We start from the raw sequence: 54,833 nt of genomic DNA on the forward strand, positions 1-54,833 counted from the left end.
TTCTCACCATAAAAAAACACTCCCCAATCAGATAAACAGATTTGTTATTTCATCTGTCTACCTATTGGGGAGCATATCAGCCGCAAGCAGGTCTTTCAAATCATGTAAGGACGTTCAAAACCGAACGGACCGAGTCGGCTGAGCGTTTCAATGCCGCCGTCTCTTCTTCCGTCAATTCGAGTTCGAGCACACGTTCAATTCCGTTCGCCCCGAGAATCGTCGGCACGCCGAGATAAAGATCTTCGAAGCCGTACTCCCCTTCGAGGTAAGCGATCGCCGGTAAGATGCGACGCTGGTCTTTTAAGATTGCCTCGACCATCTCGACGATGGCGGCTGCCGGCGCATAGTAGGCCGAGCCGTTACCGAGGAGTTGCACGATCTCACCGCCGCCTTTACGCGTCCGATTGACGATCGCTTCAATCCGGTCGGCCGGTAACAGTTTCTCGAGCGGGATGCCTCCGGCGTACGAGTAACGAATGAGCGGCACCATGTCGTCTCCATGTCCGCCGAGGACAAAGCCGGACACGTCTTTCACCGACACGTTCAACTCGGCGGCGACGAACGTGCGGAACCGAGCCGTATCGAGCACGCCCGATTGGCCGATGACACGTTCTTTCGGGAATCCCGACTCTTTGAACGCGGCATACGTCATCGCATCGACAGGATTCGTCAAGACGATCAAAATCGCTTCCGGTGAATAGCGGGCCACTTCTTTCGTGACCGCCCGCATCACCTTCGCGTTCGTCGAGACGAGGTCGTCCCGACTCATGCCAGGCTTACGCGCAATGCCGGCCGTGATGACGACGATGTCCGAATTAGCCGTATCGGCGTAATCCGACGTCCCTGTGATCCACGCGTCAAACCCTTGGATCGGCGCCGTCTCTTGCATATCGAGCGCTTTCCCTTTCGTCGGGTTCTCCATCTCTTTCATATCGAGAAGGACGACATCACCTAACTCTTTTTGAGCCAAATACAGTGCCGTCGTGGCCCCCGTGAAGCCGCTACCGATGACCGAAATCTTATTGCGTCGAATCATTGTGCTCTCCCCCTTGGTTTTACTGATGACTTACATGTTGTTGATCAGTTCATCCGCAAACTCTGAACACTTCACTTCTGTCGCACCGTCCATGAGACGGGCGAAATCGTACGTGACGACTTTCGAGGCGATCGATTTCTCCATCGCATTGATGATGAGGTCTGCCGCTTCGTTCCAGTTCATGTGACGAAGCATCATCTCACCTGACAAGATGACCGATGACGGGTTCACTTTGTCGAGGCCCGCATACTTCGGTGCCGTGCCGTGTGTCGCTTCGAAGATCGCATGGCCTGTCACATAGTTAATGTTCGCACCAGGCGCGATACCGATTCCACCGACTTGAGCAGCGAGAGCATCTGAGATGTAGTCCCCGTTCAAGTTCATCGTCGCGACGACGTCGAACTCGCGTGGGCGTGTCAAGATCTGCTGGAGGAAGATATCTGCGATCGAATCTTTCACGATGATCTTGCCTTCCGCCTCAGCCTTCGACTGGGCTTCATTCGCAGCCGCCTCACCAGACTCTTCTTTGATGCGGTCGTATTGTGCCCATGTGAACACTTTATCGCCATACTCTTCTTCCGCGAGCTCATAGCCCCAGTTTTTGAAGGCGCCTTCTGTGAACTTCATGATGTTTCCTTTATGGACGAGCGTGAGCGATTTGCGGTTGTTCGCGATCGCATATTCAAGTGCCGCTCGAACGAGACGTTTCGTCCCTTCCGAAGAAACCGGCTTGATCCCGATTCCTGACGTTTCCGGGAAACGGATCTTGTTGACGTTCATTTCTTCTTTCAAGAACGTGATCAACTTCTTCACTTCGTCGCTGCCTGACGCGTATTCGATTCCCGCGTAAATATCTTCTGTGTTCTCACGGAAGATGACCATGTCCGTGTCTTCAGGGCGTTTGACCGGTGACGGCACGCCTGTGAAGTAACGAACCGGACGAAGGCACGTGTACAAGTCGAGCTCTTGACGAAGCGCGACGTTGAGTGAACGGATTCCACCGCCGACTGGAGTTGTGAGCGGACCTTTGATGGCGATCAAATACTCACGGATTTGATCGAGCGTCTCGTTCGGGAGCCATTCCCCTGTTTGGTTGAACGCCTTTTCGCCAGCAAACACTTCCATCCATTCGATCTTCTTCTCGCCGCCGTAAGCTTTTTCGACAGCCGCATCGAAGACGCGGACCGCAGCGTTCCAAATATCCGGGCCTGTGCCGTCGCCGATGATGAATGGAATCGTTGGTACGTTCGGTACTTGAAGTGCACCATTTTCTACTGTGATTTTCTGACCTTGTGTCAACATATGAATCCCCCTAAGTACATTACTGTAGGCCGGCGTATCCGCCGACCTACGTCAATTGTTAGTTTACCAAAGTTTATGTCTAAATTGTGACTTGAACTTTCGAATCCGCTCAGCGTTCGTTCATCGGAACGTACGAACGATGTGCTTCTCCGACGTATTCGGCACGTGGACGGATGAGGCGGTTGTCCGCATACTGCTCGAGGATGTGGGCAATCCATCCAGACATCCGCGACACGGCGAAAATCGGTGTGAACAACTCTTCATCGAGGCCGAGCGCGTAATACGTCGAGGCCGAGTAGAAGTCTACGTTCGGCTTCAACCCTTTTTCTGTCTCGACGAGATGATCGATCTTCTCAGACATCTCATACCATTCCGGTTCGCCGATTTGCGCTGTCAACTGACGGCTCATCTCTTTTAAATGTTTCGCCCGCGGGTCGCCGTCCTTATACACACGGTGACCGAAGCCCATGATTTTCTCACGGCGCTCGAACTTGCCGCGAACGTATTCTTCGACTTTATCGACCGATTCGATTTCGTGGAGCATTTTCATGACGGCCTCGTTAGCACCACCGTGAAGCGGTCCTTTAAGCGCGCCCATCGCGGCTGTCACACCTGAATACATATCCGATAACGTCGCCACACAGACGCGCGCCGTAAACGTTGAGGCGTTCAGCTCGTGGTCGGCGTGAAGGATGAGTGCTTTATCGATCGTCTTCTCAGCAACCTCGCTCGGCTCTTCTCCGTTCAACATGTATAAGAAGTTCGCTGCATACGACAACCCTTGCTTCGGCGCGACCGGTTGCTCGCCTTTACGAAGACGGGCGAACGCCGTCACGATCGTCGCGATTTGAGCCTGGAGACGAATCGCCTTGCGCATGTTCGCTTCCTCGCTCATATCTTCTGATTCCTCGTCGTAAAGTGCAAGTTGCGATAGCGCGGTCCGGATTGTCGCCATGGCGTTCGCCGATTTCGGCGCCCGCTCGAGCGTCGCGATCACATCGTCCGGCAACTTCGCCTCTTTCACGAGCGCTTCAGAAAGTGTTTTCAATTCTTCCGCCTTCGGAAGCCGATCGTTCCATAATAAGAAGACGACTTCTTCAAACGTGGCGTGGTCCGCCAAATCATCAATTGTGTATCCTCCGTAAGTCAATTGTCCGTCAATGATCGAACTAACTTTTGAGGCCGCTGCCACAATCCCTTCTAACCCTTTTGTTGTTGACATCCATAACTCCCCCTCAGTCTTTAAAAGTGGTCGACCGCATCATACAGTCTGTTTATAGGGAATAAGGACGGCTGTCGAACGCTTTCCCCTTGACCGTGTTTCGACGTCATACCGCCCTGTCCTCCATTCAGTATAAACAATTTACTGAAAAAAAGAAATGTAAGCGTATCCAGTCGTTAAATTTTGTCAGAACCATTTCTCCACCAGGCTATAGCCTCCCAAAATGAGGGCGGCGATGCCGGCTCCGACGAGCGGTCCGACCGGCACTCCTTTCATGAAACCGACCGCGAGAATCGTTCCAGCCAGGAGTGCAGTCGTGACGACCGGGTCGACACGCATGAGTTGGACTCCTTGTCCGGCTGCGAGCGCGACAAACATTCCGGAAGCGAAAGCGACGATGCCGACCGGCCCTTTAATACTATTCCACAATTCTCTAAAACCTATGTCACCAGTTGCGATCGGAACGAGCACGGCAATCGTGATGATTGTCACGCCCCAATGAATTCCTTTTGAGGCGAGCGTCGGAAACAATTGGTCACCGAACCCGATCGCCTTGATGATCAACAACACACTGCTCGCGATGATGACCGATTGGTTATGGGAAATGACCCCGATCAAGACGAGCAGCAACAAGAATAAATATGCACCCATACGTCTCCTTCTTTCTAAATGGAAAAAGAACCGACCTCGAGATAAGGTCGGTTCGATTGGCATTCGATTACGCGTTATAAATCTTACCAGTAAGTGGGTCGATTGAAATCATTTGACCGTCACGGAGTGTGGCTGTCGCAGATTCAACACCGACGATCACTGGTTTACGGAGCGATGGTCCGACGATGCCGGCGTGGCTCGTCAATCCGCCGTCTTCCGTGATGATTCCAGCCGCTTTTTCGATCGCTGGCATCATTTCTTTATCTGTGAACGGTGCGACGAGGATCATTCCGTCTTTCGCTTTCGCGTTCGCCTCGTCCGCATTGTTAGCGACGACAACTTCCCCGACGAGTCCGCGCTCACCGATTCCGCGCCCGTTTGCGAGGGCGTGGCCGACGATGTGGATTTTCATCATGTTCGTTGTTCCTGCAGTCGCAGCCGGGATACCTGCCGAAATGACGACGAGGTCGCCGTCTGTGACAAATCCTGCGTGACGTGCTGCTTCAGATGCTTTCACCAACATTTCATCCGTGTTGTTCGGCATCGTGTCAGCAACGATCGGGTATACACCCCAAACGAGGTTCAACTGACGTGCTACGCGCTCAGATTCAGTGACCGCGATGATGTTCGCTTCTGGACGGTATTTTGCCGTACGGGCAGCCGTGTAACCAGATTGTGTTGGTGTCAAGATCGCTTTCGCGTTCAAGTTGATCGCTGTGTGGGCAACCGCTTGTGAGATCGCATCCGTCACGGTGTGCTCACTGCGCTTCTGACGATCTTTGAGCAAGTTTTTGTAGTCGAGCATGCGCTCTGTACGAACAGCGATCGCTGCTTGCATTTGAACTGATTCGATTGGGTAGTCACCAGCAGCCGTCTCACCTGAGAGCATGACCGCATCTGTACCATCAAGGATGGCGTTAGCGACGTCCGATGCTTCCGCACGAGTCGGACGCGGGTTACGTTGCATTGAATCAAGCATTTGTGTCGCTGTGATGACCGGTTTACCAAGGTCGTTACACTTCTTGATCAATTCTTTTTGAACTGGCGTGACTTCTTCTGTCGGGATCTCGATACCGAGGTCTCCACGAGCGACCATCAAACCGTCAGAGATTGCCAAGATTTCTTCGATGTTGTCGACGCCTTCTTGGTTTTCAATCTTCGGATAGATTTTAATGTGTGACGCATCGTGCTTTTCGAGAAGTTGACGAATCTCAACGACGTCAGATGCACGACGGACGAACGATGCTGCGATCACATCGATATCTTGTGAAATACCGAATTCGATGTCAGCGATGTCTTTGTCCGTAAGGGCAGGAAGGTTCACTTTGACGTTTGGCAAGTTTACGCCTTTCTTCGTCTTGATGATTCCTTCGTTTTCGATAAGGCAGCGAAGTTCGCGGTTCGGGAGCTTCTCAACGACAAGGAGTCCGATTAATCCGTCATCGAGCATGATGCGTGAACCGACTTCAACGTCCTCGTAAAGGCCTTCGTATGTGACCGAGAAACGATCTTTCGTACCGACGATTTCTTCTGTCGAAACGATTGTCACTTCTTTACCTTTTTCAAGAAGTGCTTTGCCGTCTTCGAACGTATGCGTCCGAATCTCAGGACCTTTCGTATCAAGAAGCACGGTCACGACTTTGCCAGCGGCACGTGCTGCTTCACGGATATCACGGATGCGGGCACCGTGCTCTTCGTAGTCACCGTGTGAGAAGTTAAGACGAGCGACGTTCATACCGGCTTCAATCATTTCTGGAAGAAGCTTCTCTGAAGCTGGTCCAATCGTACATACAATTTTCGTTCTACGCATAAATAAAAACCTCCTAGGGGATGTTATTGCAATTGCACACAGAAAACGGGAGGGCATGCGACCTGATCCCGTCTCTGTGAAGTTCACTGTGCTTAAATCGACAACTGGTTCGAAAGATCGATCAACTTCATATCAATCGTATGCTTGTTATGATCGAGCGCCTCGTCAATGTCGAGATCCATCATTTGACCGGCACGAATACCGACGACACGTCCAGCCTTGCCTTCGAGCAAGATCTCGACGGCGTAAGCACCCATGCGGCTCGCGAGGACACGGTCAGCGGCGGTCGGGGAACCACCACGTTGGATGTGACCGAGAATCGTCACACGCGTCTCCGAGTTCGTCTTCTCCGCGATGAGCTTTCCGATTTCCTCGGCACTGCCGGCGCCTTCAGCGACGACAACGATCGAGTGCTTCTTACCGCGGGCGACACCGTGATTGATGCGTTCCACGATCGCGCTTAAATCTTCCGGACGTTCTGGGACGAGAATTGATTCTGCCCCACCGGCCAGACCTGCGAAAAGCGCGATGTCTCCAGCGTCACGGCCCATCACTTCGATGACGTATGTCCGTTCATGTGAAGATGCCGTGTCACGGATTTTGTCGATCGCATCGAGCGCCGTGTTGAGCGCTGTGTCAAATCCGATCGTCGCATCCGTACCCGGGATATCGTTGTCGATCGTCCCAGGAAGCCCGATTGTCGGGAATCCAAGTTCCGTCAACTTTTGAGCGCCACGGTATGAACCGTCTCCGCCAATCACGACGAGTGCGTCGATGTTAAATTTCTTCAATTGTTCGACCGCTTTAGCGCGACCTTCTTCTGTTCTGAATTCAGGGCAACGGGCCGAACGTAGGAACGTTCCTCCGCGTTGAATGATATCGCCGACTGAGCCAAGGTTCAATTCGACGAGGTCGCCCTCGATCAAACCTTGATAGCCGTTATACACACCGTACACTTCAAGACCTTCGAAAATTGCTTTTCGGGTCACGGCACGGACTGCAGCGTTCATTCCGGGAGCGTCTCCCCCACTTGTCAATACCGCAATTCGTTTTAAATTCACGTCACTCACCTCTTATGTGTTTTAACGAAATCTGAAAATAAAATACCATGTCTGACCTTTGTTTTACAACACAAGTATGTGAAAAAAAAACAAGGGGTCCTCATCGAAACAGTCATTTGGTGAACGGTTGATTGTGAATGCGAAGCGGTTGTTACCGTTTTCACGAGCCAATTGTGCCAATTTGATGATATTTGTCAGCACGACCGTTCAACAGTTCGGTTTGAGCGTGTTGCATCAACTCGGCGATGTGTTGTGTTAATACAGGCTTCAAGAGTGACGACTGTAATGACACATCCATATGCGCTCCGCCGAACACTTCTGTGACGACTTCATCGACAATCCCTAATCCATATAAATCTTGTGCGGTAATCTTCATCGTTTCGGCTGCACGTTCGGCCAGTTTCGCATCTTTCCATAGAAGCGCGGCCGCACCTTCCGGCGAGATGACCGAATACGTACTGTTCTCGAGCATGAGCAGTCGGTCGCACACACCGATGCCGAGTGCGCCACCTGAGCCACCTTCCCCGATCACGACCGAGACGATCGGTGTCTTCAACGTCGCCATCTCGAACAAGTTACGCGCAATCGCTTCACTTTGTCCGCGTTCTTCGGCCGCTTTACCCGGGTAGGCCCCTTTCGTATCGATGAACGTGATGATCGGGCGGTTAAACTTCTCCGCCTGTTTCATGAACCGGAGCGCCTTTCGATACCCTTCCGGATGGGGCATCCCGAAATTACGCGCCATGTTCTCTTTCGTGTTCCGCCCGCGCTGATGACCGATGATCGTCACTGGCTTGCCATCGAGTGTGGCGATGCCGGCGACAATCGCCGCATCGTCATAGCCGTGGCGATCGCCATGGAGCTCGATAAAGTCAGGGAACAGACGCTCGATATAATCAAGCGTCGTTGGTCGTTTCGGGTTGCGTGCCAATTGCACGCGATCCCACGGTTTCATATTCCCATAAATATCTTTTTCTAATCGGTGCAGCTTCGCTTCGAGATGCCGAATCTCGCGGGACAAATCAATCCCTTTCGTCTCAGCGGTCTCACGTAGCTTCTCGAGCTGTTCATTCACTTCTTTGATTGGATCAAACACGGTCTACACCCCCGCCATGTAACGTGATCATGTTGTGTAAAAACGAACGCATTTGTTCGCGATGGATGACGGCGTCCAATTGGCCCGCCTCCAATAAAAATTCGGCTGTTTGGAAGTTGTCTGGTAATTTTTCACGGATCGTCTGTTCGATGATACGTCGACCGGCAAACCCGATCAACGCACCTGGTTCGGCCACATTCAAGTCACCGAGCATCGCAAAGCTTGCCGACACGCCACCCGTCGTCGGATGGGTCAAGTAAGAGATGTAGAGCAACCCTGCTTCATCATGTTGCTTCAACGCAATCGACGTGTTCGCCATTTGCATGAGGCTGACCATTCCTTCTTGCATCCGCGCACCGCCTGATGCGGTGAACAAGACGACTGGCAATCGCTCGGCCGTTGCTTGTCGAACAGCCGATGCGATCGCTTCACCGACATACGCCCCCATCGAGCCCATCCGGAACCTCGCGTCCATGACACAGACGACGAACGGATGACCAGAGATGCTCGCGCGGCCACAGACGACCGCTTCCTCGATTCCAGTTCGCTCCCTGTCTTTCGCTAACTTTTCTTCATAATCTGGAAAATCAAGCGGATTCGCTTTTACTTCCGGTCCTGAGAACTTCTCGAACGAACCGGCATCGACGAGCATCGTAATCCGCTCATCGGCACTGAGTGGAAAATGATAACCACAGTCACATACTTTATGGTTTTCGTTTAACTGTTTCGTGTAATGCATATATTTACAAGATGGACATTTTGTCATTAACCCTTGCGGCGCATCGATTTTTGGTTCTCGCTGACGCAACGGCATGTATCGTTTTGGTTTCTTGAAAAAAGCAGTCATCGCTTCCCCCTCGTTCATTCCGGCATCCCCACTTTACGCCACATCTCCAACAATTCCATTCGTTCTTCTAACGTATACAAGTCGCCGGCGTCCGTTCCTTCATAAAACCGGTTGACCTCGCTCCATATGCGGATGAACAACTCGTTCTTCAAACCGAAGACGAGCTGTTGACGAAAAATCCGGTCTTCGTTCAGGTTCAACTCGAGCGCCTGCACACGTTCTCGAGTTGGCTCGACTTCCGAGAACGCCAAACGTTCAAGCAACCGCAACATCTCGACGATGTCGGTCGCTTTCGTCTGTTTCGTCACGATGAACTCGGACAATATTTCGATATAGCGGTGCCGGTCTTGTTCACACAAGAACGTCCCACCTCCGTGTCTCGTCTCGACGATCCCAAGGAAACTGAGCGCGCGCAACGCCTCTCGTACCGAGGCCCGGCTAATCGACAGCGTTTCCGCGAGCTCGCGTTCGGATGGAAGCCGATCTCCGGGCGTGAGCGCCGCCTGGACGATCAATGAACGGATTTTAGAAATGTTTTCGTGAAATGAGGATGCGTGTTTTCCATGCATCTGACCGTTCAACTCCCTTTTTGAATGGTATTATCTCTAAAGTGGTCAGACCAATCAAACAGATTATACCACTTTTTATGACTTGGTACTAGTTTTCGTGCCAGTCATTTTTGTGTCGACACGTTTCAAAACGACGTCCGACTCCCCGAACCGTTTCTTGATCGCCAGCAACAACGCGTCGGTCGGATTGACCGAAAAGGCTGACGCAAGTTGCTTCACTTCTTTCGAGTCTGAGAAGCGACAGACGACAGGCACGTCGCCGGGTGAGGCGTGCAACAGTTCCTCAAGCTCTGGGAACGACTCACGTCGCAATCGGACGAACAACGCTTGACCATGTAACGGTCTGACCCGTTCAACGATCAATTGTCTGCGACCGTCGCGTTCGTTCGGGTGGACTTCAAGCAGCAACACGTTACCGCTGTATAGTGAACGTACAAACGCTTTATAGACGCGAGGGAAAACGACGACTTCGTCCTGTGTGACACCGTCATCGACCATCATGACACCCATGTCTTCACTTTTTTTCGTTTTGAACGTTCGGACCTCATCGACGTAGACGATGACGAACCCTTTTTCCCCATTCAACACATCCTCCATCGTCACCGTCGTGACGCCGAGCGGAGCGACCGTCGTCAGTGGAGAATGCACGATCCACGTCCCGAGCGCTTCCCGCTCTTCCTCCGACCAGTTCGGTTCGGTCGGCTCGGTTCGCTTCAAGCCGAGCGACGACAGTTCATCCGGGAGCAGGTGCGTGTCCGCTTCTTCACGCAGACGCTCGACGGCAAGAAAAGCCGCGCGGCGATTTCCGTGGTACATACGGTCAAGCGCGCCGGCGCCGAGCAATCGCCGCAGTTTCAACTGGTCTTTCGCCCCCCACTCCATCAACTCACGCAACCGGCTCACGTCCGTGAACTCGGTATGATGGGCAATCAAGCGCTCGACATCACGTTTCGTCAAACCTTGAATCGCTTTCAATCCGAGACGAACGCCCGGCCCCTCTAAAAACGCCCCGGCCTCACCGTGCAGCACGTCTGGTGCATAAACGGGGATTCTCCCTTTCCGCAACATGCGCACGAGTTGGTTCGTTTTCTCATACGTGACGAGATAAAAGATCCGTTCAAAATGCGCCTTCACGTAAGCGAGTCGATAACTGATCAAACTGTAAGCGACGGCGTGAGAACGGTTGAACCCGTACCCAGCGAACTTCTCGATCCATGAAAACACGTGTTGCATCGATTCTAATCCGAACTTCGGTGTGGTCCGCTCTAAAAACCGTGCTTTCTCCACGTCAATCGCCGTCGCGTCTTTTTTGGCGATGGCTCGGCGCACCAAGTCCGCCTCGGCATACGTATAGCCGGCGAGCTCACGCAATAGCCGCATGACTTGTTCTTGATAGACGAGCACCCCGTAAGTCGACGTCATCATGTCTCCGACGACGGGATGGACCGGTTTGTACGGCATGCCGTGCTTTCGTTTCGCATACGTCTCGATGAATTGCATCGGCCCTGGACGATAGAGCGACATCGTGACGACGATATCTTCAAACTCCGACGGCTTCACTTGTCGGAGCGCCTGCTTCATCCCCTCGGACTCGAATTGGAAAATCCCATCCGTGTCGCCCCGGGCGAGCAGTCGTAGCGTGCGGGCATCATTCAACGGCACCGTCTTCAAAGAGAACATCGCGTCCGTCTCTCGGATGAGCGCCTCCATGAGACGCAGCTTCGTCAAATTACGCAAGCCGAGCAAGTCGATTTTAAGCAGCCCCAACGCTTCGAGATCTTTCATATTATATTGGGTCACTTGGTCACCGTCCGTCGGTTGCAACGGCGTCACAGACTGTAATGCTTCCCGGCTGAGGACGAGACCGGCGGCATGGACGGACGATTGACGCGGCAACCCTTCTAACTGGGTTGCGATCGTCAACAGTTGCGACCGTTTTTGGCTGCCGGCGAACCATTTCATCTTCGTCGGGTTCGCCATGATGCCGTTCAGTCCATCGTCTTTCACTTGTTTACTGGCCGCCTGCCCTTCTTCGAGCGTCATCCCGAGCGCTCTGGCGACATCGCGGAGAGCCGCTTTCGCGCCGAACGTGGCGAGCGTACCGATTTGGGCGGCGTGGTTCTCTCCATACTTATCGAGCACGTATCGAACGACTTCTTCCCGGCGTTCATCTTCAAAGTCCAAATCAATGTCTGGCATCGTTACCCGCTCCGGGTTCAAGAATCGCTCAAACAAGAGCTCGAAATGGACCGGGTCGACTTCGGTGATGTCGAGGGCGAAACTGACGAGCGAACCGGCGGCCGACCCACGGCCCGGGCCGACTTCAATCGCTTGTTCCTTCGCGTAACGGACGATATCTTCGACGATGAGGAAATAAGACGCGAAGCCGGTCCGCTCGATGACCTCGAGCTCGTAGCGTGCCCGTTCGATATACGGGTCGTGGAGCAACCCTTTCGCTTTCAAACGCTCCGCGACGAGCCGCTTTAAGTGCAGGAACGCGTCAGGCAGTTCAGGAATAGCCGATTCGGCCATCGGCAGCTGTTTGACGGACACGAGCGTTTCGAACCGATCGAGCTCTTCAAGTTCACCTTGCTCGAACCAATCGTTCATCTCACTCGGAAGACGGACATAACGCCCTTTATGGTGCATATCTTCCGGCGAGAGCACATCCCCTTCCCCGATGGCGAGAAGGGCCCGATACGCCTCGAAGTCGTCAGCTCGCATATACGCCGTCTCCGGCGTCGGAATCAAGCGCACCCCGAGTTCTTCCCGCATCCCGCGTAACTGCTTCAAGACGAGCGCTTGTTCCGTCGTCTGCGGGGAAGGAATGCCGAGCCATAGGCGTTCCTCTGGCACATAGTTGAGCAGTTGATGATACAGCCGACGACGGTGAATCGGGTCACTCGTCTTCCAATTTTCGGGTAAGACGACGATGGCGAGATCGTTCGCTTCCCTCATCGCCCCGTCTCCGGCGACGCGATATAACTGTTCGATGTGACGGTCTTCTCGCGCATAGGCGAGAATCGTCACATCCAACCCGTCGACGCGCAACACGGTCCGCAGTCCGAAAACCGGCTTGACTCCGTAGCGGTCGCACAAGCGAAAGAACTGCGGTACCCCGAAACAGGCGTCGTCCGCAAGGGCAACCGCCTTGCTGCCGCGCTCCGCCATTTGCGCGACATATTGTTCCAGCCGAATCGTGCTCTGCATCAGGCTGAAAGCGGATCGAACGTTTAAATGAAGCATGTGACCCCTCCTCTCTTTTTTCTTAATTGTCAAACTCATGTCACCACTTCTCTGATACAATAATTATAGACATAACCATCGTAAAAAGGGGGTAAAAGCGTATGATTATTAATCGGGGACAAATCGCGCGCGACAAGCTGTCGGATCTACAGAACGGCCAGACCGTATTTGCCGACAGTCCTGAAATTATCGATCGGCTCCGCAAGTACATTACCGAGTACCAACTTGATGTAGTTGAGGATGTGACCGATCGCGGCACATGGTTCATCCCAAAAGAAGAAGAGACGAAATGAAGAGAGCTGACACCGGTCAGCTCTCTTCATTCGTTTCAAACGTATACGGCCGCGCGACTTCATCGAGTGCAGCGATCACCTCATCCATCTCATCCCAACGATCGATCGTGGCGCCAGCGGCCATCTGATGCCCGCCGCCACGGTATCGTTTTGCCACGTCGTTGATGACGGGCCCTTTCGAGCGGATTCGGACACGGATCTCGTCTTTATTCTCCACGAACATGACCCAACACTTCAAGCCTTCCAGCCCGGAGAAGCTGTTGACGAGTTGTGATGCTGCTTCAGGTGTCGCATGGAACGTCCGCAGCACGTCGGCGTCAATCTTGACGTAACCGACGCCCGCCTCCGTCACTTGTACGTGTTGCAACACGTAACCTTGGAGCTGAAGCGTCGCCAAGTTCGTCTTGTACATTTGACGATACAACCGGTTCGTGTCGATGCCATAGGCGAGCAGCTTCGACGCGACTTCGAACGTGCGTGGCGTCGCGTTGCGGAACTGGAAGCGTCCCGTGTCCCCGACGATGCCCGCGAACAATAGGAAGGCCGACTCTTGATCGAGAGGCATCTGCCACATCTCCGCGAGTTCTGCAATCATTTCCGACGTCGAACTGACCGTTGTGTCGACGATTTGGTGCGTCGCATACGGATCTTCATCTGGGTGATGATCAATTTTGATGACCGTCTTCCCTTTCAAGGCATGAGGCCCGTCAATCCGTTCATGATTGGCCGTGTCCAGGACGAGGACGAGCGCCTCATCGTACATGTCAGGCTCCACATGTTCCATCTTTCCTAAAAATTCTAAATCTCTTACGATGCCGCCGACGACGTATACTTTTTTCTCTGGATACGCACGTTCGATTATTCGTTTCAGTCCTAACTGACTGCCGAGGGCGTCAGGGTCCGGACGGACGTGACGGTGGATCATGATCGTGTCTGCCGCTTCGATGGACGCTTTGATGGTTGTTGCTTCTGGCCAATGTGCCATAGCCATTCCTCGCTTTCTTGAACGTTATTCTATGGTATGATGATAACAGATTACTTGTTTGAAAGGGGTTTCTTCACTTGGCTCAACTCGTTATTATCGGGCTCATCCTATTCGCGCTCGGCGCCTACTTCGTCTATAAACGACGTGCCTATCTTACGAAAACGCCGTACCGAAAAGCGTTGTTCAACACGCAGGCCCTCATTTGGCTCAGCTTGTTCCTCGCCTTGTTCGCGATTAACCAAATGGTCGGCGGGCTCGGGCTCGACTCGACCGTCGGATGGATCGTCAGCATCGTCATGCTCGTCCTCGGCGTCGGCAACGCCATCGTCGGATTCGTGCGCTACCGTAAAATTTATCCACTCGCTGCCGATGAGCCGATCAACCAACCTTAATAGTAAAAAATGAGCTGATGTGATTCATCAGCTCATTTTTTTAGCGGTCGATCAATTGTGCCGTGACGAGCGCTTTGGCGACGAGTTGCGTCCCTTGCGTCATCTCGACGTCGACTTTGCCGAACTTTCGCCCGAGATCGAAGACGTTCGCCGACACACGGATTTGACTCTCGATTTGAATCGGCTTCATGAAATAGACGGTGATGTTCTCTACGACGAGGTCCCCTTTTTTCATGTGTCGGAGGCTTCTCGTCGCCCCTTCGACGAGCAACGTCGTCAAGACGCCTGACGAAGCCGTCCCCATATGGCTCGTCATCTGCGGTGCCACCTCGACTGTGAACGCCGTCCCGTTAGAGGCCGGGTCCTCTTTTAACTGATTTGTGATCATGTTATCGAACGTCTCGCCGACTTGAGGCTGACGGTTTGCGAGTTGGAGCGCCTTCAACACGTCTTGGCGACTGATGATGCCGAGCAAGCGGCCATAATTATCGACGACCGGGAGCATTTCGATCCCTTCCCACACCATTTGATGGGCAGCATTCGTGACACTCGTCTGGACGCCGGCCGTGATCGGGCTTTTCGTCATGACTTTTTCGATCTCGGTGTCGTGCGCACGGTCGATGATGTCTTTCGCGGTGATGACCCCGACGACTTTCATCTGTTCATCGATGACAGGATAGCGGTTATGTTTCGTCCGTTCGTTCAACTCATGCCACCGCTTGACCGTATCGTCCGCTTTCAGATAGAACGTATCGTGCAGCGGGATGAGGATATCTGAGACGAGCAGAATCTCTTTTTTGATCAATCGGTCGTAAATCGCTCGGTTGATCATCGTCGCCACGGTGAAACTGTCATATGACGTCGAAATGACCGGCATGTTGTATTTATCCGCCATTCGCTTCACTTCGTCGGTCGTATCAAACCCCCCGGTAATCAAGACGGCGCCGCCCGATTGCAAGACGAGCTCGTGAGCCTTTTCCCGGTTCCCGATGATGACGAGCGAATCGACGTCGATGTAACGCATCATCGCCTCTAGTTTCATCGCACCGATAACAAATTTCGAGAGTGTCTTATGGAGACCGTCACGACCGCCGAGCACTTGCCCGTCGACGATGTTGACGACTTCGGCAAACGTCAACTTCTCGATGTTTTCTTTATGTTTCCGTTTGATCCGAATTGTGCCGACTCGCTCGATCGTCGAGACGAAGCCCAAATTCTCCGCTTCTTTGATGGCCCGGTAAGCCGTCCCTTCTGAAACCGCCAACTCTTTTGCGATTTGGCGAACAGAAATTTTGGCCCCCACATCGAGTGACTCGATATGTGCAATGATCTGTTCATGTTTTGTTGTCATGTCACGAGTCCCTTTCTTCAATACATTTTCTGTCACTTCCAGTATACTGTATCAGTCCATCTTCTTCAAACTGTACTACTGAAATTGTTACATTTCCTTTCTAATTTCGAAAACGATATAATGGACCAGAAAGCTAATGAACGGAAGGAAGGGAATCGACTTGAACCAACGAACAAACCAAATCGCCCAATCTTTGGCCACGAAAGGATTAGACGCCGCTTTCGTCACATCGAAAGCGTCCGTCTTTTATTTTTCAGGTGTGTATGCCGAGGCGCATGAACGACTGATCGCCATCCTCGTCTTGAAGAACGGGACGACGGCAATCGTCTGTCCCGCCCTCGAGAAAGGCATCGTCGAAGCGAGCGAGTGGACCGGGGATATCGTCACGTATATGGACCACGAGAACCCGTGGGACAAAGTAGTCAAACTTTTCCTTGACCAACAAATCATCCCGGAACGGATTGGTATCGAAGGAGAACATTTGACATACAACCGAGTCGAACAGTTGCGGGCCGGATTCGCGGGCCTATCGATCGTCGACTTGACGGAAGAACTTCAAGCGCTTCGCATGATCAAGACGCCGGATGAGGTACGCGTCATGAAGCGCGCCGCCGAGCTCGCGGACATGGCGATCGAGACCGGGATCCGCGCCTTGCGCGAAGGCGTGACCGAGCTCGAGGTCATCGCCGAAATCGAATACGCCATGAAAAAACAAGGCGTCCGCGAAATGTCATTCGACACTCTCGTCCTGTTTGGGGAAAACAGCGCCGACCCGCATGGGGTGCCCGGGAACAACCGCCTCAAGAAAGGCGACTTCGCGTTGTTCGACTTAGGGGTCGTCTGGCAAGGCTATTGCTCTGACATTACTCGCACGGTCGTCTATGGCGAAGCGAGCACGAAACAACGTGAAATTTATGAGACCGTCCTCCAAGCAGAGCTTGCCGCCATCGAGATGGCGGGTGTCGGTGCGACGCTCGGCTCCATCGACATCGCAGCCCGTCAAGTCATCACGACGGCCGGTTACGGAGAATACTTCACTCACCGTGTCGGGCACGGCATCGGCATCGAAGTTCATGAGTTCCCGTCGATGGCGGCGAATAACGACATGACGGCCCAAGTCGGGATGACGTTCACGGTCGAGCCGGGGATTTATCTCCCTGGCGTCGGTGGTGTCCGTATCGAGGATGACATCGTCATGACGGAAAGCGGTCCAATCCTGTTGACAAGCTACCCGAAAGCGCTCCAAGAAGTCAATTGACCTGAAAAAAGCCAGCCGCTGCTCAGCGGCTGGCTTTTCAATAGAATAAATGGAACATGACTTCCCGTTGCGGTACGTCGAACCGTTCCATCCGTTCCATGAACGCTTGCTTGTCGTATGGGACCGCCCTCAAGTCGATCGCGAAGCCGTTCTCGTCGTACGAGAGCAACCCGTATCGGGCCAAGTCGTCTCTTGCGACACCGAGCGCCCCGGGGTTGACGTACCGCTTCGCCGCGTCCTCGAACACATGCACCGGGTGGTGGTGGCCGAAGCAGACGATATCCGCGTCATATTCCCCATAGAGTCGTTGCATGTTCGGCAGCGTCGCCTCGAGGATCTCATGGAACGGTTCTTCGAGAATCGTCGCTTGTCGTTTCTCGATCGGGATATGATAGTGAATCCCATAGACTCGCTCCGTCCCGACTTGTTCCTCAATCGTTCGCGGTAACTGAAATAACGCATCGGCGTAGTCAGGACGCAACGTCCGCGCCACCCATTCATGATGCGGACGCGTATGCGCATAACTCGCAGGGTGCCCCCGCCCTTCAAGGAGCGACAACACCGCCTCGTCGTGGTTTCCGGTGATCATCCGGACCCCACGGTCGAGCAACCGGGCCATCACTTCATTCGAGTCCGGGCCCATCGCGATCATGTCGCCGAGGCACCAAATGTCCGTGACGCCTTGCTCGTCCAATTGTTCCAAGACGGCATCTAACGCCTGCACATTTCCATGGATGTCTGTCAGTATGGCCAATCTCATGCCGCACCCCTCATTTCCGATATTGATGGACGACGTTGACGCCGCCGGTCACGTCAATCACTGCTCCGGTGATCATGTCCGATTCGGCGGCGAGCAAGAACAAAATCATCCGCGCAATGTCCTCGCCGGTCCCGTGGCGCCCGACCGGCGTCTGCCCGTCGGCCTCCGCCTCATCGATGCGCATCTCTTTTTGGGAGCCGACGATATTGCCTGGGTTGATCATATTGGCCGTGATGCCGTAACGCGCTTCTTCGAGCGCCACCGTTTTCGTCAAACTGACGAGCCCCGTCTTCGCGGCGGCAAAAGCGGAGCGGTGCAACCATCCGGGCGCCGTCGCACTTTCCGGGAAACCGTACGTGATGATGCGGCCGAACTGATTTTCTCGCATGCTCGGGATGGCGCGGCGCATCAGCCAGAACGATGCGGATAAGTTCCCGGTGATCACTTCGTCCCATTCCTCGTCTGACAAGTCAACGAGACATTTACGGTCAAATATATACGGTCCCGCATTCAAGATGAGCGCGTCCGGTTCACCGAACTTAGCGACCGCCTGACCATACCCAGCGAGCACCGCCTCACGGTCCGTGAGCGGCGCTTCGACCATATGTAGCCGTTCATGCTCCCATTCGATCGGGTTTCGTTGGAGCACACTGACGTGCCACCCTTCTTCTAACAGCCGTTCCGTCACGACGCGGCCGATGCCTTTGGCCCCGGCCGTGATGACTACGTGTTTCATCGTCATCCCTCCTCTGTATCATCTTACCCGTTCCTGTTGCCCATTTCCAAACTTCAACCTGTCGGGAGAGAAAGTTGTGAAAATTTCACACATTCTCGGAAGAAGCGGGCGTGAATTTCGATAGAAGTGGTATACTATACATGTAAGCCGCACGTACATTTCAAGCGAAAGGTTGGGATTTACATGGCAATTGTCTACAAACATATCCTCTCTGCCGTCGACGGCTCGAAAGAGGCGGAACGCGCATTTGAAACAGCAATCGACGTCGCGCTCCGTAACGATGGGAAACTGTATATCGGTCACGTGATTGATACACGCACGTTTGCCACAGTCGAAGCGTACGATCGGACAATCACCGAGCGTGCCGAAACGTATGCGAAAGAACTGCTCGAAGATTATGTGAACCGCGCGCGTGAACGGGGCGTCAAAGAAGTCGAGACCGTCATCGAGTACGGTTCCCCTAAAGTGACGATCGCGAAAAAGATTGCACCGAACCATGAAATCGACCTTATTATTTGTGGAGCGACCGGCTTGAACGCGGTCGAACGTTTCTTCATCGGTAGCGTCTCGGAGAGCATCGTCCGGTACGCCAAGTGCGACGTGCTCATCGTCCGTCAATAATACTATGCAAAACAAGGGCCATCGCGAAGCGATGGCCCTTGTTCATTCGTTATAAGACTTTGACGGTGACCGTCTTCCGGCCAAATTTCAAAGCCGCACTTTGTGAATACATTAAAATGTCGATCTTGTTGCCTTTAATGGCGCCGCCCGTGTCTGCCGCCGTGTAAGTCCCCATCAACTTCCCACCGACGTACACTTGTACTTTTGAACCGAGTGGGATGACGCGCGGGTCGACCGCGACGACGTTATGTTTTTGTGTGCGTACGTTCCATCCGAGCGCCGTCTTTCCAGAGCAGCCTTTGCAATATGGCGTGTAAGCCGACGCGTTCATCGTGTACGATTTCACGTTAGCTTTTGCGACCGGTTTGACGGTGCGTAAGTATTTTGTCGCAACCCAGCCGACTTTCCCTTTATAGTTGACGCGAATCCATGCTCCTTTTGAGCCTGTGCGTTCTAGTTGCTGTCCTTTGTCGATCTTGCCGAGCACTTTGCCGCTGACGTGCGCCGCTGCCCGGACGTTCAAGCCGTTCACTTGGCTTTGTACGAGTACTTTTGAAGATGCCTCAACTTGTTGTTGCGGTAATAGCATAGCAAATGTCATGACCGTCAGTAGTAAGATCGTTCCAATTTTTTTTAGCATGTGGTTCGTCCTTTCCTAGTCGGTTTGGTTTGTCGTGCTTCATGTTGTCGATTTCTTTGATGTCCAGTACGTTCAACTTATAACCCGATGAGTCAAGACGAGTATGTTTCGTCCAGATAACTATATGACGAATCACTACCGAGTGCCGTTACAACTAAAATTCATTTGAATGACATGAAAGTTACGGCAATGTTACAAAAAGCCTCTTTTTTAAAGACAGATGACGATTTTACATACTCCTGTCTATTTTCGTAATATTAAAATCCATATTATGGTTGTTATATGACTTGAACGTTACAAAGTTTCGTTTTTTCATGCCGATTGTTACAAACTTGTCGCCACCTTTGCCCAAGAGTCCCGTCACACCAGACCGACGGACAGGACGAAAGTCACAAAAAAGCCCCTTTGTTCCGAGGAACAAAGGGGTTACAAACATCTGATTACAATTATGCGTGCTCTTCGACGAGGTTCGCGATGCGCACCGTATCCCGAGCGATGACCAATTCTTCGTTAGTCGGGATGATGATGACTTTGACTGGAGAGTGCGGATAGTTGATGAACAACTCTTTGCCGCGCGCTCCGTTGTTAAGTGATGGGTCCCAATAGACGCCCATGAACTCGAGGCCACGGAGAATCCGTTCCCGAATGACGTCCGAGTTCTCTCCGACACCTGCAGTGAAGATGATGGCGTCGACGCCGTTCATCTCAGCCGCATATTGGCCGATATACCCGTGGATTCGGTTCGAGAAGATTTTGAGCGAGACTTCGGCGCGATGGTTGCCTTCTGCAGCAGCCTGTTCGATGTCACGCAAATCACTCGAGATGCCTGAGAGGCCATATACGCCTGACTCTTTGTTCATGACGTTCAAGACGTCTTCCGCTGACTTGCCCGTCTTTTGCATAAGGAACGGGATGAGGGCCGGGTCAAGCGATCCCGAGCGTGTTCCCATCGTGATTCCTTCGAGCGGAGTGAAGCCCATCGTCGTATCGATTGAACGACCACCGGCCACAGCTGCGATCGAGGCACCGCTTCCGAGGTGACACGAGATCAAACGCAAGTCTTCGAGCGGACGGCCAAGTAGTTCGGCGGCACGTTGCGTCACGTACTTGTGGCTCGTCCCGTGGAAACCATACTTACGCACGCCATGCTCCGTGTAATACTCGTAAGGAAGGCTGTACAAGAAGTTCTCTTCCGGCATCGACTGGTGGAACGCCGTGTCGAACACCGCGACTTGCGGCACATTCGGTAAAATCGTTTGGAACGCACGAATCCCTGTCAAGTTCGGCGGGATGTGGAGTGGTCCGAGTTCGACGAACGATTCGATATTCGCCATGACTTCGTCATCGATAACGACCGAGTCAGCGTACAACTCTTTCCCGTGCAGCACACGGTGACCGACGCCCGTGATTTCATCGAACGACGCGATGATTCCGAGATCAATCAATTTTTCGAGCGCGAGCTCGACCGCTTCTTTGTGCGTGTGAAGCGGTGTGACGACGTTGAACTTTTGTCCTTCACCGTACTTGATTGTAAAAATCGCATCGTCTTTCCCGACGCGTTCGACTAATCCGACTGCGAGCATGTCTTCAGACGGCATTTCGAGAAGTTGGAACTTGAGCGATGAGCTCCCTGCGTTGACTGCCATAATTTTTGTCATGTCATACACCTCTTACCTTTCGATTTAAACGGGTATCTTTATCTGTTTTCTTAAAAAACAATAACTGTATCATAATGAAGATACTTGATATGCCATGTGTTTTTCAAGTCTTTTGCCTAATAAAATTATGTTGTTTTAAACCAATCGTCAATCTGTTTCACGATATTGGCAACGGCGCGGACATCCGTGAATGACGGCAGTTCGACAAGAAGCGCCTGTTTCGGACGCTTGACGCCCTCCCCAAGCTTTTGAAGCAGCAATATACTTTTCGCATAACGCTCGTCCTTGAACATCGTCGTCGGCAACTGCAACACGCCTTTGACGACTGCTTCACGGTCCATCCATTGTTTTAATTTCCCTTCGTCATCTTGTTCAAACAAATTGTTCGGGATGACGAAAATACCGTGCCCGCCCGGCAACGTGTGCCGCATCGCCTGCTCCATCATCAAGAAATGCGCGTATGAATGACCTTCCTCACGGCACAGGTCATACGTCTTGGCGACCTCGTCGTTCGGATAATAACCGATCGGCAAATCGACGAGTGTCAACTCGCTCGGTTCGACGACGATTGGTTCCAGGGCATCTTGATGGAAATAAGAGACCGGCTTCTCGAGCAGGTTGCTGATCGCATACGAGAGACGGAGCATCAACTCGTCCACTTCGACCGCTTGTGCCGTCGCATCTTTCAATTGTGATAGCACAGCATGGACGAGCGTGCCCGTCCCGCTCCCAAGTTCTAGCACCGTAGCCCCATCCTTGACGAGTTTCGTCGCCAAATAACCGATGAACAGGCTGACCGCGTCAGGTGTCGGCTGATGGTTCGGCGGGAGTGATGTCGTCTCTTCAAGGACGAGCAGGCTGACGGCTTTTCGCACATCGTCCATTTTCTCCGCCTCCACGTCGACGCGCTCCAACACTTCAATCAACGCTTCAAGCGGGAGCAGATCAAGGTCGGCCACCACTTTCTTCACGTCTTTCTTCCAGTCCCGGTACAGTTGTTCGAATCGTTCCATCTTCGTTCATCCTCTCCATACAAAACCGGCCCTCTGAATGAGAGCCGGCCGTTTCACTTCTATACGTTAGTGTAAGCTATTCGTCACGTTTCGCCAAGCGAATCAGTTCGCTGCGTCAAACGCCTCGAGCGCAGCGTCGAAATCGACCTCGTCCGTCATCTCGTCCATATACTGCACGTATTGAACCGTGCCTTCCGAATCGATGACGAAGACCGAACGCGCCAATAAGCGGAGTTCTTCCATGAGCACGCCGTATGATTTGGCGAACGATTGGTCGCGGTGGTCCGATAACATGATGACGTTATCTAGGCCGGAAGCCGCGCACCAACGGCGTTGGGCGAACGGCAAGTCGTTCGAGACAGTCAATACCGTCCCACCGAGTGACGCCGCATTCTCATTGAACGCCCGAGTTTGAGTATCACATAGTCCCGTGTCGATCGATGGGACAACGCTGATCAATTTCTTTCCTGGATAAGAAGCGAGCGATACTTCTTCTAGGCTCGTCGTGAGCGCGGTGAAGTTCGGCGCCTTGTCGCCTGTTTTCACTGGATTCCCTTGCAATGTCACGGTATTCCCTTTAAATGTCGGCATACTTTCATCCCCTTTAATTGAATTATACGTCTCCATCATATCGATGGCGCCGTCTCGATGACAAGCATCCTGCCTCAGACGGCCTGATTCTGTTTTTCCCTATATCCGGTAGCCAAAACACGTTATAATGGAGAAGACATAAACGACAAAGGGGATGACTCGGATGAGAAACAACGTTTATTTGTATCACCGCAACGTCAACGATTTCACTAAAGAAGTAAAGAAGTTACATGAAATCGGGGAAAAACACGGCTTCAACATCGTCACTCGACCTGAAGACGCCAACATCATCGTCGCCATCGGGGGAGACGGCGCATTTTTACAGGCGGTCCGTTACACCGGCTTTCGCCAAGACGCGATTTACGTCGGATTCGGACGTGGCTTGAACGAGTTTTATTGTGACTTCGACATACATAAGCTCGACGAAGTCGACCGCTTGTTCTCGGATAACACGGCTCGCATCGAAGCTGGGCTCGAAGTGCGGAAATACCCGCTCCTGTCCGCATCGATCAATGAATCGACACCGCTTCTCTGCTTGAACGAGGCGTCGATCAAATCGAGCATCATCAAATCGCTCGCGATCGAAGTGTACATCGATGACCTCCATTTCGAGACGTTCCGCGGAGACGGGATGGTCGTCTCGACACCGACCGGTTCGACCGCCTACAATAAATCGCTGAACGGTTCAGTCGTCGACCCGCTCATCCGTTGCATGCAAGTGAGCGAAATCGCTTCAGTGAACAACAACCGTTACCGAACGCTCGGCTCGTCGTTCATCGTCCATGAATCACGCAAACTGTCGCTCCGCATCGTCGAGGACGGCAACGATTATCCGATCATCGGGATGGACAACGAAGCGCTCAGCTTGAAATATACGGATCGAATCGATATCGAACTGTCTGACCAAGTCATCAAGACGGTCAAACTGCGCAACAACTCGTTCTGGCATAAAGTTCAACGTTCTTTCTTCTAACTGACAAAGCGAGCCTTCCCGAATCGGGAAGGCTCGCTTTTCGTTATGTCGTGATGACGTCAGCTTCGTATACCGGCGCCCCTTCGACGACGGTCATGACGAGCCGGTTGTTCAAAATATCTTGCCCCTGAAGATCAAAGAAATCGTTTTCCCACACCGTGAACGTCGCATTGTAGCTTTTAATGAGCAACCCGTCGCGGCCGTGCGAACGTGTCGCGACCCGCGGCGAATACGTGAAGCTCCGGAGCGCCTCGTACATCGAGAGCCGCTCATTCGGGCTGAGCGCCCCGGACCCGGCGAACGACTGCCGTGTGACGGCGGCGTATAGGCCTTTTCGTACGTCCACCGTTGAGATCGGCGCGTCGCTCCCGCCTAGGACGAGCGCCCCGGTGTCGATCATCGACTTGAAACGATATGCGTTGTAGACCCGGTCGTTGCCGAGACGATCGAACAACAAATCCATATCGTCAGACAAGAAGATCGGCTGGGCATCGATCAGCACCGGCAAGGCACTGATTCGTTTCAGCAAGTTGTCATCTAACAACGAGGCGTGAATGATCCGGTCGCGTGTGCCCCGTTTGGCCGGATACTTCTCGAGTAATCCGATGAACTGTTCGGCCGCCGCATCACCGATCACGTGCGCCGCCACGTTCATCCCGTAAGACCGCGCTTTTTTCACGAGCGCCTCGAGATGTTCCGGGCGATGCACTTCGATGCCGCGCTGGCCTGGGTCATCCGTGTATGGCTGAGTAAGGAGGGCGGTCCGCCCGCCGAACGACCCGTCGACGAAAATTTTCATCGCTCCGAAATCGAAGCGTGGTCGCTTCGCGAGCGCGTCATGCTGCAGCAATTGATCGACGACTTGTTCGTGCACGAGCAGATGGGCATGGAACGGAACGTCCCCGAGTACCTCTTCATACGCTTGAATCGTCTCAAGCGGGTCACCGTGATAGAATAAATCTTCGGTATGAGCTCCGACGATGCCGTGAGCAAACAACGAGTCGACGGCCCGTCGTATCGAGGCGACATTTTTTTCCCGGTTGCCTCCAAGCTCACGGTGCAACAAATCGAGTGCCGCATCATACAAGACGCCGTTCAGCTTGCCTTCGTGGTCCCGGCCGAGCTTGCCGCCTTCGATGACCGTATGATGGATCAAGCCTAGACGTTCGAGTCCTTTCGAGTTGACGACGGCGACGTGGCGGCATACCCGTTTCAAAACGACGGGCCGATCCGGGATGACGGCATCGATCATCTCCCGCGTCGGCATCTCACCGAGCAGGCGGTCGTTGAACCCTTCCGCGACGATCCAGTCGTCCCCGCTCGCCTTCTGTTTCATCGTCTCGAGCAACGTGTTCAAATCGCTCGTCTCGGTCGCATCGATTCGGTCGAGCGCTTCACCGTAGCCGATCAAATGGATGTGAGAGTCCGTGAACGCCGGATAGACGCTCTTCCCTTCAAGGTTGACGATGTCCTTGATCCGCCCCGCATATGTACGGCGAAGGTGACCTTCCTCTCCCATCTTCAACACCCGGCCGTGCTCGACGTACATCGCCCGACTCATCTCGCCTTCTTTATTCAACGTATAAATCTTTCCGTTCACCCAAAGCGTTCCCATCACATAACTCCTCCTCGATTCAAAAAAGATTGACGTCTACGTTAATTCCCGTTTACGTCAATCTTCATGCATAGATTATTTACGAAGTAATTCTTGATGTTCGAGACCTTTTTCCACACGTTGACGAATCTCACGTGCGGCCCCTTCATCGAAACGACCGAGCACACGCTCGCCGATTTCGACGGCTGTGCCATATTCACCGTGCAAGAACTTATTTTCCGCAAGTGTCAAGGCGATGTGCACCTCGTTGTCGCGGCGGCGGTAGCGGTTCGCGTATTGAAGCAGCTGTTCGGCATACGTCACTTGTCGGAGGAGCGCTTTCACCCGATCACGGAAGTTGTCCATCGTCTCTTCGATGTCGTGGCTCAAACCGACGATATACGTCATGTTGAATGGTGCTTTCTCGAACTGTTCATCGAGCGACTGGACGCTCTTTTGAAGTTGACGCATCTCGTTCATCAAATCATTCGGCACGACCGGCATCGCGCTCTTCGCGAGCAGACGGCGATGGGCCGACAGTTCTTTCTTCCAATTCTCGAGCTTGTTACGCACTTCGAGTTCTTCTTTCCGAAGTGAATTCGTGTTCTCGATGAACCGTTCGTGCATGGCGGCGAATTGGTCGAGCGAACGTTTCGCGTCTTGCACTTTCGATTTGACTAAGCTGAACGGAAGCATTTGAGCGCCGAGGGCTTGTTCGATGTCGTGCACGTTCGCAGACAGCGTCGTCCGTTCGCGCTCGAGCTGTTCGAACTCTTCTCCAACACGCGCATTGATTTCGTAATTGCTGACGAGGCGTGACATTTCCTCATTGAGACGTGTCATGAGTTCCGTCGTCTTCATGTCACGTTCCCGCACGGTCGCAAACTCGCTCTTCACATACTGTCTCGCATCGACTTCGGTGCGGAACGCTTCGAACAATTGATCGATGTCCGAACTGAGCTGTTGCATATCCGTCTCGAAATGTTCGAAATCGAGTTTTTCGATCCGTTCCATCAGCGCCAGGCGTCGATCTTCCGCTTGTTCGATCTCTTCCATCAACCCGAGCGGTTCGAGCGCATAGCCGTCCATCTGCATTTCTTTATGGCCGGCACGGAGTTGATTGAGCTGTTGTCTCAACTCGACTTGCACCGTCCGGACGAACTGCGGGATGATGCCGATGAGTTCACGGATGTGCATCACTTTCGCCGACAAGTCTTGTCCGGCCACGAACGCCTCTGACACTTGCCCTTCTTGCTTCAGCGTCATCATTTCCGTCCGTTTCGCCTCAGCGGCCGCGATTTCAGCCTCGACGAGATCGTACGTCGGACCGAACGCGTTGTTTTGGGAGACGAGCGTCTTGCGGAACTGATACAACTCTTTCTCGTCTTTCTTGACGATGTCGAGGAGTGAGGCGTGGTAGTCGTTGAACTCCGCCATCTCATCGAGCATGCCGTGAACCATGGACTCTAACTCCTCAATCAGTTGCTCGGTCGCACCTAAATCAGACTTCACCTTGAGGAAGCGGTACTTATCGAGATCTTCTTCCGAACGGTAGAGCGATTCATCGATTTGGCCGGTATGGACACTGACGAGTTCGTCCCACGACTGATGCCAGCGTTCGAACTTTTCTTTCGTCTCTCCTTCCATCGGCCATTGTTTGAATTTTTGGAGTTCAGCTGGCACACTCGCACTGAGAATGCTTTGCTTTCTTATATCCAAATCATCAATTTTTTGGTAATAACTTCTTCGAATGAGCATACTAGCGAGCATGGCCCCTAGCGCGATGACGATGATTCCAATTAAAATCCCGTATAGTCCGTAATCCATCTTTGTCACAACCTCCAAGCCGCTTTCATGGACTTATGTATCTTAAAGAAGAAAATGATGTATTTTACAAGTATAGATATACTTAATCATATTATACAACTGTGGATTTGCATAGGTTTTCCAACGGTTTGGGTAGAGAATGTTCATTGGCGGGTAAAACATTTCGGAAGACAAATCAGAAAATTGCGTGTACGATGATGCTTATCTAGCATCCAATCATATAGGAGGGACATCATATGTTTCAAACGACAACTTACTCTGGCGACTTGGCCGCCGGCTATGACCTGCTGAACAAACAACTCGCCGCGCTCTTAGAAGGCGAGACGAACGAGGTCGCGAATCTCGCCAACGCGAGCGCGCTGCTCAATCAATTCCTCGATCGCATCAACTGGGTCGGCTTTTATATGAAGAACGGTGATGACGCGCTCATCCTTGGACCGTTCCAAGGACTGCCGGCCTGCGTCCACATCGCGTTCGGAAAAGGCGTGTGTGGCACGGCCGCCTCGACTCAACAGACGCAACTCGTCGCTGACGTCCACCAATTCCCAGGCCATATCGCCTGTGACGCCGCCTCGAACTCTGAAATCGTCGTCCCGCTCGTCCGTGACGGCGAGACGATCGCTGTCCTTGACATCGACAGCCCAGAGTTCGATCGTTTCTCGGAAATCGATCGCCAAGGCTTAGAACAATTTTGCCAAACATTACTTCGCTTCATCTGATTGACAAGCAACCGAATCCATCGTATACTGATTTTTGTGCATGAAATGACGATAGCAGTCATCGACAGACGTATCCACCTTTCGGGCCTCGACATAGTCGGAGGAGCATCTTGTAGCTTCGCTATCAAGTGAAGGTGCTTGAACCTTGAAAGGGGCGTCACCCGTCTTTGACACCGTTGTTCTTTTGTGCAAAATACATGAACAACAAGGAGGAGTCCAAACATGGCTCGTTACACAGGTCCAGCTTGGAAACTCTCGCGTCGCTTAGGCATCTCGCTTAGCGAAACGGGTAAAGAATTAGCAAAACGTCCTTACGCACCAGGCCAACACGGCAATGGTCGTCGTAAAATCTCTGAATACGGTCTTCAGCTTCAAGCGAAGCAAGCACTCCGTCACATGTACGGAATCAACGAGAAGCAATTCCGTCGCATCTTCAACGATGCAGGGAAAATGCAAGGTATCCACGGTGAGAACTTCATGTTCTTGCTCGAGTCACGCCTTGACAACCTCGTTTACCGTATGGGTCTCGCTCGCACACGTCGCGGAGCGCGCCAACTCGTCAACCACGGTCACATCCAAGTTGACGGTTCACGTGTAGACATCGCGTCTTACCGTGTAAAACCAGGTCAAGTCATTTCAGTTCGCGAGAAGTCTAAAAACTTCAAAGCGATCGCTGAAGCTCTCGAAGTAGCACCAGCTACAAAAGACTTCGTCACATTCGACGCTGAAAAGCTCGAAGGTACATTCGTACGTCTTCCTGAGCGTACTGAATTGAACGACCAAATCAAAGAGCAACTCATCGTCGAGTACTACTCACGTTAATGCTTTTATCCCCTTCCCTGCTTCGGCAGGAAAGGGGATTTTTTTTATCAAAATTAGGCGAGAATACGCCCACTTCTAAACGTCGCGGGCGAAGCCCCAGTGAAAGTGGGAGATGAATCGCCACCCTCTCCTTTGGGTATAAATACCTAAAGGGGGTGAACATCCTATTGAAGCATAAAGCGTATAAATTCCGGATCTATCCGACAACGGAGCAGGAGATCCTGATTGCCAAGACGATCGGTTGCGCCCGCTTCGTCTTCAACCACTTCTTGGCGAAGTGGGAAGCGACCTACAAGGCGACAGGGAAAGGCCTGTCCTACGGTTCCTGTTCGAAAGAAATCCCTGTACTCAAGCAAGAGCTTGATTGGTTGAAGGAAGTCGATAGCACGTCGGTCCAGAACAGCGTCAAACACCTGGCCGAGGCGTATGACCGCTTCTTCAAGAAGCAGAACGAACGGCCACGGTTCAAGTCGAAGCGGAACCCCGTCCAATCCTACAAGACGAACATCCAAGGCACGTCTCAACTTCCTGAGGTGTCAATCATCGGCAACAAGCTCAAACTCCCGAAGTTGAAGTGGGTCCGGTTCGCCAACTCGAAGAAGGTCGAGGGCCGCATCCTCAGCGCGACGATTCGCCGGAACGCGACGGGCAAGTACTTCGTCTCGCTGCAGGTCGAGCAGAAGGTCGACGAACTGCCGAAGACCGGCTCCACGATCGGCGTCGACGTTAGGCTCAAGCACTTCGCCGTCCTGTCCGACGGCACGGTGTACCAAAACGACCGCTATTTTCGCACGCTCGAGAAGAGACTGGCGCGCGAACAGCGCAAGCTCTCTCGACGTCGGCTCATCGCCCTGAACCGGAACATCAAGCTGTCGGAGGCGAAGAACTACCAGAAACAAAAGCGGAAGGTCGCCCGCATCCACGAGAAGATCGCCAACAAGCGTACCGACTTCCTGCACAAGGTATCGACCGAGATCGTCAAAAACCACGACGTCATCGGCATCGAGACGCTGCAGGTGAAGAACATGCAGAAGGACCGCAAGCTCAGCAAATCCATCTCCGATGTCAGTTGGTCGGCGTTCTTCCGCATGTCGCATACAAGGCGGACTGGTACGGCAAGACCGTCGTGAAGGTCAGCCGGACGTTCGCCTCGAGCCAGCTCTGTTCGAGTTGCGGCCATCGACACAAAGACGTGAAGCATCTTGGTCTGCGCGAGTGGACGTGCCCGGGCTGCGGCGTCCACCACGACCGCGATGTGAACGCAGGACTGAACCTCAAACGAGAGGCCGAACGCATCCTGGCCTCTCCAACCGTCGGGACGACGGGGCTAGCCTGGCCAGGTTCCGGTCGTTAGACCGGATGACCCAGGAATCCTCCACCTCTAAGCGAAGTGTAGGTGGGGGTAGTTCAATTCTTTAAGATCTGTTCGCGAATCCGGCCCATCTGCGTATCGAGCGCGTCGGCCATGTTCGCCGCCTCGGTCAGCTCCGCTCGTGACGACTCAGGGATTTGCTGCTGATACTTGTATTGGAGTTTATGTTCCGTCGCCGCCCAGAAGTCCATCGCGAGCGTCCGGATTTGAATCTCGGCCGGCACCCAGATGACCCGTTCCGCCAAGTACACTTTCGTCCGCACGATCAAATGGAGACTGCGGTATCCGCTCGGTTTCGGATGTTCGATGTAGTCTTTTATGACGTCGATCTTCAAGTCGTCGCGCGTCTGTAGATGCTCCAAAATCGCATAGATGTCGTCACGGAAACTCGTGACGATGCGGACACCGGCGACATCGTGCACGTTGTCCCATAACGCTTCCACTTCGAGTGGGAGCTGTTTTTGTTTCATCTTCCGGATGATGGACGGGAGCGTCTTCATCCGTGTTTTCACATGTTCGATCGGCGAGTAGCCGAGCCTCGTCTGCCAGTCGAGATCGATGATCCCAAGGTCGCTCTCGAGTTCGGTGATCGCCATCTCATAGTAGCGGAACCGTTCTCGCCAATGGTGAAACTGTTCACCGAAAAATTCTTCGATTTCCATTACCCATCCTCCTCACTTCCTACTTCAATCGTACCAGACTCGCTGAGCGTTGATGTACGAAAAAAACGTCCATTCCCGTAAATGACGGAAATGGACGAACGCATCAGACGTGACGAATGACAAAGTATTTCTTTTTCCCGCGACGAATGATTGTAAACTCGCCGAGCGTATCTTCTCGTGTAATGACTTTATCGAGCGCCTGTTCCCGCTCCCCGTTCAAGTAGATGGCACCGTTTTGCACGTCTTCACGCGCTTGGCGTTTCGATTGAACGATTTTCGCCTCGACGAGCAACTCGACGAGATTGCGCTCACCGTCAAGTTCGAACTGCGGCATCCCTTTGAACGCTGCGTCCATGTCTTCTGGTTTGAGCGACGTGAGGTCACCGCTGAAGAACGCTGTCGTGATCCGTTCAGCCTGTTCAAGCCCGGCTTCACCGTGGACGAGCTTCGTCATCTCTTCGGCGAGACGGCGCTGGGCGACACGTTTCTCAGGAGCTGATGCCACTTCGGCCGCGAGTGCTTCGATGTTTTCATGCGTCAAGAACGTGAAGTACTTGATGAACTTGATGACGTCGGCATCATCGACGTTGATCCAAAACTGGTAGAACTCGTACGGCGTCGTCTTGTCAGCGTCAAGCCAGACCGCGCCACCGGCCGTCTTCCCGAACTTCTGCCCGTCCGACTTCGTGACGAGCGGCACGGTGAGACCGAACGCCTTCTCTTGATGACCGAAACGGCGGATGAGTTCGAGCCCGGCCGTGATGTTCCCCCACTGATCGCTCCCACCGACTTGAAGGCGGCAGTTCTCATTTTCGTACAACTTCAAGAAGTCGAACGATTGCAACAACATGTACGAGAATTCCGTGTACGAGATCCCATTCTCTAAACGCGAGTCGACCGAGTCTTTCGCGAGCATGTAGCTGATCGGGAAATGTTTTCCGATATCGCGCAGGAAGTCGATGATGGACAGCTCGGCCGTCCATTCGTAGTTGTTGCGAATCGTGATCGGGTTCTCTCCTTCTAATGGAAGGAAGCGGCTCAACTGATCTTTGATGCGGTCAGAGAACTCTTTCACCGTATCAAGCGTGTTCAGTGAACGCTCGTCGGAACGGCCTGACGGGTCTCCGATCATCCCGGTCGCGCCACCGACTAGCGCGATGACTTGGTGCCCTGCCTCTTGGAAGCGACGAAGCGTCAAAATCGGCAACAAGTGCCCGATATGGAGCGAGTCGGCCGTCGGGTCAAACCCCGTGTAAAGCGTCGTCGGTTTTTTCAGTTGTTCCTTCAATCCTTCTTCATCCGTCATTTGGTTGACGAGTCCTCGAAATGCTAAATCATTCAATAATTCCATCTGTCCCACTCCTTCGATTGACATAAAAAAACGTCCCTTCTCATATTGAGAAGGGACGGAGATTCCGCGGTACCACCCTAATTGCCACAGCTGTGGCCACTTTACATGAGAGATAACGGTCTCGACCCGGCCTGACGGCATGCTCCAAAAGTGTAATTCATCTGTTGACGTTGGCTAGTTCACAGCACCCACTAGCTTTCTGGACAAGCGGTCAACCGACTACTTCGCTTTTTTCATCGCATCGTTATATGGACTATGTCATTCATTTTATAAGTTTAATTTCTCCATTGTCAACTAGAAGATTGAAACTTGCATCGAAAGGTGGATTCACGATAAGGTGGTGAAAGACTTGTGCTATAATCGAATATATTACTGTCTGCAATCGTTTTACACCATATGAAGGAGGCTGTCATGCTGCAAAAGATTCGAGACTTATGGAACAATCCAACGTCCTTGAAAGCCCGCCGTTACGCCAATGTATTTTACGATGTGTCGTGGAACGTACTCCTGCTCACGATCATCTCCGTTGTCCTCATCGGTTTTTTAGGCGCTGGGATCGGTGCCGGCTATTTCGCATCGCTCGTCAAGGACATGCCAACCCCTGCCTATAAGACGATGACGTCCCAAATCAACACGTACTCGTCGACCTCTGATATTTACTTCGGAAGCGGTGAACGGGTCGGGAACTACACGACCGATGAAGTCCGGACGCCGATTCCAGTCGATAAAGTGTCACCGTTCGTCATCGACGCGTTGTTAGCGACCGAAGACGTCGAGTTTTACGAGCATGACGGCGTCGTGCCGAAAGCGACGCTCCGTGCCATCTTGCAAGAAGCGACCGGTTCAGAAGAGCGGACCGGTGGATCGACGCTCACGCAACAGCTCATCAAGAACCAGATGCTGACGAACGAAGTGTCGTTCGAGCGAAAAGCGAAAGAGATTTTGCTCGCGCTCCGTCTCGAAAAAGCAATGGATAAAGATGAGATTTTGAACGCCTACTTGAACGTCGTCTCATTCGGACGCAACTCGATGGGACGCAACATCTCCGGGATTGAAGCAGCGTCTCGCGGCGTGTTCAACACGTCGGCGGAGAACCTCACGTTGCCACAAGCGGCATTCCTCGCCGGGATTCCGAAAAACCCGTTCCTTTACACGCCATATTATCAAGGCGGAGTCATTAAAGAAGACGTCACAGCCGGCATCAACCGGATGAAGACGGTACTGAACCGGATGTACGTCGCCGGTAAGATTACACAAGAAGAATATGATGCGGCGTATAACTACGACATCACGCAAGACTTCATGAAAACGCAGTCGAAGCCGCGTGACCGCTATCCATATCTCGTTGACGTAGCTGAACGCGAGGCGCTCGCCATCGTGACGAACCACTTCTTACAAGAAGACGGGATCAACCTTAACGACCTCGGGCCAAACGAACGGAACGAAGTCCGTTCGACTTACGGGAAACGGGCACACAACGCGCTCCGTCAAGGCGGTTATAAGATCCACTTAACGCTCGATAAGCAAATCCACGAATCGATGCAACAGCCGGCTAAAAACGCGGACAACTTCGGACCGAACCAAAATGCGGACGGGACGAGCTATCCGGAACAGACCGCCGCGGTCATGCTCGAGAACAAGACAGGCCGCGTGCTCGGCTTCGTCGGTGGACGCTATATTAACGGAAAGACTGAAGAATATAACCACGCCACGCAGATGACTCGTCAAATCGGATCGACCGCAAAACCGATTCTCGTCTACGCGAATGCGATCGAGTCAGGCATGATCACACCTGCGACGACGATTATCGATGAAGAATACTTCTATCAATATGATTACAGCGAACGGAAAGACCCGGTCAACAACGAAGGGAAAACGTACCGCGGCCCAGTCACTGTCCGCGACGCGCTCAAACTATCGTTGAACGTTCCTGCCGTCAAAATTTATGAAGAGCGGAACGAGATGGAAGCTGACACGCAAAAATTAATCGATATGGGCATCGGTGTATCGGATACGAACCGAAAAGCCTCATCGATGGCACTCGGTGTCGGTGAAGTCAGCCCGGTCAACCTCGCGTCGACGTATGCGATGCTCGCCAACTACGGCGAACACGTAAGCCCGTACTTCGTCGATAAAGTCGAGTTCCAAGGCGAGATCATCTTTGAGGCCCAGCCTGAGAAGAAACGGATTTACTCCGATCGTACGGCCTACCTCGTCGTCGACATGTTGCGTGACGTCTACACGTCAGGTACGGCGACGTACGCCAAGTCGCTCTTGAACGCCCCGGGCGACTGGATGGGCAAAACCGGTACGACACAATTGAAACGAGATTCGTATCTCGTCGGCTCGACGCCAGACGTCACACTCGCCGTCTGGTCTGGTTACGATAACCAAAAACTCGGGATGACCGATAAGTACCCATACGGCCCTTACTACCAGCGGACGCAACGGATCTGGTCACAGATCGTGAACCGCGTCCATGCGGATAAGCCGGATACGTTTACGAACGCGCGCTTCACTCAACCGTCTAGCGTGAAGCCGGACGACTTCAAAGACTCTGGAACGTTCTCTGAGAAGAAGAAAGTCGAAGAGAAGAAGAAGGAAGAGGAAGCGAAGAAGAAAGCTGAAGAAGCGAAGCAAGAAGCCGAAGAAGCGAAGCAAGAGGCGGAAGAGGCGAAACGTGAAGCTGCTGAACAGAAAGATGCCGAGGCGAAGAAAAAAGCCGAAGCGGAAGCGAAGAAGAAAGCTGAAGACGCGAAAAAGGCAGAAGAAGAAGCGAAGAAGAAAGCTGAGGCTGAAAAGAAAGCTAAAGAAGAAGCAGAAGCTGATGCCGAGTCTGACGCTGACGAATAAGCAAGACAAAAAAGTCGACACCGCGGTGTCGACTTTTTTTGTTCAATCTTCCATTGTTGATAAGTCACCTGTCTCGAGGTTCAATTCCCAAGCCTTCAAGACACGGCGCATGATCTTCCCGCTGCGTGTTTTCGGTAACTTGTCTTTGAACTCAATTTCACGCGGGGCCGCATGGGCTGCGAGCCCTTCTTTGACGAATTTTTGGATTTCGGTCTTCAGTTCGTCCGACGGTTCATAGCCTTTACGGAGCGCGATGAACGCTTTGATGATCTCCCCGCGGACCGGGTCCGGTTTTCCGATGACGCCCGCTTCGGCGACGGCCGGGTGTTCGACGAGACGGCTCTCGACTTCGAACGGTCCGACCCGCTCGCCTGCCGTCATGATGACGTCATCGACACGGCCCTGGAACCAGAAATAGCCATCCTCGTCCATATATGCTGAGTCTCCCGAGACGTACCAATCGCCCCAGAAGTAACTTTCATATTTCGCATCGTTCTTCCAAATTTTCCGCATCATCGATGGCCACGGCGTCTTCAAGGCCAAGTTGCCCATCCGGTGCGGTGGGAGCGGTTGCCCGCGGTCGTCTAAGATGGCCGCTTCACATCCCGGGATGGCTTTCCCCATCGAGCCCGGCTTGATGTCCATCGTCGGATAGTTGCAGATCATCATCGCCCCAGTCTCCGTCATCCACCACGTATCGTGAATACGTAAGCCGAACGACTCATTGCCCCAACGGATGACTTCCGGGTTGAGCGGTTCACCGACTGACAAGATGTGTCGGAGCGACGATAAGTCGTACTTCTCAAACGCCTCGTCCCCCGCACCCATGAGCATCCGGAACGCCGTCGGCGCGCTATACCAGACCGTGACACCGAACCGTTCGATGACTGAGTACCAAAACTCGGGATTGAACCGGCCCCCGACGATGACGTTCGTCGTCCCGTTCAAGAACGGGGCGAAGATGCCATAACTCGTGCCCGTCACCCAACCTGGGTCGGCCGTGCACCAATACACGTCGTCGGCCTGCAAGTCGAGCACCCATTTTCCCGTCATCAAGTGCTGAATCATCGCGTTATGGACGTGCAGCACGCCTTTCGGTTTGCCGGTTGAACCGGATGTATAATGCAGAATCATACCGTCTTCACGGTCGACCCATGTGATGTCAAGGTCCGTCGAGGCGTCATGTGCCAACTTGCGGTAATCGATGATCTTCCCGCTCTCTGACACGTCATCACCGACGATGAGAATCGTCTCCAAGTGCGGCAACTGCTCCACCGGGATGCGCGGCAACAGCGCCTCGGTCGTCACGATCACTTTCGCTTCCGAGTCGAGCAGACGGTCGTGGACGGCCTGTTCCATGAACGCTTCAAACAACGGCCCAACGATGGCGCCAAGCTTGATCGCACCGAGTAAAATAAAATAAAGTTCTGGACTCCGTGGCATGAAGATGAAGACACGATCGCCTTTCTCCACTCCGACCGATTTCAGAACGTTCCCGGATCGATTACTTTCTCGTTTCATGTCTGCATACGTATAGCGCTCTTCCCGATCCCCATCGAAGTAGAGCAAGGCCAGCTTCGTCGCGAGTTCCCCTTCTGCGTGACGATCGATCGCCTCATACGCCATATTGACGTTTCCGGTCAAATTCCAAGACAATAATGCTTCTGCTTGTGTCCACTCGAACGACTGACAAGCTTCTTCATACGACGACAATTGATGTTCCCCTGATAACGCTTTCAATTTCTCCATCGTTAAAGATTCGCCTCCCCTGAAAAGAATGGTATAACCACTTTCAGTATAGTGTTAATATTATGACAAATCAATGAATTTCCAATAACTCCAAATCGGCGTGAAACAAGACGGATGAAAGCGCTATAATAAGAAGTGGAAAAGGTGGTGACTCCATGGAAAAACAATATCATTCAAAAGTGTGGGAAACCTCACTCGGAGCCGTAATCATCGATGGACCGATTGAGAGCGACGTGCTCGCGACGTATCGTCTGGATGAGGGGTTGACGGCGTTCAGGGAGCCAGAGGATCAACAGAAGGCACTCGTCGAGATTGCCGCTTTGAAAGAAGGACGCATCATCGTCGCACGCGTCGACGAACTCGTCATCGGCTACGTCACATATTTGTATCCGGACCCGTACGAACGTTGGAGTGAAGGGAACGACCCGTACATCCTTGAACTCGGTGCCATCGAGGTGAGTCCTCGTTTCCGAGGCCAGCGCATCGGTAAGCAGCTGCTCGAAGTATCCATGATGGACCCGCACATGGACGACTTCTTAATCTTGACGACTGAATATTATTGGCATTGGGATTTAAAAGGGAGCGGTTTGTCGATTTGGGACTATCGTAAAGTGATGGAAAAGATGATGAATCACGGCGGCCTCGTCTTCTTCCCGACGGACGACCCTGAAATCGCGTCCCATCCGGCCAACTGTCTTATGGCACGCATCGGCAAAAACGTCCGTCAAGAAACGATTGACCATTTCGATTCACTCCGGCTCCGTCGCCGGTTCATGTATGACTAAGGAGGGGTACGATGCTGATTGAACAGATGATGAATCGCCACGTCGTGACGATTCAACCGACGAATACGATCGCCCATGCGGCCAAGCTCATGCGCGACAATAAAGTGCGCCATCTTATCGTCACGAACCCAGCTCGGCAAGTCGTCGGGATTATCGGACAGTTCGAGATGAGCGGTGCGACGAGCGTGTTCCATCCGGAAAGCGAGAGCGCCGACTTTCAGAACCCCGTCTCGAGCATCATGCGCCAAGACGTGACGACGGCCCACCCTTACGACTTTTTCGAGGATGCGGCCGCCCTATTTTATGAATACCGCCTCACTTGCTTGCCGATCGTCGAGCAAGGCAAACTCGTCGGGGTGCTGACCGAGACCGATTTACTTCGTTATTTCGTCCAGCTGACCGGTGCCCTCGAACCGAGCTCGCAAATCGAGATTCTCGTCGAGAACACGACCGGCACGCTCGAGAAAGTGACACGCCTTCTCGCCAAGACGAACATCAACATCATCAACGTCTTCGTGCATCCGACGGCCGATCCGTACAAACGGATCATCTCGTTCCGTGTCCAGACGATGAACCCGCTTCGCATCATCGAAAGGCTAAAACGTGAAGGCTTTGACGTCCTCGGTCCGGAGATGTCCCCATGAGACCGGCCTACATATTCGGGGAGAACGAGACGTCCTACCGCTTCCATGCGGACCACCCGTTCAACCCGATCCGCTTGGAGCTGACGACGTCTCTGCTCGTCGCCTCGGGCAAACTGTCTCCCGACGAATGCATCGCGCCTCCTCTCGCATCGGTAGAGGATTTGGCGCTCGTCCATGACCGGGACTACATCGAGGCCGTGCAAGCGGCGGCAGCCGGACAGTTGTCTGGGCTCAAAGCGAACAAGTTTGGGCTCGGGACAGAAGACACACCAATCTTCCCGACGATCCATGACGGTGCGGCCCGGCTCGTCGGCGGGACGATACATGCGCTCGACCTCGTGGCGAGCGGAAAGTTCGAGCGCGCCTTCCACGTCGGTGGCGGTCTCCATCACGGCATGCAACGCAAGGCGTCAGGCTTTTGCGTCTATAACGATGCCGCCGTCGCCATCGCCCATGTCCGTAAACAATATGGCATGCGCGTGCTATACGTCGATACTGACGCCCATCACGGGGACGGCGTACAATGGCTATTCTATGACGACCCGGACGTCATGACGCTCTCGATTCACGAGACCGGTCGTTATCTCTTCCCGGGGACTGGCGCCGTGACCGAGCGCGGGAACGGGAGCGGCTACGGCTACAGTTGGAACGTCCCGGTCGATGCGTTCACGCAAGACGACTCCTTCCTCCACTGTTACGAGACGATTCTGCGTGAAGCGTGCGCTTGGTTCAAACCAGATATCATCTTAACGCAAAACGGGGCCGACGCCCATGCGTTCGACCCATTGACACACCTTGCTTCGACGATTCGGACGTTCGAACAGATCCCTCAAATCGCCTCCCGTCTGGCCGATGAGTACACGGGAGGCCGTCTCGTCGCTCTCGGTGGCGGCGGTTACGACTGGTTTCGGACGGTGCCGCGCGCGTGGGCCCAAGTGTGGTCGGGTTTGACGCGCGAGGCGCCATATAGTGGTGACATTCCGACCGAATGGATTGAGCAATGGCAGGCGAAGGCCGATCAAGCGTTGCCGACGCGTTGGGACGATACGGCGTACACGTTCGACCATATCCCGCGTCGCCAACAGATCGAGGAAAAGAATTGGGAAGTGACAAAACGGGCGTTTTGGCCGTTCATCTCCAATGATCGCAAGTCACTATACTTATAACAAAATGCACCTGAGCCGAGTGGCTCAAGTGCATTTTTAGTTAGTCGTTCCGTAACGAATCACGACGTTCGATTCGGTGCGGGAGCACGACGTTCTTCTCTTCGACTTCTTCTGCATTCAAAATTTTCGTCAACAATCGCATCGCGACGGCACCGATGTCATACATTGGCTGGACGACCGTCGTCAACTTCGGACGAATCATCGTGGCGAGACGCGTGTTATCATGTCCGACGACCTCGAAGTCGTTCGGAACCGAGAAACCAGCATCTTGGATCGCATGGATGACACCGAGCGCCATCTCATCCGTTCCTGCGAAGATCGCTTTCGGACAGTCATCGCGCCCGAGCATCTTCTGCATGGCTTCGAGACCAGAGGCGTACGTATAGTTCCCAAGAATGACATCGTTCTCGCGGAACGGCAGACCGGCATCTTCGAGTGCCCGGCGGTAGCCGGCGAACTTCTTTTCCCCGTTGATCTGTTGCTCAAGCGGGCCCGTGATAAATCCGACTTGCTTGTGGCCGTGGCCGATGAGCATCTCGGTCGCGTCGTACGCTGCCTGCTCGTAGTCGATGTTGACGGCTGGTAAGTCATACCCTTGGTTGAGCGTCGCCGCGAGGACGATCGGCACCGGTGATTTCTTGAACTCGTCAACGAGGTCTTCATGGAGTCGGCCGCCCATAAAGATAATGCCGTCCACTTGCTTACCGAGCAACGTGTTCAACAGATGAATCTCCTTGTCACGGTTCGAGTCCGAGTTGCCGAGGATGATGTTGTACTTGTACATCGTCGCCACGTCCTCGATCCCGCGGGCGAGGTCCGCAAAAAAGATGTTCGAAATATCCGGGACGATGACGCCGACCGTCGTCGTCTTCTTGCTGGCAAGACCACGTGCCACGGCGTTCGGGCGATAGCCAAGACGGTCAATCGCGTCTTGGACTTTTTTACGGGTCGTCGGCTTTACGTTCGGGTTCCCGTTGACGACACGGGAGACGGTCGCCATCGACACCCCGGCTTCACGTGCGACATCATAAATTGTTACGTTATTACTATTCATTAAAACTCCTCCTACAAGCAGTGATTTTCAAACGATTTTCAAAAAACGTGTCAAAAAAGGAAGACAGGTATCTGTCATCATTTTACCCTGTCTTCATGCGATATAAAACGTTTCCAATTGGAAAGCTTACTTTTTTACCAAATCAAGTTGAGGGAATTGCGACGTCAGTCCGTCCACGAAGTGGTCGAATTGATCAAAATCAAGTTGTTGCTGGGCGTCGGACAGTGCGATCGCCGGATTCGGATGAACTTCGACCATGACGCCGTCCGCTCCGACCGCGAGCGCAGCTTTGGCTGCCGGAAGCAACAAATCGCGCCGTCCCGTCGAATGCGTGACATCGACCATGACCGGTAAGTGTGTCTCTTGTTTCAAGATCGGCACGGCCGTGATGTCGAGCGTGTTGCGAGTAGCCCGTTCATACGTCCGGATCCCGCGCTCACAGAGAATGATTTGACTGTTTCCGCTGGCCATGATGTATTCAGCCGCATAAATGAACTCTTCAATCGTGGCCGACAACCCTCGTTTCAACAAGACCGGTATATCGGTTTTCCCGACTTCTTTCAGCAAGTCAAAGTTTTGCATATTGCGGGCCCCGACTTGAATGATATCCACGTAAGGAAGCGCCGATTCGACCGCACCCGGGGTCATGATCTCAGAGATGACCCGTAAGTCATGACGGTCAGCTGCTTGTTTGAGCATTTGTAACCCGTCGAACCCGAGACCTTGGAAGTCATACGGTGACGTCCGTGGCTTGTATGCCCCGCCCCGCATGATTTTAACGCCAGACAAAGCCAGTTTCTCGGCGACCGCATTCACTTGCTCGAACGATTCGACGGCACACGGTCCAGCAATCAATTGGGGACGTCCGTTGCCGACGATGACATCGTCGAGCGTGACGATCGTATCTTCCGCCTGACGTTTCCGCGACACGAGCAACGTCTTATCACGGTCTTCGCCTTGCAGTTCTGCCGACGCCTTGAACATCTCTTTAAACAAATGTTGGAGGCGAGGCGTCTCAAAAGGCCCTGGGTTCTCCGCCGCGATGAAGTCTAACATCTCACGTTCTCGCACCGGATCGTAGCGTTCCACACCTTGAAGGCGTTTCACTTTCCCGATTTCGACTGCGAGCGCGCCACGGCGACTAAGCAAATCAAGCATTTCACGGTTCAACTCATCCATTTCACGACGTAATCGATTCAATTGATCTTGTGGACTCATAATTACCCTCTCATTTCTAAGCCGTTCTTTCCAGAAACCTAATTATATCGAACTTCTTTCGCTTTGTCATAGACAAAAGGTCCATGACACAAATTCCACAAAAAAAAAGTATCCGAGTCACCCCGGATACTCCGTTCATTTCTTGCCGTTTTTTAAATCATTTTTTAAGTTTTTCAACTCTTGTTTCGATTCATCATCGAGCAAGTCTTTGACCGGCGCCTCAAAGTCCGATTCGTGATTAGCCGATGCGTCGCGGCTGCTTTCCGGCTTGGCACGATCCGGTTCGGTTTTGTCCGCTTTCTTCGACGATTTCGCATCTGACTTCTCGTTTGAAGTCGACTTCGCTTCGTCGTTCTTCTCGTTCGAGTCATTTTTCTTCTCGTTCGAGTCATCTTTCTCATCCGAGTCATTTGAAGACGCTTCGGCCGCACGGTCGAGTTGTTCCTTCACTTCAGCTTCCGCTTCGGCAACAAGTTGGTCTGCCTTTTCCATCGCTTCTTCAATCGACAACTCATCCTCATCGACTTGTTGCTTCAACTCGGCTGCTTCACGCGCCTTGTCTTTCACGAGGTTCAAGACAGGTGCCGCTTTCTCGAGAAGCGGTGCTGATTTGTCACTGGCGACCTTGATCCAATCCCCAACGACCGGTTCCGCTTTCTCGCGGACTTCTTTCGATTTGACCGTCAAACGTTCACGTGACGTCGCCGTCTTTTCATCGAGGTACGTCCGAACTTCCCGTCCGCTCTTCGGCGACGTGAGAAGGGCGACCGCCGCTCCGATGACACCGCCTAGTATGACGCCGGCTAAGAAGCCACCGCCTGATGAAGATTGCTGTTGTGGTGTGTTGTTTTTATCGTATGTCATGTGTGAGTTCCTCCTGTGAATTAAGTGATTACTTCATCGTGTCGTCTGTTGCAACGACTCCTGGCGAAACTGAAGATGTTTCTTCTTTACGTTCCCGACGACCGCGGCGACGCGATGGTCGCTCACCAGACTCGGTTTTATTTTTCTTGAATAATTCAACGGCGACCGAACCCCATCGCACAGCCTGGGCAATTTGTTCTTTGTTCTCATCGGCCGCTCCGTGTACAGACGAAGATACAGTCCGTACTGACTCTGTCACTTCATTGAGTGAAGTCCCGAGCTCGTCGAGGGCGTGTGCCACCGGTGCGAGTAATTCCGTCTTCTCTTCCACGTTATCTACGAGACGGTTCGTCTTATGTAAGAGCGCCGTCACTTCCATTGTAATACCATCCAATTGTCGTTCTAAGTTCTCTGTCGTGTTCGCGACGCTACCGAGTGTCCGGTTCACGTTCGATAAGACACGCGCCAAGAAAAAGACGAGTACGACAAACGCGAGTGCAGCAATCAGTCCCGCGATGCCTCCTAATGTGATTTCCATCCATTCATTCCTCCTGTTCAAAAATATGGTGGTTTCATTATAGCACCATTATGACTGAAAAGATTTGTCACAACCGTTTTCGCCATCCGGTCTGATTATTCCTTTACCCGTTTTTATGTTTTCGATTACACTAAAATAGAAATAAATTAAAAAAAGTTAAAGGGGTGGACGTATGAGAGATCCAAGAATCACACAATTGGCAGACGGGTTGATCAATTATTCGGTCGAATTGAAGCGAGGAGAACGTGTACTGATTGAAAACTTTGGTGTCGAGGAAGCGCTCGTCGAGGCGCTCGTCGAAAAAGCATACGAGGCCGGGGGGCATCCGTTCGTCTTACTGAAAGAGAGTCGCATTTTGCGTAAACTATACACGCAAGCGAGTCGGGAGCAGCTCGAGCTGATGGCAGACATCGAGCGTAAGCAGATGCAAGCGATGGATGCGTACATCGGACTTCGGGCCGGGGACAACATCAATGAACTGTCGGACGTGCCCGCCGATCAGCAAAAGCTCGTCGGGGCGACAATCGGCAAAATGCATACCGAGGATCGCGTGAAAGGAACGAGATGGGTCGTGCTCCGCTACCCATCCCCATCGATGGCACAGCTTGCCGGCAAGTCGACCGAGGCGTTCGAAGATTTCTATTTCAACGTCTGTACGCTCGACTACGGAAAGATGGACCGTGCGATGGATGCGCTCGTGTCCCTCATGGACAAGACGGACCGTGTCACCATTAAAGGACCGGGGACGGACCTTTCGTTCTCGATCAAAGATATCCCGGCCATCAAGTGTTCAGGTCAAATGAACATCCCGGACGGTGAAGTGTTCACGGCACCGGTAAAAGGTTCGATCAACGGTGTCATCACATATAACACGCCGTCACCGTATCACGGTTTCACGTTCGAGAACGTGAAACTGACGTTCAAAGATGGAAAGATCATCGATGCGACAGCAAACGACACGGACCGCATCAACGAGGTGTTCAACACAGATGAAGGCGCCCGTTACGTCGGCGAGTTCGCTATCGGCGTCAACCCGTACATCCAACACCCGATGAAAGACATCTTGTTCGACGAGAAGATTGACGGAAGCTTCCATTTCACGCCGGGCCAGGCGTACGACGACGCATACAACGGTAACGATTCGACGATCCATTGGGATCTCGTCAACATCCAGCGTCCCGACTATGGCGGCGGCGAGATTTGGTTCGATGACGTCTTGATTCGGAAAGACGGTCGTTTCGTCATCGATGAACTGAAACCGCTCAATCCAGAAAACTTGAAGTGACGAAAGAAAGGTGCGACCTCCCGAGAGGCGCACCTTTTGTCGTTATAATTTTGTCTTTTTGCCGAGCGCTGCGGACATCATCCAAATCTCTTTTTCGAGTCGTTCGATATGTGAGACGAACGTGTCTTCAATCGCCTCGTCCCCGTCTTCAAAGTTTTCCATCGCATCTTGCATTTCTTGACGGATTTGTTTGAAGTCACCGATGACATCTTTGATCATTTGCTCCGTATCAGCGTGACGGTCTCCTTCTTGCAACGTTGAATGTTCAAGATATTCTTTCATCGTCGCGTATGGTTCCCCGTCGTTCATGAGTAGACGTTCGGCGACGTCATCATAGAGCTCAGCAATCAAATTGTACAGTTCCTCTAACTTCTCATGATACGTGAAAAAGTGCGGTCCACTAATGTACCAATGGTAATTATGGAGTTTGACGAACAATAGGCCATAGTTGGCCACCTCTTTGTTCAACGTGTTCAGTGCGCCTTGACTTGCCATACTTAACATCTCCTTTTCCAATGTCGCTCGCTAGTACTATTTCCGTCCCGACAGAAAAGTAAACACAAAAAAAGCGAGTGGCCGTAGCCATTCGCTTTTTACGCTTCGAGTTGGGCGTGGTTCTCATACTCACGTTGATACGTTTGAATGTCGCCTGCCCCCATAAAGAGGAGCACTGCCGTGTCGTGCGCTTGCAACACTTGCGTGCCGCCACGCTTCAATATATGCGCACCGTCAATCCGGGATTGGAGGTCTTCAATCGTGACCGTCCCTTCTTGTTCACGCGCCGAACCGAAGATATCGCACAAGTAAACCGCGTCTGCTTCGGCCAATGCCGTGGCAAAATCGTCCATGAACGACTTGAGACGAGTGTACGTATGTGGTTGGAAAATCGCGACGACTTCCCGTCCGCTGTACTTCTTCCGTGCCGATTCGACCGTCGCACTGATTTCTCGTGGGTGATGCGCATAGTCATCGACGAGCACTTGACGACCGAGCGTCGACTCGCTGAATCGGCGTTTCACGCCATTGAACGTCTCAAGACGCTCTTTGACGAGCTCTTTTGGCAACGTCTCGTAGTCGCATGTCGCGATGACGGCAAGGGCGTTCAACACGCTGTGGTTGCCGTATCCCGGAATCCGGAACTCGCCATAATAATCGTCGCGCAAGAAGACGTCAAACGTCGTCCCGCGGTCAGTCGAATTCACGTTTTCCGCGCGGAAATCGTTGTGCTCGCCAAATCCGTAGTAAACGATCGGTACGTTCGCTTGAATGTGTTGCAGGTTTTCATCATCGCCACATGCGATGATACCTTTCTTCACCTGTTTCGCCATTTCCTGGAACGCATCGATAACGTCATCAAGTCCGGAGAAGTAATCTGAGTGGTCAAAGTCGATATTCGTCATGATGGCATAGTCAGGACGATAATAAAGGAAGTGACGCTTATACTCGCAAGCTTCGAAAACGAAATTTTTCGAGTCCTCTACCCCTTCACCCGTCCCGTCACCAATCAAGAATGACGTCGGCTCAATGCCGCGCATGACGTGGGCAAGCAGACCCGTTGTCGAAGTTTTTCCATGAGACCCGGTGATGGCGACACTCGTGTAATGGTCTGCCAATTCACCAAGAAACTCGTAGTACTTGTATATCGTCAAGCCGAGCTCACGCGCCCGGACGACTTCAGGATGGTCGTCTGTAAAGGCATTGCCTTGCACGACGATTTGGCCCTCGGTAATATTCTCTGGATCAAACGGAAGGATTTCAATTCCTTTTCGGTTCAATGCTTCTTCAGTAAAAAATGCTTTGTCAACGTCCGAACCTCGGACTTCATTGTTCATATCATTTAAAATTTGAGCTAAAGGACTCATGCCCGTTCCTTTAATTCCGACGAAGTGATAACGGTTCATCTGTAAATAGCCCCCCTAATTCATTGCGGTTTGAAGAAAATGCGACAAACCTTTGTCATTATAGCAAAACTCTAGGTGTCATGCTATTACAGATTATTGTTTTTTTGAGCAAGACGACGGCTTCGGTACATCGCCATCCGGTCTTGTGGGGTCATCATGACGTTGAGCGGCGGTCCTTCGGCTTTATAAGACACGCTGACCGCAGGAGTCAATTCGGTCTCGTCTTCCACCGTTTGGGCTTCCGGCTCGGCTTGTAATGTCTTTGCAACATCCTCGACAATCGGCGCGACCTCTTCGACAGAAGACGCCTCGATTGTCACGTCGTCGAACGAGACATCGTCTTTATCTTCCCGGACGACCAGTTTCGATGCCTTCAAATCAGTCGACCCCATAAAGACAGAAGCGAACCCGCCCTCTACGATAGAGACATCGCCTAAAGACGGCTTGTCGTCACTCGTCGATTCGTCGCCGTTGTCTGTTTCCGTGGAAATATTGGATTCCGCTCGGGATTCCGCATCCATCACCACCGGTTCCGTGGCTTCGCTTGCTTCTACTTCGTCGACTGACTCCGGTGCCGTCTCTTCAGACACTTTCGCATCCATCGCCATCGGTTCCATAGCTTCGCTTGCTTCTACTTCGTCGACTGACTCTGATGCCGTCTCTTCAGACACTTCCGTTTCCATCGTCACCGGTTCCATAGCTTCACTTGCTTCTACTTCGTCGACCAACTCCGGTGTCGTCTCTTCAGACACTTCCGTTTCCATCGTCACCGGTTCTGCAGCTCCCACACGATCAGCTTGGCTTTCTTTTGCTAAGTGGATCGACTCGAGCACCGTCTCTTCAGCACTCGTCTGTTCCGGATCGGCCTCGATCGGGGGCGTCGCTTCTGTTTCGTCTACAGTCGGTTCATCGACCGGATTTGAGTCTTCTAGAACGACACGTTCTTGAGATAACGTATCGTTAAACACAGTCGTCCGGTCAAACTTGTCAACGGCCGCAGACCTCTCCGAGACGAAAGATTCAGACGTCGATGCTGACGGTACGTCCCGCTCCGTTACGGTCTCGCGTGAATCGCTCGTAAAATCGGTCCTCGTCTCCGGGGAGTGCTCGTCCGGTAAATTGATTTTTGGTTTCGGGCGTGCATATCCGTAAATCGGTGACGGTACATCCGTCGGGACGAACTCGTCAGGTGGATCGATTTTTGGAGCAGGCGCAGCTTTCTTCCCTTCTTGGGACAGTTCACGTCGAATACGATCAGCTTGTTGTTTCAATGAACGTTCATATGCATCCATACTAGATTCCTCGCTTTTTCACTCAATCCTATTTAGCAAAAAATCGGTCGAATTCAGCGACCGATTTCAAATGCTTTCCCTACTTCATATTCGTCATCTAACACCAAAATCCCTTTTTCTTGCGGGGCATCCGGTAAGTTCAACTCACGAGCCGAGCAGATCATTCCTTGCGAGCTTTCTCCCCGAAGTTTAGACGGTCGGATAATGAGACCCGACGGCATGACCGCACCAGGCTTCGCGACGACGACTTTTTGGCCGGCCGCAACGTTCGGTGCGCCACAGACGATTTGCACCGTCCCTTGATCGGTCTCGACTTGGCAAATCGACAGTTTGTCGGCATCCGGATGTTTCTCGGCCGACTCGACGTAACCGACGACAAATTTCGGTGTGAAGTCGACGCCGGACAAGTCTGCCTCGATATTTTGTTTACGCAAGATGACACCGAGCGTCTCAATCAGCTCAGCTGTCAATTCGACTGGTCCGTGCCAGTCAGAGACGTTAAAATAGTTACTCGCATTGAACACGTTGTAGCCGTTCACTTTTCCATCCGTCGCCTTGACGATGGCCACGTCATCTTTCCGTTCCACGATTTGGTGATGGCGATCTCCTTCTCTTAACAACACCATGAGAACGTCGCCGATTCCTTCACGGTTATAAAAAGCATTGATTTGCATACGTAAATACGCCCCTTCTTTCAAACTAGACACAAATAGTTTAGCAGATTATGCGTCTGTTGGTGGGTTCTTTTTTCCAACAATAAAAATTGGTTCAAATACGCCAGCTTCATAATGGAAGGCGAGTGCCGTCACCGGGATCCGTCCGTTCGTGAAAAAATCGAACATGAGCTGTTGCATCACATCGTATCCCTCATCGTTTCGGATGTCGGCCACGACCAAGACGTCTTGATGCGGAACCCCGACGAGCATATCTCCTTCGATCCGACGCTCCATGACCCGTAAGAAATCTTCATTCAAGATCCGCGACGCCTCGTAGCCATCACGCGTCGACAGAAAGTAGAACGTGTTACCGGCGACCGTGTCCGTCTTCATGTCGGTCGGCAGCGTTTTGACGTTCTCCAGCGCGAGCGCCTCCACTTGCGGTTGCGATAGCTCCCCTAGATGACGCTCTTCAATCAACCGATAGCCGTTACCGAGGTCGAGCGCATAAAAGATAGCGGTCTCGGCCGTATGAGGTGTCGTGACGAGCGCTTGCCCGCGTTTCGTCTCTTTCGCGAACGAGGCGGCCCGTATGACCGGATAAATATTTGCTTCATTTCCGGCAAGGGTGACCGCATCATCCGCAGCGAGTGCGGTTTGAATATATTCGACCACTTCTTCGACCGCGACGGTCCCACGAACTTTCGTTTTCGCCACGAGCGGGGCTAAGCGGATGTTGACACCAAACCGGTCGTTCGTGCGTTCAATGCGAAGCACCTCGTTTTCACGGTCGTAGGACGTACGATAGCCGTCCGTAAAGTGCCCCTCGATGTGACGTCTCAATTCATTGCGTTCCATCCCGCTCACCCTAGCCCGTTGACGAACGCTTCGACTTGCTCAGGTGTCTTCCGCTCGCGACCGACGTAACGGTCGACCTCTTGGCCTTCATTGAAAGCGACGAAGCTTGGGATTCCAAAAATGTCTAACTCTTGGGCAAGCTCGATCCACTCGTCACGATCAACGTAGTAAAACGTCCAATCCGAGAATTTCGCTTCGATTTCAGGCATGAACGGGTCGAGAAAACGGCAATCCCCACACCATGTCGCTGAAAACATGAAAATACTCTTTCCTTGTTTAGCTTCTGTATATTCCGTCATTGTTTTCAATTGTTTCATTTTCACCACTCCTGTTCTTTTTTCCCCATTCATGATAGCATATGTCCGTTCTCACATTCCGCTCTCACGTTTTGCTATAATCGAGAGCGAAGACTATTAGAAAAAGGTGACGACATGACAAAATGGACGCGGGAACAATTGAATCCAGATATGAAGCATCCACTCGAGCAACTCGTCGGTGTCATCGGCATGCTCGCCATTCTCCGCTACGGATACTTGTTTATTGATACAGATAAGACACGTTCAGAAATTTTAATTTGGCTCGTCATCGGTTTCGCCGTCATTTATGTCGTCGAACAGGCATTGAAAAAGACGGCCCGCTACTTACCGATTGTCCGAAAACGGTTTCTCATCCCGATCTATGTCATCCTCCTCGTCTTATTTTTGGCGAGTTTCCGTGTGCCGCGGGAGACTGTCGAGACGGTCCGTCAATTTTTTGGAATCTAATCAAAAAGCGTTCCTTCTTAGGAAACGCTTTTTTTGTGTTCAATATTCGATTTTCATGTCGTTCGGTCGAATCCGGTCCATCCGGGAAAGCACTTGATAGACGGCATAGCTGAGAATCGCTGGTCCGACGATCAGGAAACCCGAGACGACGATGAGCGTATGCCAGCTGAAGCCCATCGTCTCGAGCATGACGATCGGCCCGACGAGACCGCTCGTCCCCATACCGGCACCCGCTGCAACGCTCTCTAGTTCGAATAGTAAGATGGCTATCGGCGCCAACACGGCCCCGGCAAGTGTCGGCGGAAGCAAAATCCACGGATTTTTCACGACGTTCCCGACTTGAAGCATCGATGTCCCGATGCCTTGTGCGATCGCCCCGCCGATTCCATTATCTCGATAACTTGTGACAGCAAAACCGATCATCTGCGCCGCACAACCGACCGTCGCAGCGCCGGCGGCGACTCCGCTCAATCCGAGCATGAGCGCGATGGCCGCACTCGAGATTGGAGCCGTCAACGCGAGTCCCATAAGCGTCGCCACAACGACACCCATGAAGAGTGGTTGTTGCTCGGTGCCCCACTCAATCCACGTCCCGAGTTGCGTCATGAACAGCCCGACATACTTTCCGATGTACGTCGCACTCACATAACCGACCGCAATCGTCGTGAACGGGGTGACGAGAATATCAAGCTTTGTCGACTTGGAGACGAGTTTCGCCACTTCGACGGCGAGAAGCGTTGCCACATAACTACCGGCCGGACCGAACTCATAGCCGAACGTCCCGACGACGAGCGCCGAGAACAAGATGAGCGGCGGTGCCTGCAGGGCATAGGCGATGGCAATACCGATGGCCGGACCGGTCAAGCCGATTGCGACGTCGCCAATGGCGATGAGCGTCGGACCAAAATTGCCAAGCGCCGCCTCGGCCAATTGACCGCCGATCGTCTTCATGATCAATCCGATGATCAGTGTGCTGAATAAACCGAGCGCCATATAACTAAGCGCCGTCACGAAGTACAAGGACGGGCTTAACGTGATGCCTTTTTTCTTGAGCATGGGACTTCCTCTTTTCATTGTCTTGTCAGTAGTAACGTTCGTGTCTTCACACGTTTTTTAGTATAAGCATTTTTTAATAAATAGCAATAAAAAAACGCCACTTGTAAAGTGACGTTTCCGAATCAACGGGAGGCGCGTAACGTTTCCATCGTTGAGCGGTCGAGCCGCTTGACGAGCGCCTTCAAGAGCGCTTTCGCCGCGTCGTAATCGTCCGTATGGAGAATCGATGCGTGCGTGTGAATGTAACGGGCCGCAACCCCGATGACGGCCGTCGGTACGCCTTGACCGCTCAAGTGGATCCGACCGGCGTCCGTGCCACCTGGGGAGACAAAGTATTGCGTTTTAATGTTCTCGTCTGACGCCGTATCGAGCAAGAAATCACGCATCTCAGGGGACATGACCATGACGCGGTCGAGAATGCGGATGAGCGCCCCTTCTCCAAGTTGGCCGAACTCGGTCTTGTTTCCCGACGCATCGTTCGCCGGTGACGCATCGAGCACGAGGGCGACGTCCGGTTGAATCATCTCGGCAGCTGTCTGAGCGCCACGAAGCCCGACTTCTTCTTGTACGGTCGCACCGGAGAACAAAATGTTCGGATGGTCCGCTTTCGTCGTCTCTTCTAACAGCTCGACAGCGAGACCGACGCCGTAGCGGTTGTCCCACGCTTTCGCCATAATTTTTTTCGGATGATGGAGCGGTGTGAACTCGCTTGACGGGATGGCCGGAAGACCCGGACGTACTCCCCAAGACTCCGCCTCTTCTTTCGAGTCGGCCCCGATGTCGATGAACATCTGTTTGATTTCCATCGGTTTGTTCATCGCGTCTGGCCCGAGCAAGTGCGGTGGTGTCGAGGCGACGACCCCTGGAATCTTTCCGTCCGCTGTCACGATATCAAATCGTTGGGCCATGAGCACTTGGTTCCACCAGCCGCCGAGTGGTTGTATGTATAACATGCCGTTGTCCGTGATCCGGGTGACCATGAACGCGACTTCATCCATATGGCCAGCGACCATGATTCGCGGTCCCGATTCGTCTCCGACACGCTTCCCGAAAATCGAACCGATGCCGTCCGTCATGACTTCATCGACGTGCGGTGTGATGCGGTCCCGCACGAAACTGCGCACTTCCGACTCAAAGCCCGGTGCACCTGGCAGCTCGGTCAGCGTCTTGAATAATTCTCTCGTTTTTTGTTCCATCTGTCTCATCCCTTCAACCGTTGTGCAACCATTATATACAGAAGTTTTCGATAGAAGCGAATGCTTTTCATTCCAATGGGGTACAGGTTTTGGTACGATGTACATGATAGCCACAGTTCAAGGGGAGGTAGTCATATGAAGAAAAGGTATTGGTTAGTTGGAATCGGGGTCGCTGTCGTTGCCGCACTTATGACGAAAAAAGTATTAGATGAACGAAGCTTATCGGCCGAAGATGCGCTCGAATATACGAAACGCGCGTTTTCAGCCAAAGGTCACGTCCAAGGGGCATGGATCTCGGCATCTCCTGAGGTTTATACTTACGATGGTCGCGAATATGACGTCTTCAAAGGCGGCATTTCTGTCCTTGAGAACGATGAAGAAAAGACGTACCAATTCACGGTCGACTCAGAGACAGGTGCTTTACTCGAATATGCATGACCAGAACCGGCGAAGATTCGCCGGTTTTTTTGTTTAATCCAGCTAAAAGAGTGGAAAAATGTAATTGGTACTTTTTTTAAATTCGAAAAGGAGTGATCCCACGTGAAAAAACTGATCGGTGAGGCAAATGAGCTCGTATCGCAAATGGTCGAAGGGATGGTCCACGCCCATCCTGACGTGTACGGTCGTGTCGAAGGAGTAAACGTCATCTGTCGAGCAGGTGGCGCGAAGTCTGGAAAAGTCGGTCTCGTCTCCGGTGGTGGCAGCGGTCACGAGCCGGCGCATGCCGGTTACGTGGGCGATGGGATGTTAGACGCCGCCGTCTGCGGAGAAGTGTTCACATCCCCGACGCCAGACATGGTGCTTGAAGGCATCAAGGCGGCGGATGGCGGAAATGGGGTCCTCCTTGTCGTGAAAAACTATGCCGGGGACGTTATGAACTTCGAGCTCGCCGCGGAACTCGCAGACGCTGAAGGCATTAAAGTCGACCACGTCGTCGTTGCGGATGACGTCGCCATTGCGAACAAAGACGATCGCCGCGGTGTGGCCGGGACGGTTTTCGTTCATAAAGTGGCAGGGGCTGCTGCCGCGAGCGGGAAATCGCTCGAGGAAGTCAAAACCGTCGCCGAAAAAGTCGCGAGCCACGTCCGCTCCATGGGGATGGCCGTCGAACCGTGCTACATGCCTGTGAGCGGAAAACCGGGCTTCGACTTGAATGAGGAAGAGATGGAGATCGGGATCGGCATTCACGGGGAGCGTGGGGTCGAGCGGAAGCCGACGACAGGCGTCGATTCGATCGTAGATGACCTTCTCGATCACTTGAAGAAGGAAGTCGAGCCGGGCGAAGTCGCTGTCATGGTCAACGGAATGGGCGGTACTCCGCTGTCCGAGCTGTATGTCACCTATCATTTCGTCGCCAATAAACTTGAGGCGGCCGGCTATACGCTGAAGCGGAAATATGTCGGCAACTATATGACATCGCTCGAGATGCACGGTTTCTCAATCACGCTCTTACCACTTGATGATGAAATTACGAATTATCTCGATGCGCCTTCGGCAGCGCACGGTTTCAAAATTTGATAAACGAGGTGTTGATCGCATGTTAACGATAGACGGGTTGAAAGAAGCGCTACGGAACGCCCAATCAGAAATCGAGGCAAACAAAGACACACTGACAGACCTGGACCGAGCCATCGGTGACGGTGATCACGGGATTAACATGTCTCGCGGGTTTGAGGCCGTCGTTTCCGTACTCGATGACGATTACGATTCACTCGGCGCTTTGAGCAAGAAAGTCGGAATGACGCTCATGGCGAAAGTCGGCGGAGCGGCCGGCCCCCTCTATGGCTCGGCGTTCGTGAAAGCGGCGACGGCGTTCGGCGATGCCGAGGAAGCGGATTTCGCGCTCGTCAAATCCGCCCTCGAGGAAGGTGCGGCCGCCATCAAGGCGCGTGGGAAATCGGAAGTAGGTCAAAAGACGATGGTCGATGTATGGGAACCGTTCCTGAACGAACTGAACGACTCGGACGACTACGTCGCGAAACTTGACGAGCTCGTCCAAGACACCGAAGACATGAAAGCGACGAAAGGGCGCGCCTCTTACTTCGGCGACAACTCACGCGGGACGATCGACCCTGGGGCGATGTCAAGCGCCATCGTTTTGAAAGCCATCATGAAGGAGGTCGGTTAACATCGTCGAACTCATCATCGTCTCCCACAGCGCCAAGATCGCTGAAGGGATTCAAGACTTGTTGAAAGAAATGGCGCCGACGGTTCCAATCCATCTCGCCGGCGGGCTCGAAGATGGCAGCATCGGGACCGATGTGACTCGTATCCTTGAGGCGCTTGAAGCCGTCGACAAAGAGGCCCTCCTCTTGTCCGATATCGGTTCGGCGACGATGAACGCCGAATTGGCGATCGATATGTATGAAGGCGACAAAGACGTCCAATTTTATGACGGACCAATCGTCGAGAGCGCCTTCGTCGCCGCCGTCTCCTCAGGAAACGGGATGGAGCTCGAGCAAATTATGGAGCAATTGAAGCAAGACACATAAAAAA

52 protein-coding genes, 1 pseudogene and 1 other annotated feature are annotated in these 54,833 nt (G+C 52.8%); of the genes and pseudogenes, 18 read left to right on the plus strand and 35 right to left on the minus strand.

What is annotated here, in order from left to right:
* Window positions 1-100: 100 nt before the first annotated feature.
* From mdh to dnaE, 10 genes are all read right to left on the minus strand, one after another.
* Window positions 101-1,036 (minus strand): malate dehydrogenase, encoded by a 936-nt coding sequence (gene mdh, locus L971_RS03395; RefSeq protein WP_024371382.1) that lies wholly within the window; start codon window positions 1,034-1,036, stop codon window positions 101-103.
* Window positions 1,037-1,066: 30 nt separating this feature from the next.
* Complete coding sequence (gene icd / locus L971_RS03400; protein WP_024371381.1) at window positions 1,067-2,335, minus strand: NADP-dependent isocitrate dehydrogenase; 1,269 nt, start codon at window positions 2,333-2,335, stop codon at window positions 1,067-1,069.
* Window positions 2,336-2,447: 112 nt separating this feature from the next.
* On the minus strand, window positions 2,448-3,560 hold the full coding sequence (gene citZ, locus L971_RS03405; RefSeq protein ID WP_024371380.1) for a citrate synthase: 1,113 nt from the start codon (window positions 3,558-3,560) through the stop codon (window positions 2,448-2,450).
* A 186-nt stretch (window positions 3,561-3,746) separates the two neighbouring features.
* Complete coding sequence (locus L971_RS03410) at window positions 3,747-4,211, minus strand: DUF441 domain-containing protein (protein WP_024371379.1); 465 nt, start codon at window positions 4,209-4,211, stop codon at window positions 3,747-3,749.
* A 67-nt stretch (window positions 4,212-4,278) separates the two neighbouring features.
* Complete coding sequence (pyk, locus tag L971_RS03415; protein WP_029334713.1) at window positions 4,279-6,021, minus strand: pyruvate kinase; 1,743 nt, start codon at window positions 6,019-6,021, stop codon at window positions 4,279-4,281.
* Between the two features lie 92 nt (window positions 6,022-6,113).
* Window positions 6,114-7,082, minus strand: coding sequence for a 6-phosphofructokinase (gene pfkA / locus L971_RS03420; RefSeq protein ID WP_024371377.1), 969 nt, complete (start codon window positions 7,080-7,082; stop codon window positions 6,114-6,116).
* Window positions 7,083-7,242: 160 nt separating this feature from the next.
* Window positions 7,243-8,178, minus strand: coding sequence for an acetyl-CoA carboxylase carboxyltransferase subunit alpha (locus L971_RS03425; RefSeq protein WP_024371376.1), 936 nt, complete (start codon window positions 8,176-8,178; stop codon window positions 7,243-7,245).
* Window positions 8,171-9,025 (minus strand): acetyl-CoA carboxylase, carboxyltransferase subunit beta, encoded by an 855-nt coding sequence (gene accD / locus L971_RS03430; protein WP_047374353.1) that lies wholly within the window; start codon window positions 9,023-9,025, stop codon window positions 8,171-8,173. The genes L971_RS03425 and accD overlap by 8 nt, the downstream gene beginning before the upstream one ends.
* A 14-nt stretch (window positions 9,026-9,039) precedes the next feature.
* The gene (locus L971_RS03435) at window positions 9,040-9,594 is read right to left on the minus strand and encodes a FadR/GntR family transcriptional regulator (protein WP_024371374.1); all 555 of its coding nucleotides are present in this window, start codon (window positions 9,592-9,594) and stop codon (window positions 9,040-9,042) included.
* Window positions 9,595-9,669: 75 nt separating this feature from the next.
* Window positions 9,670-12,840 (minus strand): DNA polymerase III subunit alpha, encoded by a 3,171-nt coding sequence (gene dnaE, locus L971_RS03440; protein ID WP_047374322.1) that lies wholly within the window; start codon window positions 12,838-12,840, stop codon window positions 9,670-9,672.
* 101 nt (window positions 12,841-12,941) lie between these two features.
* On the opposite strand from dnaE, the gene L971_RS03445 reads away from it, so the two are divergent.
* On the plus strand, window positions 12,942-13,133 hold the full coding sequence (locus L971_RS03445; RefSeq protein WP_024371372.1) for a hypothetical protein: 192 nt from the start codon (window positions 12,942-12,944) through the stop codon (window positions 13,131-13,133).
* A gap of 16 nt (window positions 13,134-13,149) precedes the next feature.
* On the opposite strand, the gene L971_RS03450 is transcribed toward L971_RS03445, so the two are convergent.
* On the minus strand, window positions 13,150-14,118 hold the full coding sequence (locus L971_RS03450) for a bifunctional oligoribonuclease/PAP phosphatase NrnA (RefSeq protein WP_024371371.1): 969 nt from the start codon (window positions 14,116-14,118) through the stop codon (window positions 13,150-13,152).
* Between the two features lie 77 nt (window positions 14,119-14,195).
* On the opposite strand from L971_RS03450, the gene L971_RS03455 reads away from it, so the two are divergent.
* Window positions 14,196-14,510, plus strand: coding sequence for a YtpI family protein (locus tag L971_RS03455; RefSeq protein WP_034799024.1), 315 nt, complete (start codon window positions 14,196-14,198; stop codon window positions 14,508-14,510).
* Window positions 14,511-14,550: 40 nt separating this feature from the next.
* Here L971_RS03455 and L971_RS03460 read toward each other — a convergent pair whose 3' ends face one another.
* On the minus strand, window positions 14,551-15,861 hold the full coding sequence (locus tag L971_RS03460; protein ID WP_024371369.1) for a DRTGG domain-containing protein: 1,311 nt from the start codon (window positions 15,859-15,861) through the stop codon (window positions 14,551-14,553).
* 160 nt (window positions 15,862-16,021) lie between these two features.
* Between L971_RS03460 and L971_RS03465 the strand changes: the two genes are divergently transcribed.
* A complete protein-coding gene (locus tag L971_RS03465; protein WP_047374325.1) occupies window positions 16,022-17,119 on the plus strand; it encodes a Xaa-Pro peptidase family protein in 1,098 nt (365 codons plus the stop codon).
* Window positions 17,120-17,156: 37 nt separating this feature from the next.
* Here L971_RS03465 and L971_RS03470 read toward each other — a convergent pair whose 3' ends face one another.
* Together L971_RS03470 and L971_RS03475 are read right to left on the minus strand one after the other, a co-directional pair.
* Window positions 17,157-17,879, minus strand: a complete 723-nt coding sequence (locus L971_RS03470; protein ID WP_047374327.1) for a metallophosphoesterase — start codon at window positions 17,877-17,879, stop codon at window positions 17,157-17,159.
* 10 nt (window positions 17,880-17,889) lie between these two features.
* Window positions 17,890-18,615: an SDR family oxidoreductase gene (locus L971_RS03475; RefSeq protein ID WP_024371366.1), complete on the minus strand. Its 726-nt coding sequence runs from the start codon at window positions 18,613-18,615 to the stop codon at window positions 17,890-17,892.
* A 183-nt stretch (window positions 18,616-18,798) separates the two neighbouring features.
* On the opposite strand from L971_RS03475, the gene L971_RS03480 reads away from it, so the two are divergent.
* On the plus strand, window positions 18,799-19,236 hold the full coding sequence (locus tag L971_RS03480) for a universal stress protein (RefSeq protein ID WP_024371365.1): 438 nt from the start codon (window positions 18,799-18,801) through the stop codon (window positions 19,234-19,236).
* Window positions 19,237-19,285: 49 nt separating this feature from the next.
* Here the strand turns inward: L971_RS03480 and L971_RS03485 are convergent, their stop codons facing one another.
* The 4 genes from L971_RS03485 to tpx form a co-directional block, all read right to left on the minus strand.
* Complete coding sequence (locus L971_RS03485) at window positions 19,286-19,876, minus strand: 3D domain-containing protein (RefSeq protein ID WP_024371364.1); 591 nt, start codon at window positions 19,874-19,876, stop codon at window positions 19,286-19,288.
* Window positions 19,877-20,322: 446 nt separating this feature from the next.
* Window positions 20,323-21,534, minus strand: a complete 1,212-nt coding sequence (locus L971_RS03490) for an acetate kinase (protein WP_029334705.1) — start codon at window positions 21,532-21,534, stop codon at window positions 20,323-20,325.
* A gap of 125 nt (window positions 21,535-21,659) precedes the next feature.
* Window positions 21,660-22,547 (minus strand): class I SAM-dependent methyltransferase, encoded by an 888-nt coding sequence (locus tag L971_RS03495; protein WP_047374329.1) that lies wholly within the window; start codon window positions 22,545-22,547, stop codon window positions 21,660-21,662.
* A gap of 102 nt (window positions 22,548-22,649) precedes the next feature.
* Window positions 22,650-23,138: a thiol peroxidase gene (gene tpx / locus L971_RS03500; RefSeq protein WP_047374331.1), complete on the minus strand. Its 489-nt coding sequence runs from the start codon at window positions 23,136-23,138 to the stop codon at window positions 22,650-22,652.
* 154 nt (window positions 23,139-23,292) lie between these two features.
* On the opposite strand from tpx, the gene L971_RS03505 reads away from it, so the two are divergent.
* Entirely contained in the window at window positions 23,293-24,111 is an 819-nt protein-coding gene (locus L971_RS03505) for an NAD kinase (RefSeq protein WP_024371360.1), read from the plus strand.
* 43 nt (window positions 24,112-24,154) lie between these two features.
* Here L971_RS03505 and L971_RS03510 read toward each other — a convergent pair whose 3' ends face one another.
* Window positions 24,155-25,726, minus strand: a complete 1,572-nt coding sequence (locus L971_RS03510) for an amidohydrolase (RefSeq protein WP_047374333.1) — start codon at window positions 25,724-25,726, stop codon at window positions 24,155-24,157.
* 75 nt (window positions 25,727-25,801) lie between these two features.
* The gene (ezrA, locus tag L971_RS03515) at window positions 25,802-27,532 is read right to left on the minus strand and encodes a septation ring formation regulator EzrA (protein WP_029334702.1); all 1,731 of its coding nucleotides are present in this window, start codon (window positions 27,530-27,532) and stop codon (window positions 25,802-25,804) included.
* A 236-nt stretch (window positions 27,533-27,768) separates the two neighbouring features.
* On the opposite strand from ezrA, the gene L971_RS03520 reads away from it, so the two are divergent.
* From L971_RS03520 to tnpB, 3 genes and pseudogenes are all read left to right on the plus strand, one after another.
* A complete protein-coding gene (locus L971_RS03520) occupies window positions 27,769-28,251 on the plus strand; it encodes a GAF domain-containing protein (RefSeq protein ID WP_024371357.1) in 483 nt (160 codons plus the stop codon).
* A 222-nt stretch (window positions 28,252-28,473) separates the two neighbouring features.
* Window positions 28,474-29,073, plus strand: a complete 600-nt coding sequence (gene rpsD / locus L971_RS03525; RefSeq protein ID WP_024371356.1) for a 30S ribosomal protein S4 — start codon at window positions 28,474-28,476, stop codon at window positions 29,071-29,073.
* 161 nt (window positions 29,074-29,234) lie between these two features.
* Window positions 29,235-30,427 (plus strand): annotated as a pseudogene (gene tnpB / locus L971_RS03530) (IS200/IS605 family element RNA-guided endonuclease TnpB).
* Window positions 30,428-30,480: 53 nt separating this feature from the next.
* Here the strand turns inward: tnpB and L971_RS03535 are convergent.
* Together L971_RS03535 and tyrS are read right to left on the minus strand one after the other, a co-directional pair.
* Window positions 30,481-31,107, minus strand: a complete 627-nt coding sequence (locus L971_RS03535; RefSeq protein WP_024371354.1) for a GTP pyrophosphokinase family protein — start codon at window positions 31,105-31,107, stop codon at window positions 30,481-30,483.
* Between the two features lie 103 nt (window positions 31,108-31,210).
* Window positions 31,211-32,458, minus strand: coding sequence for a tyrosine--tRNA ligase (tyrS, locus tag L971_RS03540; RefSeq protein WP_024371353.1), 1,248 nt, complete (start codon window positions 32,456-32,458; stop codon window positions 31,211-31,213).
* 48 nt (window positions 32,459-32,506) lie between these two features.
* Window positions 32,507-32,704, minus strand: a binding site (T-box leader).
* A gap of 165 nt (window positions 32,705-32,869) precedes the next feature.
* Between tyrS and L971_RS03545 the strand changes: the two genes are divergently transcribed.
* Window positions 32,870-35,311, plus strand: coding sequence for a transglycosylase domain-containing protein (locus L971_RS03545; RefSeq protein WP_024371352.1), 2,442 nt, complete (start codon window positions 32,870-32,872; stop codon window positions 35,309-35,311).
* A 42-nt stretch (window positions 35,312-35,353) separates the two neighbouring features.
* Here the strand turns inward: L971_RS03545 and acsA are convergent, their stop codons facing one another.
* Window positions 35,354-37,060: an acetate--CoA ligase gene (gene acsA / locus L971_RS03550; RefSeq protein WP_047374337.1), complete on the minus strand. Its 1,707-nt coding sequence runs from the start codon at window positions 37,058-37,060 to the stop codon at window positions 35,354-35,356.
* A 155-nt stretch (window positions 37,061-37,215) separates the two neighbouring features.
* Between acsA and L971_RS03555 the strand changes: the two genes are divergently transcribed.
* From L971_RS03555 to L971_RS03565, 3 genes are read left to right on the plus strand one after another with little or no spacing between them, the layout of a single operon-like run.
* Window positions 37,216-37,845, plus strand: a complete 630-nt coding sequence (locus L971_RS03555; RefSeq protein ID WP_024371350.1) for a GNAT family N-acetyltransferase — start codon at window positions 37,216-37,218, stop codon at window positions 37,843-37,845.
* An 11-nt stretch (window positions 37,846-37,856) separates the two neighbouring features.
* Window positions 37,857-38,489 carry an acetoin utilization AcuB family protein gene (locus L971_RS03560; protein ID WP_024371349.1) on the plus strand — a complete coding sequence of 211 codons (633 nt, stop codon included), beginning with the start codon at window positions 37,857-37,859 and terminating at the stop codon, window positions 38,487-38,489.
* The gene (locus L971_RS03565) at window positions 38,486-39,655 is read left to right on the plus strand and encodes an acetoin utilization protein AcuC (protein ID WP_024371348.1); all 1,170 of its coding nucleotides are present in this window, start codon (window positions 38,486-38,488) and stop codon (window positions 39,653-39,655) included. Before L971_RS03560 ends, L971_RS03565 begins: the two co-directional genes overlap by 4 nt.
* A 40-nt stretch (window positions 39,656-39,695) precedes the next feature.
* Here the strand turns inward: L971_RS03565 and ccpA are convergent, their stop codons facing one another.
* The 4 genes from ccpA to L971_RS03585 all read right to left on the minus strand — a co-directional run bounded on the left by ccpA (window position 39,696) and on the right by L971_RS03585 (window position 43,329).
* Window positions 39,696-40,709, minus strand: coding sequence for a catabolite control protein A (ccpA, locus tag L971_RS03570; RefSeq protein WP_024371347.1), 1,014 nt, complete (start codon window positions 40,707-40,709; stop codon window positions 39,696-39,698).
* 126 nt (window positions 40,710-40,835) lie between these two features.
* The gene (locus L971_RS03575; protein WP_047374341.1) at window positions 40,836-41,927 is read right to left on the minus strand and encodes a bifunctional 3-deoxy-7-phosphoheptulonate synthase/chorismate mutase; all 1,092 of its coding nucleotides are present in this window, start codon (window positions 41,925-41,927) and stop codon (window positions 40,836-40,838) included.
* Window positions 41,928-42,062: 135 nt separating this feature from the next.
* Window positions 42,063-42,791 carry a YtxH domain-containing protein gene (locus L971_RS03580; protein ID WP_047374344.1) on the minus strand — a complete coding sequence of 243 codons (729 nt, stop codon included), beginning with the start codon at window positions 42,789-42,791 and terminating at the stop codon, window positions 42,063-42,065.
* Window positions 42,792-42,819: 28 nt separating this feature from the next.
* Entirely contained in the window at window positions 42,820-43,329 is a 510-nt protein-coding gene (locus L971_RS03585; protein WP_024371344.1) for a DUF948 domain-containing protein, read from the minus strand.
* A gap of 172 nt (window positions 43,330-43,501) precedes the next feature.
* Here L971_RS03585 and L971_RS03590 point away from each other — a divergent pair, with 172 nt between their 5' ends.
* Complete coding sequence (locus tag L971_RS03590; protein ID WP_047374346.1) at window positions 43,502-44,614, plus strand: aminopeptidase; 1,113 nt, start codon at window positions 43,502-43,504, stop codon at window positions 44,612-44,614.
* 42 nt (window positions 44,615-44,656) lie between these two features.
* Here L971_RS03590 and L971_RS03595 read toward each other — a convergent pair whose 3' ends face one another.
* From L971_RS03595 to L971_RS03620, 6 genes are all read right to left on the minus strand, one after another.
* Entirely contained in the window at window positions 44,657-45,109 is a 453-nt protein-coding gene (locus tag L971_RS03595) for a DNA starvation/stationary phase protection protein (RefSeq protein ID WP_024371343.1), read from the minus strand.
* A gap of 98 nt (window positions 45,110-45,207) precedes the next feature.
* Entirely contained in the window at window positions 45,208-46,515 is a 1,308-nt protein-coding gene (gene murC, locus L971_RS03600; RefSeq protein WP_024371342.1) for a UDP-N-acetylmuramate--L-alanine ligase, read from the minus strand.
* 86 nt (window positions 46,516-46,601) lie between these two features.
* Window positions 46,602-47,807 carry a hypothetical protein gene (locus L971_RS14785; protein ID WP_052200254.1) on the minus strand — a complete coding sequence of 402 codons (1,206 nt, stop codon included), beginning with the start codon at window positions 47,805-47,807 and terminating at the stop codon, window positions 46,602-46,604.
* Window positions 47,808-47,860: 53 nt separating this feature from the next.
* The gene (ytpR, locus tag L971_RS03610) at window positions 47,861-48,481 is read right to left on the minus strand and encodes a YtpR family tRNA-binding protein (RefSeq protein WP_024371340.1); all 621 of its coding nucleotides are present in this window, start codon (window positions 48,479-48,481) and stop codon (window positions 47,861-47,863) included.
* Between the two features lie 48 nt (window positions 48,482-48,529).
* Entirely contained in the window at window positions 48,530-49,321 is a 792-nt protein-coding gene (locus L971_RS03615) for a DUF1444 family protein (RefSeq protein WP_029334690.1), read from the minus strand.
* A 5-nt stretch (window positions 49,322-49,326) separates the two neighbouring features.
* On the minus strand, window positions 49,327-49,638 hold the full coding sequence (locus tag L971_RS03620; RefSeq protein ID WP_029334689.1) for a thioredoxin family protein: 312 nt from the start codon (window positions 49,636-49,638) through the stop codon (window positions 49,327-49,329).
* A 114-nt stretch (window positions 49,639-49,752) separates the two neighbouring features.
* Here L971_RS03620 and L971_RS03625 point away from each other — a divergent pair, with 114 nt between their 5' ends.
* Window positions 49,753-50,085, plus strand: a complete 333-nt coding sequence (locus tag L971_RS03625; protein WP_081977037.1) for a hypothetical protein — start codon at window positions 49,753-49,755, stop codon at window positions 50,083-50,085.
* A gap of 39 nt (window positions 50,086-50,124) precedes the next feature.
* Here the strand turns inward: L971_RS03625 and L971_RS03630 are convergent, their stop codons facing one another.
* Together L971_RS03630 and L971_RS03635 are read right to left on the minus strand one after the other, a co-directional pair.
* Entirely contained in the window at window positions 50,125-51,141 is a 1,017-nt protein-coding gene (locus L971_RS03630; protein WP_024371336.1) for a PTS transporter subunit IIC, read from the minus strand.
* Between the two features lie 122 nt (window positions 51,142-51,263).
* The gene (locus tag L971_RS03635; protein WP_047374349.1) at window positions 51,264-52,337 is read right to left on the minus strand and encodes a M42 family metallopeptidase; all 1,074 of its coding nucleotides are present in this window, start codon (window positions 52,335-52,337) and stop codon (window positions 51,264-51,266) included.
* A 135-nt stretch (window positions 52,338-52,472) separates the two neighbouring features.
* Here L971_RS03635 and L971_RS03640 point away from each other — a divergent pair, with 135 nt between their 5' ends.
* The 4 genes from L971_RS03640 (at window position 52,473) to dhaM (ending at window position 54,829) form a co-directional block, all read left to right on the plus strand.
* Window positions 52,473-52,775, plus strand: coding sequence for a PepSY domain-containing protein (locus L971_RS03640; protein ID WP_024371334.1), 303 nt, complete (start codon window positions 52,473-52,475; stop codon window positions 52,773-52,775).
* Between the two features lie 102 nt (window positions 52,776-52,877).
* Entirely contained in the window at window positions 52,878-53,855 is a 978-nt protein-coding gene (gene dhaK, locus L971_RS03645) for a dihydroxyacetone kinase subunit DhaK (protein ID WP_047374351.1), read from the plus strand.
* A gap of 19 nt (window positions 53,856-53,874) precedes the next feature.
* The gene (gene dhaL, locus L971_RS03650; protein ID WP_024371332.1) at window positions 53,875-54,465 is read left to right on the plus strand and encodes a dihydroxyacetone kinase subunit DhaL; all 591 of its coding nucleotides are present in this window, start codon (window positions 53,875-53,877) and stop codon (window positions 54,463-54,465) included.
* Between the two features lie 16 nt (window positions 54,466-54,481).
* The gene (gene dhaM / locus L971_RS03655; protein ID WP_369793342.1) at window positions 54,482-54,829 is read left to right on the plus strand and encodes a dihydroxyacetone kinase phosphoryl donor subunit DhaM; all 348 of its coding nucleotides are present in this window, start codon (window positions 54,482-54,484) and stop codon (window positions 54,827-54,829) included.
* The last annotated feature ends 4 nt before the right edge of the window (window positions 54,830-54,833 follow it).

This window comes from Exiguobacterium sp. ZOR0005, from assembly GCF_000798975.1.
Classification (GTDB): domain Bacteria; phylum Bacillota; class Bacilli; order Exiguobacteriales; family Exiguobacteriaceae; genus Exiguobacterium; species Exiguobacterium aurantiacum.

Bases quoted from the DNA above. Each gene is read 5' to 3' on its own strand.
- L971_RS03470 (WP_047374327.1), bottom strand. From the start codon at position 17,879: ATGAGATTGGCCATACTGACAGACATCCATGGAAATGTGCAGGCGTTA.
- L971_RS03490 (WP_029334705.1), bottom strand. From the start codon at position 21,534: ATGACAAAAATTATGGCAGTCAACGCAGGGAGCTCATCGCTCAAGTTC.
- L971_RS03615 (WP_029334690.1), bottom strand. From the start codon at position 49,321: ATGGAACGCAATGAATTGAGACGTCACATCGAGGGGCACTTTACGGAC.
- dnaE (WP_047374322.1), bottom strand. From the start codon at position 12,840: ATGCTTCATTTAAACGTTCGATCCGCTTTCAGCCTGATGCAGAGCACG.
- acsA (WP_047374337.1), bottom strand. From the start codon at position 37,060: ATGGAGAAATTGAAAGCGTTATCAGGGGAACATCAATTGTCGTCGTAT.
- L971_RS03485 (WP_024371364.1), bottom strand. From the start codon at position 19,876: ATGCTAAAAAAAATTGGAACGATCTTACTACTGACGGTCATGACATTT.
- L971_RS03480 (WP_024371365.1), top strand. From the start codon at position 18,799: ATGGCAATTGTCTACAAACATATCCTCTCTGCCGTCGACGGCTCGAAA.
- L971_RS03630 (WP_024371336.1), bottom strand. From the start codon at position 51,141: ATGCTCAAGAAAAAAGGCATCACGTTAAGCCCGTCCTTGTACTTCGTG.
- L971_RS03510 (WP_047374333.1), bottom strand. From the start codon at position 25,726: ATGGGAACGCTTTGGGTGAACGGAAAGATTTATACGTTGAATAAAGAA.
- citZ (WP_024371380.1), bottom strand. From the start codon at position 3,560: ATGTCAACAACAAAAGGGTTAGAAGGGATTGTGGCAGCGGCCTCAAAA.
- L971_RS03475 (WP_024371366.1), bottom strand. From the start codon at position 18,615: ATGAAACACGTAGTCATCACGGCCGGGGCCAAAGGCATCGGCCGCGTC.
- rpsD (WP_024371356.1), top strand. From the start codon at position 28,474: ATGGCTCGTTACACAGGTCCAGCTTGGAAACTCTCGCGTCGCTTAGGC.
- L971_RS03545 (WP_024371352.1), top strand. From the start codon at position 32,870: ATGCTGCAAAAGATTCGAGACTTATGGAACAATCCAACGTCCTTGAAA.
- L971_RS03640 (WP_024371334.1), top strand. From the start codon at position 52,473: ATGAAGAAAAGGTATTGGTTAGTTGGAATCGGGGTCGCTGTCGTTGCC.
- ezrA (WP_029334702.1), bottom strand. From the start codon at position 27,532: ATGGATTACGGACTATACGGGATTTTAATTGGAATCATCGTCATCGCG.
- ytpR (WP_024371340.1), bottom strand. From the start codon at position 48,481: ATGCAAATCAATGCTTTTTATAACCGTGAAGGAATCGGCGACGTTCTC.
- L971_RS03580 (WP_047374344.1), bottom strand. From the start codon at position 42,791: ATGACATACGATAAAAACAACACACCACAACAGCAATCTTCATCAGGC.
- L971_RS03620 (WP_029334689.1), bottom strand. From the start codon at position 49,638: ATGAAACAATTGAAAACAATGACGGAATATACAGAAGCTAAACAAGGA.
- tpx (WP_047374331.1), bottom strand. From the start codon at position 23,138: ATGCCGACATTTAAAGGGAATACCGTGACATTGCAAGGGAATCCAGTG.
- dhaL (WP_024371332.1), top strand. From the start codon at position 53,875: ATGTTAACGATAGACGGGTTGAAAGAAGCGCTACGGAACGCCCAATCA.
- L971_RS03505 (WP_024371360.1), top strand. From the start codon at position 23,293: ATGACTCGGATGAGAAACAACGTTTATTTGTATCACCGCAACGTCAAC.
- pyk (WP_029334713.1), bottom strand. From the start codon at position 6,021: ATGCGTAGAACGAAAATTGTATGTACGATTGGACCAGCTTCAGAGAAG.
- L971_RS03590 (WP_047374346.1), top strand. From the start codon at position 43,502: ATGAGAGATCCAAGAATCACACAATTGGCAGACGGGTTGATCAATTAT.
- L971_RS03435 (WP_024371374.1), bottom strand. From the start codon at position 9,594: ATGCATGGAAAACACGCATCCTCATTTCACGAAAACATTTCTAAAATC.
- L971_RS03535 (WP_024371354.1), bottom strand. From the start codon at position 31,107: ATGGAAATCGAAGAATTTTTCGGTGAACAGTTTCACCATTGGCGAGAA.
- L971_RS03585 (WP_024371344.1), bottom strand. From the start codon at position 43,329: ATGGAAATCACATTAGGAGGCATCGCGGGACTGATTGCTGCACTCGCG.
- L971_RS03460 (WP_024371369.1), bottom strand. From the start codon at position 15,861: ATGACAACAAAACATGAACAGATCATTGCACATATCGAGTCACTCGAT.
- L971_RS03495 (WP_047374329.1), bottom strand. From the start codon at position 22,547: ATGGAACGATTCGAACAACTGTACCGGGACTGGAAGAAAGACGTGAAG.
- tyrS (WP_024371353.1), bottom strand. From the start codon at position 32,458: ATGGAATTATTGAATGATTTAGCATTTCGAGGACTCGTCAACCAAATG.
- mdh (WP_024371382.1), bottom strand. From the start codon at position 1,036: ATGATTCGACGCAATAAGATTTCGGTCATCGGTAGCGGCTTCACGGGG.
- L971_RS03560 (WP_024371349.1), top strand. From the start codon at position 37,857: ATGCTGATTGAACAGATGATGAATCGCCACGTCGTGACGATTCAACCG.
- L971_RS03520 (WP_024371357.1), top strand. From the start codon at position 27,769: ATGTTTCAAACGACAACTTACTCTGGCGACTTGGCCGCCGGCTATGAC.
- L971_RS03565 (WP_024371348.1), top strand. From the start codon at position 38,486: ATGAGACCGGCCTACATATTCGGGGAGAACGAGACGTCCTACCGCTTC.
- L971_RS03625 (WP_081977037.1), top strand. From the start codon at position 49,753: ATGACAAAATGGACGCGGGAACAATTGAATCCAGATATGAAGCATCCA.
- L971_RS03450 (WP_024371371.1), bottom strand. From the start codon at position 14,118: ATGGCACATTGGCCAGAAGCAACAACCATCAAAGCGTCCATCGAAGCG.
- ccpA (WP_024371347.1), bottom strand. From the start codon at position 40,709: ATGAATAGTAATAACGTAACAATTTATGATGTCGCACGTGAAGCCGGG.
- L971_RS03555 (WP_024371350.1), top strand. From the start codon at position 37,216: ATGGAAAAACAATATCATTCAAAAGTGTGGGAAACCTCACTCGGAGCC.
- L971_RS03410 (WP_024371379.1), bottom strand. From the start codon at position 4,211: ATGGGTGCATATTTATTCTTGTTGCTGCTCGTCTTGATCGGGGTCATT.
- murC (WP_024371342.1), bottom strand. From the start codon at position 46,515: ATGAACCGTTATCACTTCGTCGGAATTAAAGGAACGGGCATGAGTCCT.
- L971_RS03445 (WP_024371372.1), top strand. From the start codon at position 12,942: ATGATTATTAATCGGGGACAAATCGCGCGCGACAAGCTGTCGGATCTA.
- L971_RS14785 (WP_052200254.1), bottom strand. From the start codon at position 47,807: ATGGATGCATATGAACGTTCATTGAAACAACAAGCTGATCGTATTCGA.
- L971_RS03595 (WP_024371343.1), bottom strand. From the start codon at position 45,109: ATGGCAAGTCAAGGCGCACTGAACACGTTGAACAAAGAGGTGGCCAAC.
- accD (WP_047374353.1), bottom strand. From the start codon at position 9,025: ATGACTGCTTTTTTCAAGAAACCAAAACGATACATGCCGTTGCGTCAG.
- L971_RS03635 (WP_047374349.1), bottom strand. From the start codon at position 52,337: ATGGAACAAAAAACGAGAGAATTATTCAAGACGCTGACCGAGCTGCCA.
- L971_RS03575 (WP_047374341.1), bottom strand. From the start codon at position 41,927: ATGAGTCCACAAGATCAATTGAATCGATTACGTCGTGAAATGGATGAG.